We start from the raw sequence: 43,937 nt of genomic DNA, 5'->3' as shown, positions 1-43,937 counted from the left end.
AGGCGAAGAACCTGGTGTGGCTGCGTTCGCCGCTCGACCTGGGGGCCGCTGGCCGTCCGGTCAAGGCCGCCGCCTGCCGCACGCCGACACCAAAGTGATGATTGACGGCTACGTTTCAGCTAACGCTCGACCAACTTTTGCTTCTCAGGGTCATAAACGACGGAAACGATATCGCCAGTCTGAATCATCTGAATCGCTTGATTGATCACCGGAAGCAGCGCGACGAACCACTCATGTGGATTGTAGGTGCGCCCATCGATCCCAACCTGAGACACCTTCAACCGCACGACCACAAATACCTTGTGCAAGAGGTTTTCCAATGCCGAAGAGCGCAAGTTGTAAACACGATAATCAGCCCCAATCTCTACTGGGGCCATAAGCTAGGTCGGTTCTCTCAATGCAATCGCAACCCGCTGTTTCACCGGATCGCTGATCAATAAGGCCTTCGATGACACGAATGTTCCGTACCAACCCCTCGTAGAGGATTCATGGCGACTAAACAGTCAGGATTCACAAAGTCGCATGGATACAGCGCTACGCCTCTATCGCAAGCGAGACGCTACGACCGCTGACAAACGAGCGGCCTGCACAAACCTGGCGTACATTCTTGGGGATAAGAGACAATTGTTGAAGACCCATCTGCTCACTAACGGCGAAGCCGCCCCCTTCCAACGTGCAAGGTCCCATATAAGTTTGATATTCGACACAGCAATGACCCAAACAAGGTGATCATGATGGAGCATTTCGCGATTGGGTTTTGGTGGTATCGCGCCACGGTACAGCTCATCGAACGGCTGCTGGAACGATAAAGCAACACACTACAAGACAAAAGTTCATGAAAATTTGGGTAAAAGTATTGCCATCTCTTGAATTCTTCAGTAATTTCCTCAACAAAACCAGATTGACAAGAGAATTAAGGAAATGAAGTTGAAGAATACATTCCAAAAAGTCTTTCCCGTTCTTGTTGTAGCCGCAACAATATTCGCTACCCCCACCGGAAGTTTTGCTCTGGAGACCACCCCAACAGTATCCGCCGCATCCCCAGCTGATAGCACGCAAGACAAAAACTTAGTTGGCAATCAAGCTTTAGCAATCCCTGCAAGCGAGGTATCAGAGTCAACAGATTTTGATACTGCGATGGCCACACTGTCTCACTACCTCGTATATCGGGCGGACGGACAACGCCATTTCGACACCGAAAAAGCCAAAGAAGAAAATGCGTCGCATTATTTACTCGTCGCAGGAGAAAACCTCAACCGCGTAGCCGACAATAACGAGGTCATGATATACAGCCTTGAAACGCGCGACATGCCTGGGTATGGAAACTGGTGCGGCCCAGGGCACAGTGGTCCGGGTGCCCCAATCAATACTCTCGACTCTCTCTGCCAAAAGCATGATAAATGCTATGGCTCGCGAGGATACTTCGCTTGCTCATGCGACAGGGAGCTGGTTCAAGGAATTCGTAAAAACCGGGGCAAATTCAATGGAGTCGGAGAAAACGCGATGGCCCTTGCTATTGCTACATATTTCAATTCCGCCCTGTGCAATCCATTAGCATAGTGGATCCCCAACGGTCCGGGAAGGAGAAAGAAATGAACAGGCACAAAAGCAACAAGAGCCTAAAGTTAAGTAAACTTCTCTCAGCTTTACTCTCAACAACTGCGATTGCGTTCCCGTATCTTTTTCCTTCCATTTTTCCGGAAGGGACCATGCCGTATTTCATCATTACCGTACCCATAGGTGTAGCAGCTGGAGTCCTTGCATACAAAAGCCAATCGTGGTTGCTGGTTGCATTCTCTATTCTTGCCGGATTATCCCCTCTACTGTTCGCTTGGATAATTTGGGTTGTTATCAAGATCATATATTTTGTCACGGGCGGTCGCTTACCCAGCGCTGAATGGCTCTAAAGAATTCAGAGCCGCAGCACACCCTCGGCAAACAAAATATGCATGAAATTTCCAGATCCCGCGCCCCCTACTGCGGTGCGGGCTTTCCGCAGCTTTAACCGTAAAGGTGTCAAAGTGAACTGCTCCCCATAAACCGGACTGAAAAATCAGAAACCAGATTGTGGGGAGTTTTTCTATGCATCCAGCAGCAAGTTGAGCCAAGCTCAGCGTGAACAAACAGTGGAACTATTTGAGCAGGGCTATGGCGCTAGAGCGGTCTCTAATCCTCTCGTCTCATACGCTTCGCTAGGTCTATCCTCCCCGGACGCGGCTGCCCTACTTTCGCCCTCATCACCAAGCTCTGGCGAACAGCACATGTCATGTCAGCGCACCTAAGTTTTCCAACGATCATTTCACTGATAGTCGACCTGCGTTTTAGTGGAAGACCATGCCGCCGTCGACGATGATGGTCTGGCCGGTGATGTAGTCAGAGTCGGAACCAGCGAGGAAGCCGATGATCTTGGCAACATCCTCAGACTCGGAAAGGCGTCCCAAGGAAGTGTCCTTGGTGAACTGCTCCCAGCCCCACCTCGGCGGGCTTGCCAGCGTTTTCTGCGAGTTCCTCAGCAAGACCCTTCATGAGCGGAGTCTTTACGATACCCGGCGCGTAGGCGTTGACGGTGATGCCGTCGTCCGCAAGGTCACGGGCGGTGACCTGGGTCAGGCCGCGCACGGCGAACTTGGGGGAGCTGTAGAGTGGAATGCCCTTGTTGCCCTTGATGCCGGCCTGGGAGGTGGCGTTGATGATCTTGCCGCCGTGACCGAGCTCCTTGAACTTCTTGGCCGCAGCCTGCGTGCCCCACAGGACACCCTTGTAGTTGACGTTGAAGATCTTGTCGACTTCTTCTTCGGTGATGTCCTCGAGCGGGATCTGCGGAGCGATGCCGGCGTTGTTGACGATGACGTCGAAGCCGCCCGCCTCGGCCAGGACGGCATCTACCCCGCGGTTTAGTCCTCGGCGTCGCCGCCGTCCTCAGCACCGTGTCTGAGGATGGCGTCGCCTCGCGCCTCAAGGTTTTTCTGGGTCTTAGCCTGGGCGCGCGCGGCGACGTCAGAACGCGGCGCTGCCTGGATGTAGTGCTGCGACTCGAGGCCTATCTGCAGCTCCTTCGCCCGCAGAACCTCGGCGTCGAGCTTGAGCCCCAAGATCAGCACGGTATTCATAATCCAGACTGCAACGAACAAAGCCAGCACGGTGCTCAGCGCGCCATAGGCGCTCACGCCTGCAAAATGGCTCAGGTAGAGACCGAAGAGCCACCACACCACGACGTTGACAAGCAGCGTCACCACAGAGCCCAAGGTGATCCAACGGAAGCGCGGTGGGCGCACGTTCGGGGCATAGTGATAGAGAACCGCAATCAGCACCATGACCATCACCACCGTCACCGGAAAGCGCAGCCAGTTCCACACAGGAAGGAAAATGCGCAGCAAGAAATCCACGGCGGATTCCAGATGCAGCGGACGCGAGACGGGTTCAATAAGCCCAGTGATGACGGTATCGCGCAGCAGGTTAGCAAAGACCAAAATCACCGCGCCGACCACCAAGAAGATGGTGAGAACCCACATCATCGCCCAGGTACGCAACAGCCCGCGGCCCTCCACGCGGCCATAGACCATGTTGGCGGTGCGCGAAAAAGCGCGGACGTAACCAGAGGCCGAGAACAAGGAAACCAGCACGGATAAAACCAGCGCTATGGTGCCCTTTGCACTCGAGCCAACGATGGTATTCACGATGTCCGTAGCCTGCGCCGAAACGTCCTGCGGCAGATAATCTTGAATGAGCTGCTCAGTCAGCTGCTCCACCTCTTGCTTCCGATTGGCAAAAAGCAAAGTGGCAATCGAATAAACGGCCAGGACGGTCGGAGCAAAAGCCATAAGCGTGAAATAGGTCATCGCCGCGCCGCGGTCGCCCAGCCCCTCAAGGAAATAGTCCGACCATGTCCGACGCAGCACAAGACCCCAGCTCTCCTTGCGCAGGCGGTTTTTACGCGAGAGCGGGTTTCTCTCCGTTTGGTCGATGTCCAGCACCTCAGTGCTGTGCGGGGGAAGAATCTTGGAAGGCTCCTGCTGGCTCATTTCGCCAGACTAAGCACATTCAGCTAGCTGCCAGAGAAGTGACACCCGTGGCACGCCAAGTAGATACTAGGCTGTTATATATGACTGAACGCAGCAATGTTGAATCCTTCGAGCTGGACCACCGCAACGTCAAGGCCCCTTATGTCCGCGTGGCCGGCCGTACCCCGCTGGGAGGCGGCGCCGAGATCATCAAGTACGACCTGCGCTTCTGCCAGCCCAATGAGGCTCACCTCGAAATGCCCACTGTGCACTCCATCGAGCACATGATGGCCAACTTCATGCGCGATTACACCGATAAACTCATCGGTTTTGCGCCGATGGGCTGCCAGACCGGCTTTTATGCCATCACCAACGGCATGGAGCAAGAGGAGCTGCTCAACGCACTCGAGCACGGCCTCGAGGATATCCTCCACGCCACCGAGGTTCCCGCCGCCAACGAGCGCCAATGCGGCTGGGGCGCCAGCCACTCCCTCGAAGGCGCACAGGCAGCCGCCCGCGAGTTCTTGTCCAAGAAGGACGAGTGGCTCGAGGTTATGGCCTAACCTTTATCCGCGGGCCTTATCTACGAAGCCTTCGTGCAGTTGCGCCAACCGCGCGCCCTGCACGGGCTTTCGGCTTAGTACCTCGTCAACGGCCTCGCACTCCTGCGTGCTCAGCGCAGTGACTGCGAGGTTTTCTTTGATCCGTGCGAGGTTCGTCGAACCGGCAATCGGCACCACGTCCTTGGCCAGCAACCAGCCCAGCGCTATCTCGGAGACGTTGCGGTCAGACACTGCTGCCGCCACTTCCTGCGCCAGCTGCTTGTTGGCCGCGAAGTTCGCAGAGTGCAAACGCGGCGAGGAAGAATCATCATCTGGCTCGCTGCGGCCTGCCAAAAGCCCCTTCGCCAGCGGTGAATAGGCCATAAACTCCGCGCCCAATTCGCGGGCTAGCGGGATGATTTCTTCTTCTACGTCGCGGCTGAAGATGGAGTATTCATACTCCAGATACGTCACCGGGCAGACCTTGTTCGCGCGGCGAATGGTCTCCGGGCTTGCCTCGCACAGCCCGAAAGCGGCCACGTCACCTGCATCGATAAGTTCTTTTACTGTGCCCGCTACTTCCTCAATGGGCACGTCTTGGTCCACGCGATGCTGCATATACACGTCCAAGCGCTCCCGTTTTAGTCGGCGTAACGAACCATGGGCGCTCGCGCGAATAACCTCCGGGCGCGAGTTCAAAGCGCCGGTGGGCTTTCCTTCCTTAATCTCCCATCCGAACTTGGTGAGGACGCGGGCGCGGTTGCCCAGGGCGTCGCCAAGCATTTCTTCGCCCGTGAAGGGCCCCTGGATTTCAGAGGTGTCGAAGAGCTCTACGCCTGCCTCCACCGCGCCACGCAGGACATCGACCATCTCGGCGCGACGCGGGGAATCGGGATAGGAGTGCGGAGTCATTGAGGTACAGCCAAGCGCAATCATGGACACCACCGTAGCTGCTTCCCTCGTGTGCGTGTACCTCCCTGTGTAAATAGCCCCCTCAAACCGGCCCTATTTCCTGCACTAAATACACACAGAAGTACGGTGCCGCGGGCACAGCGCTCACCGCCACACGTTCTCGTAGCGGAAATAGTGATGCCACTTCCACGCTGGCGGCAGCAACTGCCCTCCCCCGCGGGCCACGGCGATGACCTGGTCGATGGCAACCTGCAGATGATGCTCAATCATCCCCGCCGTGAAGTGCAGCGGCTTCCACCCGCGCTGCACCGCGTCGTTGAGCTTCTGGCGGTCCAGCTCGAAACGTTGGATGCGCTCACCTTTGTGGTACTCGTAGCCATCTATCTCGATTGCGACCTTCTCCTTGGCCAGCACGATATCCCAGTAATACGGCCCGATGCGTTGGTTGTTGGCCACTGCGAGGCAGGCATCGGCAAGGGCTTGGGTGAGAAGACGCTCGTATTTGCTATCACTGCCGATGACGCTACGCTGCATAATCCGCCGCGTGCGCGAGGGAAAGCGCTGGAAATCCTCCTTATAAAAGGCCAGCCGTTGGTGGCCATCCTTGCCGTTGCAGAAACGCTCCAAGAACTCGATGGCTTTGTCTTCTTCCACAACCTCCAGCGCTTGCAGCGGATTGCACGCGTTTAGGCCGTTGACCATATATGGGCCCTTGGGCATGGCGCGCCGCGTGGAGAAATACGCGCAGGTGCGAGCGTGACGTGCCGCCATGAGCTGCAGCGGAAACTCCAGCTTGCGCTCTGTATAGACCGCAACGGCCGAGCCTCCATCCAGCACGGTGCCAGGATAACGCTCGTTCAAAATCCCCGCGAGTTCGCGCGGGGTGGGTTGGCGCGGCAACGCCAGGCCCGGCGTGATGCGCACGGCTTTGCCCTTCGCCACGAGACGGTCAATGGTGCGCGAGTGTTTCCCCCGAATTGGTTGCAGCATCCTCTACTTCCCCCAAGTGTGCGTGCTCCCCCAAGCACACGGATACCTCTCAATGTAAATAGGCCCTCCAATTCGCGCAATTGGAAGGCCGTATTTTCACACAGCGGTACGTCCTGGGGCAGGACGCCCTAAATGGACACCCCAATCCAGACCGGCTCCGGCACGAGCTCTACGCCGAAGCGCTTGGCGACGCCCGCGCGAATCTCGCGCGCCAACGCCACGATGTCGGAGGCCGTCGCGGCCCCACGGTTCGTCAGCGCGAGAGTGTGCTTCGTGGACAAGGTAGCCGGACCAACACCTGGATAGCCCTTGGCGAACCCGGCGCGCTCGATGAGCCAGGCGGCCGAGAGCTTTATTTCCTCGCCGTCCGAGCCTGCGAGGACGGCGTGGCGCGGCATGCGGTCTGCGTCCTCGGCACCGCGTTCGGTGCGCACGATTTCCTGGATGTTATCGGCAACCGCAGAGTCCACGATGGGATTGGTAAAGAAGGAGCCGGCGGACCAAGTGTCGTTGTCGGTTGGGTCCAAGACCATGCCCTTGCCGCGGCGCAGCTGCAGCACCTGCGAGCGCACCTCCGCGACGGGACGGCGCTCGCCCGGGGTCTGTGTGAGCTGGCCAAAGCGCAGCGGCTTGGAAAGCCCATCCGTAGAAAGCTGCAGTTCCACCTCGAGCACGACTGCACGGTGGGTGAACTTCAGGTTGGAGTAGCGATAAGCCAGGTCCAGGTCGGAGGCGGGAACCCACTCATCGGCACCGGTCTCGCGGGTATACAGGCGCACGCGGTTAAGCACGTCCGAGATTTCTGCGCCATACGCACCCACGTTTTGTACCGGCACAGCGCCCGCGGTTCCCGGGATTCCGGACAGGCACTCGATACCGCCGAGGCCCGCCTCCACGGAAGCGGCAACCACTTCGTCCCAGTTCGCGCCGGCTTCCGCGCGGACCACGCCAGTCTCCGCGTCCACGCTCACCTCAGCGAAGTCGAGGACGAGTGCTACGACATCGATGCCCTCATCGGCGACCAAGAGGTTAGAGCCGCCGCCCACCACGACGAAAGGAATAGAAGCTTGATCCAGTGCCTTGACAGCGGAAATGGCGGCGTCGGCAAGCGTGGCCCGCAAACACAGCTCAGGTTTGCCGCCTACGCGCAGGGTGGTCAGGTCTGCGAAGGTGGTCTCCGTGTCGAGGACGAGGCCGTCGATCGCGGAGAGCTTCTGGGTCATAAATTCATCAAGCACGTCTACCAAGGTAGTCTGTAAAGCATGTCAACCCGTAGCGAAAACACCGTAACGATCAATCAGCCCATCGAAAAGGTTCACCAGGCGCTGCTCACGCAGGGTTACTGGGAGCACATTGTTGCTAACCTTTCTCCGGATCCGGGCCAGGTTCATGATTTCACCAACAACGTAGCCATCCTCTTCGAGGTGCTGCCAACCACCCTGCTGCCTGAAGCTGTCCGCGCCATGGTTTCTCAGGACCTGAAGGTCAAGCGTGTCGTCACCATTGGTGAGCTCAACGGCAATGCTGCCGATGTTAAATACACCGCAGACGTCAAGGGAACCCCTGTTGACTTCGGCGGCGACATCGCCCTGACCGGCGAGGGTGATACCACCACCCTGTCCTACGTCAACGAGATCTCCGTGAAGATCCCGATGATGGGCGCTGCCATCGAGCCGAAAGTTGCCGATGCCCTAGGTGAGCTCTTCAATAACGAGGGCAAGCTGACCGAGCAGTGGATCGCTGACAACCTCTAAACGCTACTTTTAACAGAAATGGCCGATCACGCACATAACCTGCGCGCAAGCGCGAGTGCGGGTCGGCCTTTCGGCGTTATTACCCGCGGTACCACCAATCAAAACAGGCTTCGTCGCTGCGATAGGTGGGTCGCCGCACACCCCTCCATCACGGCTTTGCTGCGGTCCGTGGAGGAGCCGCTGGCTCTCGACGTCGGCTATGGCGCGTCCCATTTCACCACCGTGGAATGGGCGGGCTGGCTGCGGCGGGTCAATCCCCGTGTGCGGGTGACCGGCCTGGAGATTGCGCCGGAGCGCGTGCTGCCGCCTCGCGACGGCGTGACCTTCGAGCTGGGAGGCTTCGAGCTGGCGGGGTATCGCCCGCAGCTGGTGCGTGCTTTCAATGTGCTGCGCCAATACGATGTCTCCCAGGTTCCCGAGGCATGGGAAGAGGTTACCTCGCGCTTGGCCCCTGGTGGTTTCTTCGTGGAAGGCACCTGCGATGAGCTGGGCAGGCTATCCACCTGGATCCTGCTCAACCGCGAAGGCCCGCAGAGCCTGCATTTGGCATGGGATCCCTTCAACGTGGAGCGTCCCTCTGACTTAGCGGAACGCCTGCCCAAGATACTTATCCACCGCAACATTCCGGGCGAGCCGATTCATGAGCTTTTGCAGGCCGCCGACCGCGCATGGGATCACGCCGCGGGGTGGGCTCCCCACGGGCCTCGTGTGCGCTGGCGAATGGCGCAACAGGCGATGATTGATGCGGGGCTGCCCGTGCATCCGGTGCGCAGGAGAATGCGCGATAGCGTCTTGAGCGTTAACTGGGAAGTCGTTGCGCCAAAGCTGTGAAGCAGGTTGCCCTCATTGGCGCTGTGAGTTCACATAAGTAACACTGGTAGGTATGGCTCAAAAGAAGACGTCTCTGGCTTGGAAAATACTCATCGGAGTGCTCGTGGCATTCCTCGTTCTCATTTTGCTGGCGGAGTTCGGCCTGCGCTGGTTCATGGGCAACCAAATGAAAGACCAGTTCGCCCAGGCCGCCAAGGACCAAGGAATTGAGTCCCAGGAGGATCCGAACATTAGCTTCGGCACCACTCCTATCCTGCTTGGACTATTCGGTGGCAAGCTCAGCGAAATGAACATGGAAACGCCGTCCACGCTGCAGATCGACGGCACCGAGATCAAGGGCCAGCCGGCTACCAACGTCCACATCGAAGACATGACGCTGTCCGATGACCCGGTGGCAGGCTCCCTCCGAGCTTCCACCAAGGTTCCAGATGATTACCTGTTGGCCACCTTCCAGAAGGGCATCGCAGACGAGTCCGGTAGCGAACAGGTCGGCAACTTGGTGGTCACCAACATCACGGCTAACGACGCCGAGAATCTTCTCGACGTCGAGTTCGCCGGCGGCCTCGCCAATCTCGCGTTGGAGCCGAAGGCGCAGGACGGCAACCTGTCGATCACGGCAAAGAACGCCTCCCTGCTGGGCTTCGACTTGCCGAAGGAAGCAACCGACGCCATCTCTACTGCGCTGCAGAAGGGCATGAAGGATCAGTTCATCGGCGAGGGCTTGAGCGTCGACGAAGTGGATGTGGCTGACGGCGAGCTCAACCTCACCATCACTGGCCAGGACGTGCCGATGAGCGAGCTGGGCAGCGCCGCCAATGCGGCGGGCAAAGGCGCGAAGGAAGGCGCCCCAGCACCCGCGCAACAAGGCCGCTAAAAGGCGTTTTCACTTAGGCTAGCTCGCGGGCCAGACCTCGGCAGGCAACAAACCTGCCGGCTGGCCCGCGAGCTTTTCTTGTAATTGCTCGGCTTGGGCAGGCGAGGAATAGATGAGTTTATCGAAGCCCGCCTGCGTCGCAGCTTGCGCCGCGGTGAGAGCATTCTCGCTCGCGGGAAGGATAAGCCCAAGCTGGGCCGGCTGCGGGCAGGCCTCGCGGACGGTGATGAGATCGGTGAGCAGGCTGGTGGCGTCGCCAAGCAGGGCGTCTACCGCGACCCATACCTCCGCGGCGCCAGACTGCACCGCCAGGCGCGCCTCGGAGGCCTTGATGAGGCTATGGTGGCGGCCGGTGGGATAGCCGGCGACGGTGACCACGTGGGCGGCGCCCTGTGCGGCAAGCACGTGCGTGGGCGCGACGAGCACGGCCTCATCCGGCTGCGCGGCGGCGCGGACGTCGTCGAGAGCGGCGTTTAAGAGATTGCGCATCTTAGTAGCTGTAGTCGCCGTTGACGATGGCCTTGAGCTGCGGGCGGACGTCGAACCAATAGACGCCGGTCACGACTGCGCCAATCCACGGCAGGAAAGAAAACGGCAAGTTCAGCGCCAGCGCGGAAGCTGCCAGCATGCCCACCCAGGTCCACTTGCTCTTGCGGTCACCGGCGCGGTAGGCATCCTCGCGAGTGGTGGCGGCGAGGATGGCGCCAACAATGGCGAAGATGCTCAAGAAGGTAAAGAACCACCCAGCTGCGTGGTTGAGAAGGTAAATGATGATGTCCATAGACATCCCAGCCTAGCGGGCCGGGCCAAACGGATTTTCTTCGCCTTCTCCAATGACCTCGCCGTCGATGATGTTGCCGTTTGCCGAGGTGGAGCCGGAGCGCTTTTCCTTCACGCTGGCAATCGCATTCTCGACGCCCGCGCGCCCCTCCTCATAGGCCGCATTAAAGTCCTTGCGGGCGCGGGCAAAAGCCTCGGAGTCACGCACCTCACCGGCGGCGTTGCTGACGCTTTCTCCAAGGCCGCGGGCGGTGCCGGTGACCTTGTCGAGGAAAGAGCCTTCCGGTTTCGGCTGCTGCGCGTGCTCTGCCTTCACGCGGCTCGAAAAATCCTTGGCGGCTTCCAAACTGGAAGCACCCGCGGTCTTCAAAGAATTAACGAAGGAATTAGCCATTATTTTCTCCTTTAAGCACCAAAGACGAGGTGATTTACAGTGTAGATAACCAATCCTGCCAGCGTTCCCACAACCGTGCCATTCAGACGGATAAATTGCAGATCCTTGCCCACCAAAAGCTCGATATTTTCGGCGGCTTCGGTGGCGTCCCAGCGCTTGATGGTCTCCGGGATGATACTGATGATGTCACCGGCGAAATTCTCCGACGCCCAGCGCGCGGCTTTATCCACGATTTCATTCGCCTTGTCACGAAAACGCGGGTCCTGCTGAATGCGCACGCCGAAGTTCTGCGCTTCGGCCGCGATCTTGGTGCGCAGGAAGGATTGCGGTTCGCTCGCCTGCTTGGCGACGCCCGCCCTAAAGGCCTCCCACGCTGCCCCCGGCATGGCTTGTACCTGCTCGGAGTTCATCATCTCCTGCTTGATACCCTCAACGCGGGCGACCATCTCGGGGTCGTCCTGCAGGCGCCGTGCAAACAGCTCCAGGTTGCGACGGATGGACTGCCGCACGGCATGGTTCTTGTCATACTTGACCTCGGAGGCCCACTCCACGATGGAGACGTAAACCTTGTCACCGGCCATGCCGCGGGCGAAGCGGGGAAGCCAAGCCGGCATCTTTTCGTCGACAAGCTCGATGACTTCGTTTTCAAGGGTGAGGACTTTGGCATGCGCCCAGTCAATGAGGTCGTCGACAAGCGGCTCTGCTTTGCCGTCGGCGATGTAGCCTTCCAGCAAACGTCCTACCGGCGGCCCCCACTCGGGCTCCAGCATGCGGTCGAGGATTTGGGTGCGGATGAGATCCTCGGCCTCGGCGGAATCGAAACTATTGACAGCGCGTGCCAGGATATCGGCCGCCTTCTGCGCGGCTAGCTGCGAGTTAGGCTCCTGGGCCAACCAGGCGCCGGCCTTTTCGGGAATGTTGTTTTCCGAAATCTTCGCCGAGAGGGCGTCCGGGGTAAGGAATTGCTCCTCCACGAAGGTGCTCAAGGCCTCGCCGACCTGATCCTTCTTCTTCGGAATGAGCGCCGTGTGCGGAATCGGAATGCCCATGGGATGGCGGAAGATAGCGGTAACGGCGAACCAGTCAGCCAAGCCACCGACCATGCCAGCCTCCGCGCCCGCGCGCACAAACCCCACCCACGCCGGAGCAGTCGCGTCCTGATGCTGCCACCAGGAACATGCGAAGAAGATGACGGCGGCCAAGATCAAAAGGCCGGTGACACCCCACTGGTACTTGCGTAGCGTGCGGCGACGCTCGGCGACGTCGGCTGGGTTAGGGCCTGGTACGGCAATGCTCATGTTGGCGGTGACTCCTTTTGTTGCTCCGTATAACTGTACTAACGGATTTGGTACGTGACCTCTTCCCTGGTGCAGATAGGGAAATGAAAAGCGCCCCTAGCCTCCATCGAGGATGGCTAAGGGCGCTGTGGCAGGAATGCTAAGTTCGCACCAGCTTAGTTGATACGACCGGTCTCAGAACGGTACTGACGGTAGTAACGACGACCGTAATGGATGAGACCAACGCAAGCGACAGCGATGACGACGAGCAGGGCAGCACCGACGATGATGGAAATCTTGGAGCTTTCCTGGCCCACGCCGTACTGGAAGGCACCAGCGCCGAGGCCCCAAATCAGGGTGCCGGCTGCCGGCAGCAGAGAAAGGATCAGGCCCATGCCGACCCAGGTGGAGGTGCGCAGCAAAGAAGAGTGCGGTGCGCCGAAGGATACTGGGTCGTATCCCTCAATGTAGGAGTCCTGGATCTTGCCGGTAAACTCCGGGTAGGTCTCACTTGCGTGATCAGCAACTGCGTGGGTGTTGTCGCTCATGGCTGAAACTTTCTCTCGTTCCTGTTATTCCTGTGAATGACTATATCTTAGTCGTCCTTGCCGCGGAAAGCAGCACGTGCACGTTCGCGGGTAACTGCGGACACAGCGGTCAGCGGAACGCCTGCTGGGCAGACGTCAGCGCATTCGCCGTAAAGGGAGCAGTGACCGAAGTTCTGCTCGAGGTCATCGACCATGTTGCGTGCACGACGGCCACGCTCTTCCTTGCCCAGCGGCATGAGGGAAAGGTGAACCAGCTTCGCGCCGGTGAACAGGTGAGCTGCACCGTTCGGGCAGGATGCCACGCAGGCACCGCAGCCGATGCAGGCCGCGTGGTCGAGGGAGTACTCGGCGGTCTCGTGGTTGAGGTGCAGGGTATCGGCATCCGGAGCGGTGCCGGCGTCCATGGAGACGTAGCCACCCTGCTCCATGACGTGGTCCAGCTTGGAGCGGTCCACGATCATGTCCTTGATAACCGGGTATGCGGCAGAGCGGAATGGCTCCAGCTTGATCTTGTCGCCATCCTTGAACTGGAACAGGCGCTGCTGGCAAGCCGGGGTGTTCTGGCCTGGGCCGTGTGGGCGGCCGTTGACCAGCAAACCACAGGTGCCGCAGATGCCCTCACGGCAGTCAGATGCGAATGCGAAAGGCTCGTTGCCAGCCTCGACCATGCCCTCGTTGACGTGGTCGAGCAGCTCCAGGATGGACATCTGCTCGGCGGCGTCGTCAACCTGCACGGTCTCGAACTTGCCTTCTTGCGTCGGTCCGGCTTGACGCCAGATCTCAAGTGTCAGTTTCATTACTTGTAGTTCCTTGTCATCAGCGGGATCGAATCAAAGTACAGCGGCTCTGCGTGGCGAATGAACTCACCAGCGTTTGCGCCTGGCTCCCAGGCAGAAACGAAGCACCAGTTCTCATCGTCACGCTCAGCCTCGCCATCCTCGGAGAGGTGGTCGTCACGGAAGTGCGCACCACAGGACTCGTCACGGTCCAGGGCGTCAACACACATGAGCTCGCCCAGGTCGATGTAGTCAGCAACGCGCAGACCGTACTCGAGGACCTGGTTCATGTCGTTGGCGTTGCCGGTGATGCGGACGTTAGCCCAGAATTCCTCGCGCAGATCGCGAATCTTCTGGATAGCGACCTTGAGGTCCTCGACGTTACGGGAAACGCCGCAGCCCCAGTAGAGAATCTCACCGAGCAGACGGTGGTAGTGAGCTGGGCCGTGCGGGTCATTGCCACGCACTCCCATCAGACGGTCGATGCGATCTTGTGCGCGCGCAACAGCCTTCTGTGCCTCGGCCGAATCCTCAGCCAGCTTGTCCTCACCGAGGTGCTTAGCCAGGTAGTTAGGAACCGTAAATGGCAGGGTGAACCAGCCGTCGACGGATGCGGACAGCAGGGAGTTAGCGCCCAGGCGGTTCGCACCGTGGTAGGTCCAAGAGCACTCACCGGCGGCGAACAGGCCGTCGATAGCGGTCATCTCGTTGAAGTCGGTCCACAGGCCACCCATGGTGAAGTGGCAGGTCGGTGCGATACGCATCGGGGTCTCGTATGCGGACTCGCCGATTGCCTCTTCGTACATCTCGATGAGGTTGGAGTAACGCTCACGGATCTTGTCCTTACCCAGACGCTGAATTGCATCGCGGAAGTCCAGATAAACGGAGTTGTGCAGTGGTCCGACGCCCAGGCCCTTGTTGATCTGCTGGGAGATCGCACGGGATGCAACGTCACGCGGAACGAGGTTGCCGAAGGCCGGGTAACGGCGCTCCAGGAAGTAGTCGCGCTCCTCCTCCGGAATCTCGTTGGCGGGGCGGTCGTCGCCTTCCTTGATCGGGGACCAAATGCGGCCGTCGTTACGCAGCGACTCGGACATGAGGATGGTCTTGGACTGCCACTCGGAGTTGACCGGAAGACCCGTCGGGTGGAACTGGATGAATGCCGGGGAAGCCAGGTATGCGCCGTGCTCGTAAGCACGCATCATGGCGCCAGCATTGGAGTTCTTAGCCAGGGTGGACATGTGGTAGACGTTGCCGTAGCCGCCGGTACCGAGGATTACTGCGTGGCCGGTGAAGGCCTTCAGCTCGCCGGTAATCAGGTTACGGGTAACGATGCCGCCCGCGCGCTTCACACCATTGTCGTTGTAGGTGATGATGTCCTGCATGTCGTGGTGAGCGAACAGCTCCACGTTGCCCAGGCCAATCTGGCGGTACAGCGCCGAGGTGGTGGACAGCTGCAGCTGCTGGCCTGTTTGACCACGGGTGTAGTAGGTACGGGAAACCTGAACACCACCGAAGGAGCGGGTTGCCAGGGTGCCGCCGTACTCGCGGGCGAAAGGAGCACCAATGGCGTTCATGTGGTCGATAACGCGCACGGACTCATATGCCAGGCGCCAGCAGTCGGACTCGCGGCAGCGGTAGTCGCCGCCCTTCACGGTGTCCTTGGTGTGGCGGTATGCAGAGTCGTTGTCCACCTTCTTGTGGCGGGAGGAGTTGACGCCGCCCTGCGCAGCGATGGAGTGCGCACGACGTGGGGAATCGTGGTAGGTAAAGACCTTCACGTTGTAGCCCAGCTCGCCGAGGGCGGCAGCTGCGGAACCGGCCGCCAGACCGGTACCAACAACAACGATCTCGAACTTGCGGCGGTTAAGCGGGGAGACCAGATCCATATGATCCTTCTGGTAGCTCCACATTTCCTTCATCGGAACGCCGTGCGGCTCGTGGGACTCCAGGATGCGACCTGCGGTGACGCCCGGGACAATCGACGTCGGGTGCGAGAACTTCGGATGCTCGCGCTTGAGTTCAGTGTTAGTCATTTTTTAAAAAGCTCCTTTAGCTGACCCAACCCAGGGCGACGGACAGCGGCATAACGATGTTTGCGATGCAAACTACAGCCGGGATGATGTAGGCCAGAATCACGAAGACCTGACGCCACTTCGCACCGGTGATACCCAGGTCAGAAGCAGCCAGACGGATGCCGTGGGTCAGGTGCAGGAACAGGCAGCACATCGCCAGAACGTAGAAGATGGTGACTGGCCAGCGGCTGAAGGTGGCAATCATGTTTGCCTTGACCTCGCCGTGCACGAATGCCTCAGGCGCAACCGGCTGCACACCCATGGTGAGGTCCAGCAGGTGGAAGACGATGAACAGCAGCAGGACTGCACCGGTGACCAGCATGGTCTTGGTTGCAAAGGAGTCGAGGCCACCCATCAGATTGGTGCGCTTGAATTTGCCGCGGGACTGCTTGGAGCGAGCGGTAAGTGCGAATGCACCGTAAATATGTGCAATAACGCAAGCCAGCAAAACAATGCGGATCATCCACAGCAGGTGGCCGTGCGGGATGAGCGGTGCGCCCAGATCACGCAGGAACTCGCCGTAGATATCGAGTGCTTCGTCGCCGTCGTGCGCCGGCAAGTAAAGCTTCAGGTTGCCGGCCATGTGGCCGACTACGAAAAGCGCAAAGAACAGGCCGGTGATGGCCATCGTAATCTTCAGTGCCCAGGTGGGTACGGAAGGCTTAGTACGAATCGTTTCGTTAGTGATGCGGCCGTGAGCGATTGCCTCACGGTCAGGATTTTTTACAGACATGACACCTCCATAGTCGCTATTACCTTACGCAGCCTTATCCGCTGGCAACTAGTCAAATTCGGGCCAAAGCAGTCTCTTCTTAAGGGCCTAAGCAGTCCGTAGAAATTTCATTAGGTAAGGATCGCCTAAAACGGAGTATTCGAAAAGCCGTTTACCTTGCACGCTGCTTTTTACGCAATACTCACGTTGCGAAATTCCCAGCGTCTATGAGGTTCGTCACAGCTAATTTTCGGAGTGACTAGCTCACCCCTTTATGTGTCAAACTTTCGCAGGAGTCACACCGCCCACACTCCACACATTTTTACCCCTATTCGCAGGGAGGTTAAGAACCTTCACACAGTCTTTGCAAAAATCCTGTTACAGGATGGCAGGGGCCGGTAATCTTTTTCACATGAGTAAGACTTACGTGGGTTCACGCCTGCGCCAATTGCGGCGCGAACGGGATCTAAGCCAAGCCTCTCTAGCCTCTACGCTGGGGCTTTCGGCTAGCTATGTCAATCAGATCGAACACGACGTCCGCCCTTTAACTGTACCGGTACTGCTGCGCATTACTGAGGTATTTGGCGTCGACGCCACCTTCTTCTCCCGCGATGATGACTCCCGCCTACTGGCTGAAATCCAGGATGTCATCCAGGACAAGGAGCTATGCCCCTCCCCCGTTGAACTGCAAGAATTGTCCGAGTTGGTTTATAACCACCCCACCGTGGCCCGCACGCTGGTGGAGATTCACCGCCGCTACGGCAATGTTCGCGACAAACTGTCCCTTGCCACCGATACCCGCCGCTCCGCAGGCACACAGGCGCTTTCCATGCCACACGACGAAGTCCGCGACTTCTTCTATGCGCGCCAAAACTACCTGGATGAACTAGACGTTCACGCTGAGACGCTCGCTTCTGAGCTGGACGTTTCGCAATTCCGCATCCGCGATACCGAGGCCGCCCTTTCAGCGCGGCTGCGCGACAAACACGGCGTCGAGATCGTAACGACACCACAAATGGATGGCACGCTTCACCGTTTCGACCGCGAAAGCGGAACGTTCCGCCTCGCCAGCCGCCTCTCCGAGGGGCAGCGCGCCTTCCGAATGGCTGCTGAGCTGGGATTTCTGGAAGCTGGCGAGCTCATCGACTCCCTTGTCGACGAAGAGCCCTTCACTTCCGACGCCTCGCGCAACCTTGCTAAGCGAGGCATCGCCAGCTACTTTGCGGCAGCCACAATCCTTCCTTACACCACTATTCATTCTGAAGCAGAGCAATCGGGCTATGACCTGGAATACCTATGCCAGGTCTTTGGCGTGGGCTACGAAACGGTGGCTTCGCGCCTTTCTACCCTGCAGCGCACGAACAAGCGTGGCATTCCATTCACGTTCGTCCGCGTGGACCGCGCCGGCAATATGTCCAAACGTCAATCAGCCACCGGCGTCCACTTCTCCAACTCGGGCGGTACCTGCCCGCTGTGGAACATTTATGAGACCTTCTCTAACCCCGGAGTTATCTCCCGCCAGCTCGCGCAGATGCCCGATGGGCGCAACTACCTGTGGATTTCGCGTTCGGTTCAGCACCACCAGGGCCGCTACGGCGATACAAATAAGCTCTTCGCCATTGGCCTGGGTTGCGAGGCTCGTCATGCTGACCGCACGGTATATGCCGAGGGCCTTGATCTGGGCGACCTATCTGCCGCGACCCCGATTGGCAACGGATGCCGCACCTGCCCGCGTGCCAGTTGCGCCCAGCGCGCCTTCCCCGCCATCAACGAAACGCTGACAATCGACGCCCATCGCTCTGCAGTGGCGCCGTACTAAGCACGCGACATCCCGGGCTTGCGGCGTCGCGCTTCGCTGCCGGAACGCAAATACCCAGCCCCGAAAAACCAGACCTCGTGGTCGCACAAGCATCCCGTTTGTTCTCGCGGGATCGCCACCCCCCTGGCTTGAACATATGGCGATGAAAACTAGACTTCAAGTAGTTGAACTTTTGGTATGGAGATGCCTATGCGTAAGACCTTAATCAGCCTCACCGGCCCCGCCTTCGTTGCTGCAGTGGCTTACGTCGACCCCGGCAACGTAGCCGCCAACATCAGCGCCGGCTCCCACTACGGCTACCTCCTGGTGTGGGTACTCGTCGTGGCCAACCTCATGGCCATGTTCATCCAGTACCACTCCGCCAAACTGGGCCTAGTCACCCACCGCTCCCTGCCGGAAATCATGGGCGAGCGTCTCTCCCGCCGCGCGCGCCTAGGCATGTGGGCCCAGGCCGAGCTCATCGCCGCGGCCACCGACCTCGCCGAAGTCATCGGCGGCGCCATTGCCCTGCAACTCCTCTTCAACCTCCCCCTGTTCGCGGGCGCGCTCATCATCGGCGCGGTCTCCATCATTCTCCTCATCTTCCAGAAGAAGAACCAGTGGTTCGAGGGGCTTGTCATCGGCCTGCTCCTGGTCATCTGCATCGGCTTCCTTGCCGGCCTCGCCATCGCCCCGCCCGACCCCGCCGACGTGGCCGGCGGCCTCATCCCCCGCCTAGAGGGCAAGGACAGCATCCTGCTGGCCGCCTCCATGTTGGGCGCCACCGTCATGCCGCACGCCATTTACCTACACTCCTCCCTGACCAAGCAGCGCTACCCCGACCTGGAAATCCCCCACGTGCTGGCCGGCACCCGCGCGGACATCGCCGTGGCGCTGTCCATCGCCGGGCTCGTCAACGTGGGCCTGCTGGTCCTGGCGGGCTCGGCCCTCTACGGCGTGGACGGCACAGAGACCATCTCCGGGGCCCACACGGCGATTGCCAGCCACCTCGGCCCGCTGGCCGGCGTTCTCTTCGCCATCGGCCTGCTGGCCAGCGGCCTCGCCTCGACGTCAGTGGGCGCCTACGCCGGCTCCGAAATCATGGACGGCCTGCTTCACATCAAGGTCCCCCTACTAGTCCGCCGCCTGGTCACGCTCATCCCGGCGCTGGTCATCATCGGCTGCGGGGTCGACCCCACTATGGCACTGGTGGTCAGCCAGGCACTTCTTTCCCTGGGCATCCCCTTCGCCATCATCCCGCTTTTCCGCTATGCCGGCTCCCGGGACGTCATGGGTGAGTTCGCCGCGAAACCCTGGTCTATGGCCGTGGGCTGGACGCTTGCCGCGCTGGTCATCGCACTCAATCTCGCCCTCGTGCTCCTGCCGCTGCTCTAGGCCGCCTACAATCAGCAGCCATGATTGAAGTAGCAGCCGTCGTCATCCGCAACCCACAAGGCCACGTGCTTACCGTGCGCAAGAAGTCCTCCACCAAGTACCAACTGCCCGGCGGCAAGCCCGAGGCGGGCGAGGCGCTTGTCGACGCCGCCCTGCGCGAAGTTGCCGAAGAAGTAGGCCTCACCCTCGACGCCGAGAGCCTCAACAAACTCGGCACCTTCGACGCTCCCGCCGCCAACGAACCGGGCGAGGTCGTCGTCGGCACCATCTTCACCTACACCCGCACCGTCACCGCCGACGAACCCCATGCCGCCGCCGAAATCGGCGACACCGCCTGGGTCAACCCAGCAGCCCCCGACCGCGAGCTTGCACACCTGCTGCGCGACCGCGTCTTCCCCACGCTGGCCTAGCGCCAACTGTCAACACTTCGGCGTCATTGACCTCGAAACCATCAAGAGCTACCCTTTTGAACATGTTCACTGAACACGTTCACTCATCGCGCTCGGCCGCCAAAGCTGGCACCGTCAGCAAGGTCCTAGCCACCGCCTACGAACTCTTCCTCACTCAGGGCTACGCCACCACCAGCATCCGGACTATCGCATCCGAAGCTGGCGTTAGCGTGGGAACCGTCATGGGAGTCGGCGACAAACAAACGCTGCTCATCCGCACCATTGGCCAACACATTTCAGAACTCCACGATGACATCCGGGGACAATCCGATAGCCTTCTCGATGTCCTGAGACCTTTCCTCCAGATGTTTACCGGCCACGAAGAGCTCTCCCGCGCCTTTGGCGCAGCACTCATCCAACAAGGCAATCAAGGCGAAGCGCTCACCGCACTCAAAACGCTCCTGACCGATGAAATCACCCTGCGACTCGGCACCAGGCTCAGCAGCGCCGATGCGGCCGAGTACGCCGACCTGCTGTACAACGTCTACCTCGGCTTACTCATCGGCTGGGCCGCCGGAATCTACGACACCGAGCACCTCACATCCCAAGCCGCCTCATCGATCGAACGCCTCAACACCGCATTCGGAGTAACCCAATGATCCTAGAATCTTCCCCAGCCTGGCCCTCCCTTCTACTAGCAGCCATTCTGCTTGGCGACGCCGCCCTCTCCCTCAAACCAGTCCCCTTCATCGAAGCCTGCCTCAGCGGCGTCAAACTCCCCAAGGACTGGTGGTGGGCGCTCATTGTCATCAAGTGCCTCGCCGCCGTAGGACTCATTGCCGGGCTCTGGTTCCCCGGCGTAGGAATCACAGCCATGATTGGAGTCATCGCCTATTTCTGCGCGGCCGCAGCAGCCCATGTCCGCGCCCACTTCCTCGGTAGCGCATTCTGGATCAACTGCTTAGGCATGCTCGCATTCTCCATCGGAGTACTGATCCTGACGCTCGCACTGAATTAAGACACCAGTCAACCTTTCACGGCTTCCTGAAGGCAGATACATCATTGCACCTCTTGAATGATGACTTGATGCTTTCTACCCTAAAGGTATGCGCACGACGATAAACCTCCCGCCGAAACTCCTTGAAGAAACGAAGGTCCAAGCCAAAGCCAACAATGTCACTTTGAGCTCATACGTCGAAGAGGCGGTCCGCGCTGCCCTCAAGAAGGAAGCCCGCATCAGTACCGAAGACACCCCCGTTAACCTGCCCTCCTTCGATTGCGGCGGACCGGCTCTAGTTGATCTCAGCAACAAAGAAGCTGTGTGGGCGGTACTCGATGATCATTCCTGATGTCAACATTCGCGTTTATGCCTTCCACTCCGCTGCACCGCAACATAAACCCGCTCAACAATGGCTAAGTAGTGCTCTAAATCGGCATGAAACAATTGGACTCCTGGATGTTGTGGCAACGGCAGGTCTGTGTTTCCAGGACTGGGTATTTGCCAGAAGATGCAGAAAAGGCCCCCTCGCGGGGGCCTTAACGCGAAAAGCGCTTAGAGGTTAATCATGTGGCCGCCGATGCCCTCGGCAGCTTCCTTCATTGCCTCAGAAAGCGTTGGGTGGGTGTGGATATTGCGTCCGATTTCCTCAGCGGTGAGGTCGAAGCGCTGTGCCAGCGTCAGTTCCGGCAGAAGCTCGGAGACGTTGGAGCCAACCATGTGTCCACCAATGAGCTCACCGAACTCACCGTCAGCAATGAGCTTGACGAAGCCGGCGGTCTCGTTGAGGCCCGCTGCCTTGCCGTTTGCGGAGAACGGGAAGGTTGCGACCTTGATGTCACGGTCAGCAAACTTCTCGCGTGCCTGCTCCTCGGTGTAGCCGAAGGAAGCAACCTGCGGGTTGCAGAAGGTAGCGCGCGGCATGTTCATGTAGTCACCCAGTAGCTGGGTCTCAGCGCCAGCGATAACCTCAGCAGCAACCACGCCCTGTGCCTCAGCAACGTGTGCAAGCTGAAGCTTTGCCGTGACGTCGCCAATTGCGTAGATGCCCGGAACATTGGTGCGCATGTAATCGTCGATTGCGATAGCGCCGCGCTCGGTGAGCTCAACGCCGGTGTTTTCCAAGCCGAAGCCCTCAACGCGCGGTGCGAAGCCGATGGAGACCATGCAGCGGTCAACGGTCAGGGTGTCGGTCTTGGAGCCGTCCTTGGACTCGACCTCGACGGTGACATCGTTGCCATTGTCCTTGATGGAGGTGGTCTTGAAGCCGGTCAGCAGCTTCACGCCAAGCTTCTTGTACTGCTTAGCAATCTCCTTGGAGACGTCCTTGTCCTCGTTCGGCAGGACGCGGTCCATGAACTCGACGATGGTGACGTCCACGCCGTAGTTAGCCAGAACGTATGCGAACTCCATGCCGATTGCGCCGGCGCCCACGATAACCATGGACTTCGGAGCTTCATCCTTGAGGATCTGCTCCTCGTAAGAAACGATGTTGCCGCCGATTTCAACGCCCGGGAGGGAACGAACGACGGAGCCCGTTGCGATGATGCAGTTTTCGAAGGTGACGGTCTTGCCCTTGTCATCGCCCTCGGTGATTTCGATGGTCTTTGCGTCTTTGAAGGAGCCAAGGCCGTTGATCTCGGTGATCTTGTTCTTCTTCATCAGGTAGTGGACACCCTTGACGATGCCTTCAGAGACCTTGCGGGAGCGCTTGTGAGCAACACCGAAGTCGAAGGAGACATCACCAGAGATGCCGAAAGCCTTAGCCTCATGGTTGAAGGTGTGTGCTACCTCGGCGTTCTTCAGCAACGCCTTGGAAGGAATACAGCCAACGTTGAGGCAGACACCTCCCCAGTACTGCTTCTCAATGACAGCAACCTTCTTGCCAAGCTGGGCTGCGCGGATGGCGGACACGTAGCCGCCTGGGCCCGCGCCGAGTACTACAACGTCATAATGTTCTTGAGTCACGCGTACAAGAATACGGAAGATTATCCGCGCTGTCTCACTCTCCCCCAAGATTGAGTGCCTTTTAACTTCTTAAGGCGAAAACGCAGCCCTCGCAGGAATTAAAAAATCTCCCTTTCCTGCCTTAAAAGCAAGGTAGGAAAGGGAGATTGGTTCAGCCGAAGCAGTGTCTTAGAACAGACCCATGCCCAGCGCAGCCTCGGAGGACATGGAAGAGCCAGCGTGTACCCAAGCGCCGAGGACGTTGTTGATGGCGACAATGAAGGAATCAAAAGCGTTCATGAAGTCTTACTTTCTGTTGTTGCTGCACAAATGCAGGGAGGCGGAAAGAAACCTGCTGGTGGGGATGGTTTCCTGCGAGCAAATTGCACTCTTTATAACGGCATCTTAGGCACATACGTTACGCAGTGCGCTAATTCCAGCCGAAATTATGACACAAAAGCCACATGTTCACCAGCATTCACTTTTGCTACTTGATAGTTTGACTGTAGCCCCCTCGTTGTCTCCCTCTTTCCTGCCTCTTGCCTTTGGCGAGGGCACAAGGGAATATAGTCAACGAAAATGCGCGTACCCTCTCACGCATTACCGACTCCCTCTAAGGAAGCAAACCTAAATGAAGACTCTCCACTCATTGGTCAAAGTCGCCGCCTCTGCAGCGCTGATTTTGGGGTGTACGATCATTCCGGCCACCGCATCTGAAGTGCCTGCTGCCACCGTGGCAGGCGCCGCCACCCCTTCCACCATCACCGAGGATTCCGCCTGGAAAGTCCTTAACGCGGATCCCTCCATTCAGGGCCTTTTGGTCTCCGAAGACGAATACCGAGAAAGCATCGAAACCTACCGTGCAGCCGCAGCGGACGGCACCCTCGATGCCGCGAAGTACAAGGAGCTGAGCTTCGACCTGGATCTGGCGAAGTTGCCAGACGAGTTGAAGTGGTACGGCTACGTTTACAAGTACCCGGACTACCGCGCCAAAATCGTCACCATGCAGGCCTCTTCCCCTGCCATGAATGGCCGCGAAATCCCGCTCGCCGTCATCACCCCTGACGGCAAGTTCGATTCGCAGCGCCCGACGCTATACCTGCTCAACGGCGCAGGCGGCGCTGACCAAGGCATGGATTGGATCGTCAGCACCGCTGGCCGCGACCTAGATCCGGAAAAGCCGGGCACCCAAGACATCGATGACTTCTACGGAGACCGCAATGTCAATGTCGTCATCCCGCAGGCCGGCGCATTCAGCTACTACACCAATTGGCTGGAGGAACCGGACGGCAAGTACGGGCTTAAGGGCCCACAGAAGTGGGAGACCTTCCTAACCAAGGAGCTGCCTGGCCCGCTGGAGGATCACATCAACGGCAACGGGCAGCGCGGCATCGCTGGTATGTCCATGTCCGCCACCTCTTCGCTGCTGCTGGCTGAGCACAACCCACGCTTCTACGACGCAGTCGGTTCCTACGCCGGCTGCGCCGCTACCTCGAGGCCGCTGCCGCACTTCTACCTCCAGCTAACCCTGGGCCGCGGCGGCGCTACCCCAGAACAGATGTGGGGCGAAATGGGTGGCGAGTACAACCGTTATAACGACGGTCTCATCAACGCGACCAATAACAACCTGGGTGACACCGACATCTACGTGTCCGCCGGCTCCGGCCTCGCGGGCGCAACCGATTTGGGCTCGACCAAGTCTTCTTCCACCCTCGTGTTTGAAGGTGGCGCCATCGAAGCCGCAATGAGCGCTTGTACCCATGACTTGCAGGCAAAGCTCAATCACGAAAACGTCCCGGCTACATTCAACTTCCGCAACACCGGCACCCACTCCTGGCCGGGCTGGTTGGAAGACATCAACGCTTCCTGGAAGGTCTTCGGCACGGCATTCAACGCCCCAGAATCGGAGGCTCACGTCGCCGAGGCAAACAATGCTGATGAAGTACTTGCTAACGAAAAGCTTGACGACGCCGATATCCCTAATGTTGAGCAGCCTGCCCCCGCTGACTCCCTGCCGGTAGACCCAGCAGCGCCAGCACAGTAAGCTCTCCTTAAAACTCTCGACACGTTGGGAAAGAAGTTAATGAAGCGTATTAGCTCTATTATCGCCGCAGCCGCAATCGCTGCTGGCGCACTCGTTGTACCATCTGCTGGTGCTGCTACCGTTGCACCAGCAACCATTGCAGGTGACACCGCGCTGTCCACCATCACTGAGATCGACCCGAGCGCCGTTCCTGCCGATGTGGCAGGCACCAAGTGGTACAAGAAGTACAAGGATGACGGCCGCGTCGAGAAGCTGCTGGCCCATTCGCCTTCCATGGATCGCGATATCCCGCTGGCTGTCATCAAGGCTAATGCCGCTAACCGCCCAACCATCTACCTGCTCAACGGCGCTGGATCTGCAGAGCAGGATTCTGACTGGCTGAGCTTGTCCGACGCGGTTGACTTCTACCACGAGAAGAACGTCAATGTCGTCGTTCCGCAGGCTGGTGCTTTCTCCTACTTCACTGACTGGGAGCAGGAGCCAAACGGTAAATACCTGCAGGGCCCGCAGAAGTGGGAGACCTTCCTGACCAAGGAGCTGCCAGGACCAATCGAGCAGCGCCTCAGCGCTTCCGACAAGCGTGCAGTGGCTGGTATGTCGATGTCCGCTACTTCTTCCCTGCTGTTCGCAGAGCACAATCCAGGCTTCTACGACGCAGCCGGCTCCTACGCGGGCTGTGCCGCAACCTCCTCCCAGCTCCCTTATGAGTTCCTGCGCCTGACCGTCAACCGTGGCGGCGGCCAGCCGGAGCAAATGTGGGGCCCAATGGGCAGCGACTACAACCGCCACAATGACGCCCTTCTGAATTCCCACAAGCTGAAGGACACCGCTCTGTACGTCTCGTCTGCCTCCGGCCTGGCTGGCAAGACCGATATGCCTTCTTACTACACCGCACAGGGCATGAACCCGGCCGCCGCATTCGTCGGATCCGCACAGCTCCAGGTCGAGGGCGGCATCATCGAGGCTGCGGTTAACAGCTGCACCCACAACCTGAAGGCCAAGCTGGACCAGCAGAACATCCCGGCTACCTTCAACTTCCGCAATACCGGCACCCACTCTTGGCCGGGCTGGCGCGAGGACATCGAGAAGTCCTGGCCCGTATTTGCATCGGCTCTCGGCGTATAGGCCTATAAGGCCTCAACGCGAATAGGGTTTCATCCTTAAAGGGCGGTAGGATCGCAGCATTATGAAGCTGCTTTCCACCGCCCTTTCGCACGTCGCACCCACCGCCGGTCAACTATCTGAACAGCGCGATAGCTACACAGGTGTCGCGTTCAACTTAGGTTATGAGGTCACCCATTATGACCTGGACCTTACCTACCGCGTTGAGCCCAACCTTTTGCAAGGTGAAGCGGTGCTGCATATCCGGGTGCTAGAGGACGTCGACAAGCTCACGCTCGATCTCGGCGGCGCCATGGTAGCCCGCCGCATCACCGCCAAGGGCGCACCGCGGGTGGCGAAATTCCGCCAGTCCGTGGGCAAGCTGCGCCTGATTTTCGCGGATACCATCGCAGATGGAACCGAGTTTGAGCTACACATCCGCTACGGCGGCTCCCCACGCCCCATCCGCACCCCGTGGGGCGAACTCGGCTGGGAGGAAACCGAATCCGGCGCTCTAGTAGCTAGCCAGCCCAACGGCGCCCCGAGCTGGTTCCCATGCGACGATACCCCGAGCGAGAAGACCACCTTTGACATCAAGATCACCGCAGATAATCCGTTCCGCGTGATTTCGAATGGAAAGCTGGTTTCCCGCAGATCCGCCAGCGGTTCGATGACGCGCTGGCATTACCGCACCGAACACCCCACGGCTACTTACCTGGTTACGGTTCAGATAGGCGAGTTTAGCGAGGTCAGGCTTGGCGACTCGGTGCGCGCCTGGGTTCCGCCGGCGCTCAAAACGCCTGTCCAAGAGGTCTTTGCCCAGCAGCAGGAGATGTTGGACTTCTTCTCTTCCTGCTTCGGCGCCTATCCGTTTGACGAATATCAGGTTGTCATCACCGAGGACGAGCTGGAAATCCCGCTGGAAGCCCAGGGCCTTTCGATTTTCGGCTCCAACCATGTCTCGCCTACCTTCGAGCGTCTCATCGCTCACGAGCTTTCCCACCAGTGGTTTGGCAATGCGGTGGGCCTTAGCGAGTGGAAGGATATTTGGCTCAACGAGGGTTTTGCCTGCTACTGCGAGTGGTTGTGGATGGAGCACGCGCATGGCCGGGCGGTGCATGAATCTGCGCGTTCGCACTACAACGTGCTCGCTCGCAAGGCGCAGGATGTGTTGCTGGCAGATCCGGGCACTCAAGACATGTTCGATGATCGCGTGTACAAACGCGGCGCGCTCACGGTACATGCAGTACGCGTGCTGCTTGGCGACGCCGCCTTTTTCGACGCCGTTCGCTCCTACCTGGCAGAAGGCCGCCACGGCGTGGTTACGCCGGAAGACCTGCTTTCGAAGCTGCGCGAGCGCGCGGAAGATACGGCCGCGCTCGATGACCTGCTGGAGCAGTGGCTGGAACAAGAAAAATTGCCGCACTTCCCGGCTTAAGCACCACCCCCCAAAATTTCGAACTTATTTTCCAATTTACCCTTGACAGGTCGTTGTATGTGGATAAAATAGAACATGTAATCGAAACACCGAGGGGGATGGGGTGCCATGCAAGACAAACACGAAGCGATTATTTCCACAGTCAAGGAAATTGCCACATCGCTAACAGACCTGCGGGAGCTTATGAAAGAACCCGCGGACCTATACTTCGGCCGTCTGCACCCTGCTTTCGAGCACCTCGAGAATGCAATGGGAAAGAAGACCACCATCGATGCCGCCTCTGCCTTCCTTGCTGCCCGAGATGACGCTGGCCGTACAGTCGGCTCCAGCAAGCCGGAAGATTATCTCACCGCACGTTTGGGCCTGACCTATCCGGAGGCACAGGCGCGCATAAAGACCGAGCAATCGCTCTTTGCCCCGCTTTCAGAGGAAGCGGCCGCAGATGCGCCAGCTTCTGCCCATTCAAGCGCGACGGGCAGTGATAGCGAAACGGTAGAACAAAAGCGTGAGGACGCCACCCCGGAACGCGCCCGTCGGGAGCGGGAAGCCGCAGAAAAGCGCCGCCAGCAAATGCTTGAAGAAGAAGCCGCACACGCGCGCACTATCGCACTCATCGAACAGGAACTTGAGCACCTCACGGAGGGCGCGCTCCCTGGCCCACAAGAGCTTAGCCAGCGCGCTTTGGAGAAGTCTCGGGAGATGTCACATACTGCGCTCCGAGCCTGGCTGCGCGAGGCCATTCGTGCAGCAAACAAATCAGTCTCCGATGCAGACGCAGTTATTAAAAAGCGTCGCTTGCGCATCTCCCAGCCAGATGCTGATGGTGGCGTCTTCATCAGTGGATACGTCGATGCCGCCACGGCAGCAATGCTAAAAGCCGCATTTGCCCCAGCTCGCCATCAGGGAGGGCCAAATCTTCCGGCAGAGGAAGATTCCCGCACATACTCCCAAAGAATGGCAGACCAGCTTTCTGCCATCGTCCACAGCTATCTCGAATCACATCAGCACGGCACTGGTGGTGTGGGTTCCTTGCTTATCACCACCACGCTGAACGAGTTGGAAGAGATGGATTCTTCCACCCGGTTCGCCACCAACACTGGCGTGGAGCTCTCCCCGCTGGACCTGCTACGTATTGGAGCGGCATCACACGATTTCATCTGTGTGGTTGATGATAAGAAATTCCCGCTGGAATTGGGCCGCTGCAAGCGCAGCGCAAGCCTTTATCAAAAGATAGCCTTGGCGGCCTCGGAGTTGGTATGCACCCATCCCGGCTGTGACCGCCCTTGGGTCGAATGCGATGTCCACCACCTCCATGCGTGGGCAGCAGGTGGAGCAACGGATCTCAAGAACTTGACGCTCCTCTGCAGAAGACATCATGCGGATAACAATGACCGACGTGACGGTTTCCGCAACATGGGGCATGCAGAGCGAGACCCAATAACTCGAAGAGTTGGTTATCGTCCGGCGGGGTCGGAAAGGATCCATTTCAACGACAGCCCAACTGCACATAAAGCCCCGGCCCACAAACTCAGCGCCTAATCGCAGGATACTTGTGCCCTGCGGGCGGACTGCGCTTGCGTTTTATCGCGAGGTGAAAATAGCGAAGGAAGGTAGCCTAAAATTGTTATCCATGCGCAGAATGCTAGTTACTGGCGGCGCCGGATTCATCGGCGCCAACTTCGTCCGCTTGGTCGCTGCCACGCGCCCAGAAGTCTCCATCACGGTGCTGGACAAACTCACCTACGCGGGTAACCGGGCGAACCTCGAGGGCGTAGAGTGCCGCTTGGTTGTCGGCGATATCGCCGATGCCGCGCTGGTGGATGAGCTGGTGGTGCAAAGCGACATCGTGGTGCACTTCGCAGCAGAGTCCCACAACGATAATTCGCTGCAGGATCCCTCCCCGTTCATCCAGACCAACGTCGTAGGTACTTTCACCTTATTGGAAGCCTGCCGCAAGCACGATGTGCGTTTCCACCACGTCTCTACCGACGAGGTCTTCGGTGACCTCGAAATCGGTGCCGCTACCAAGTTCACCGAAACCACCCCTTATGTGCCTTCCTCGCCGTACTCCGCGTCGAAAGCCAGCTCCGATCACCTGGTCCGCGCCTGGGCGCGCAGCTTTGGGTTGCGGGCAACCATCTCGAATTGCTCCAACAACTACGGCCCTTTCCAGCACGTAGAAAAGTTCATCCCGCGCCAAATCACCAACCTGTTAGACGGCCAGCCGGCCAAGCTATACGGAACGGGTGAGCAGGTCCGTGACTGGATTCACGTCGACGATCACAACAGCGCGGTCCTCGCCATCCTCGATCGCGGCGAAATCGGCGAGACCTACAACATCGGCGCTGACCAGAAAGACATCAACAACAAAGAGGTCATCGAGCTCATCTGCGAGATCATGGGCGCGACCAATGCTGCAGGCGGCGCGCTCTACGAGCACGTAGCTGACCGCCCCGGCCACGATCAGCGCTACGCCATGGACGCTTCCAAGCTGCGCCGCGAGCTGGGCTGGCAGCCGCACTACACTGACTTCCGCGAAGGGCTGGCACAGACCATCCAGTGGTACCGCGACAATGAGAAGTGGTGGCGCCCGGATAAAGGCGACGTCGAGAAGCATTACGCCCAACACGGCCACTAAACCGGCAGCGCAACCCCATTAAACGAAACCTAGACAGGAAGAAACGAGCACACGTGCAGGTAACCAAGACGGCCATCGAGGGCCTACTGTTCATCGAGCTTGACGTCCACGGAGACAATCGCGGCTGGTTCAAGGAGAACTGGCAGCGCGCAAAGATGGTTGAGGCCGGGCTGCCCGATTTCCAGCCGGTGCAAAACAACGTCTCTTTCAACGCCGCGGCGGGCGTGACCCGCGGTCTGCATGCCGAGCCCTGGGACAAACTGGTAAGCGTGGCCCACGGCAAGGTCTTCGGTGCGTGGTGCGATCTGCGCGAAGGCTCCGAAACCTACGGTGAGCTGGTCACCCATGAAGTAAGCCCCGATACCGCCGTCTTCGTCCCGTGGGGCGTGGCCAACGGCTTCCAGGCACTTGAGGAAACCGCGTATTCCTACTTGGTCAACGATCATTGGTCACCTGACGCGGAGTACACCTTCGTCAACCTCGACATGGTGGACTGGCCGCTCGATCCCACCGAAATCTCCGACAAAGACCGCGCGCACCCGCAGCTAGCGGACGTCACGCCCATGGCGCCGCGCAAGGTGCTGGTCACCGGCACCAACGGCCAGCTGGGCCGCGCGCTGCGCAAGGTGCTACCGAACGCGGAGTTCTGCACGCGCGAGGAATTCGACATCACCAATCCGCCGCAGCGTCCTTGGCGCCGCTACAGCTCCATCATCAACTGCGCCGCCTACAACGACGTCAACGGCGCAGAAAGCGACCGCGCCCGCGCCTGGGAAGTCAACGCGCTGGCACCTGCCAAGCTGGCGCGCATCGCCGCCGATAACAACTTGACGCTTGTGCACGTCTCCAGCGACTACATCTTCGACGGCGAAACCGAATTACACACCGAGGAAGAAAGCCCTAGCCCGCTGAGCCTGTATGGGGCGTCGAAGGCGGCGGGTGAGGCGTCGGCAAGCGTGGCACCTAAGCACTATGTGGTGCGCACCTCGTGGGTCTTTGGCGAGGGCAACAACTTCATCAAAACCATGGCTCAGCTGGCAAATAAGGGCATCGAGCCGAAGGTCATCAATGACCAGCGCGGCCGGCCTACCTTTGCAGAGGACCTGGCCAAGGGCATCGCGCACCTGCTGGAAACCCAGGCGCCTTATGGCATCTACAACCTCTCCTCCGGGGGCGATACCGTGGGCCGCGATGAACTCGCCATGGCCACGTTCATCGGCATGGGGCACGACCCCGCCGAGGTCCACTCGGTCAGCACCGCGGAGTACGGCGTCGAGCCTGCCCGCCGGCCCAGCGAATCTACGCTGGATCTTTCCAAGATTGAAGCCACCGGCTTTAGCCCGATGAATTGGCGCGCCGCGCTAGCGCTCTACCTTGCGCTTTATCCTTTGGATTAGGCTTTCAAGCATGAAAGGCATCATCCTCGCGGGCGGTTCAGGCTCACGCCTCTACCCCATCACCAAGGGCATCTCGAAGCAGCTCATGCCGATCTATGACAAACCCATGGTCTATTACCCGCTCAGCACCCTGATTCAGGCGGGCATTCGGGAGATCCTCATCATCACTACCCCCGAGGATTCGGCGTCTTTTGAGCGCCTGCTTGGCGACGGCTCCCAACTAGGCCTCATGCTTTCCTACGCGGTGCAGCCACGTCCAGAGGGCCTGGCGCAGGCCTTCCTCATTGCGGAGGATTTCATCGGCGATGACTCCGTAGCCTTGGTGTTGGGCGATAACATCTTCGAAGGCCACGGCTTTGCCACCGCCTTGGGCCAGTGCCGCGACCCAGAAGGCGGAATCATCTTCGCCTACGAGGTCTCCGATCCGCAGCGCTATGGCGTGGTGGAATTCGACGCGGCAGGCAACGCGCTGTCCATCGAAGAAAAACCAGCCCAACCCAAGTCCAATCATGCCGTGGTTGGTTTGTATTTCTACGATAACTCAGTAGTCGACATTGCCAAAGGCATCCGCCCGAGCGCCCGCGGCGAGCTGGAAATCACCGCCGTCAACGAGGAGTACCTGCGCCGCGGCAAGCTGCGGGTGCAGCGGATGCAGCGCGGCGACGTGTGGCTCGATACCGGAACGGTGGACTCGATGAGCGAGGCCTCCGCCTACGTCGAGGTGATGCAAAAGCGCACCAGCACCGTCATCGGCTCGCCGGAGGTGGCGGCCTACCGGGAAGGTTTCATCTCCCGCCCCGCCTTGGCCGCGCTGGCAGAGCCGCTGATGAAGTCCGGCTACGGCTCCTACCTGCTGGCCTCGGCGCGCGAGGATTAATCAGGCGGTTTTAATAGTCAGCCGGGTTTAGTAGCCGCGGGCGACGTATTCGTCGATGCGCGCGGCCTCTGCGCCCACGGTGGTCTCATCGCCGTGGCCCGGCAGCACGCGGGTCTCGGCGGGCAGGTTGAAGACCACATTGCGCAGGGATTCGATGATGACGTCAAAGTCGGAGTACTTGCGGCCGGTGGCACCAGGGCCGCCGTTGAAGAGCGTATCGCCGGAAAGCAGCACGCCCTCGCTCGGCAGGTGAAGCACCACGCAGCCCGGCGAGTGGCCCGGCGTATGAAAGACGGTGATGTCTTCGCCGCTGACCTGGAACTGCTGGTTATCCTCCAGCGGGTGGAACGCGGCGCCGCCGTTGGATTCTTCCCACAGCATCTGGTCATCTGGGTGGAGGTAGACCTCGGCGCCAAAGCGCTCGGCGGCCGCCGGCGCCAAGTCGCAGTGATCGTTGTGCGCGTGGGTGAGCAGGATGCCCTTGACCGGGCGATCGCCCACGAGCTCGGCCACCGCATCCAAGTCGTGGGAAGGGTCCACGACGTACACACCCGAAGCATCGCCTACGACGTAGACGTTATTGTCCACGTCCCACTCTCCGCCGTCTAGGCGGAACTTGCCTTTGGTTACGGCCTTGTCGATCTGCATTAGCTTTAGTTCTCCTAATCTATGCGAATTCAACGACGGAGCGCAGCACCTTGCCGGACTTCATGGTGGCGAAGGAATCTTCGACCTCGTCCAAGGAGATGCGCTCGGATACGAACTTATCCAGCGGGAACTGGCCGTTGCGGTGCAATGCCACATATGCAGGGAAGTCGCGCTCTGGCAAACAGTCGCCGTACCACGCCGGCTTGATGGAACCGCCGCGGCCGTAGAGGTCGATGGCTGGGATATCGACGTGGTCGGTGAGGTTAGGCACGCCCACCATCACCATGCGGCCGGCATGGTCGCGGGAGTAGAAGGCCTGGCGCCAAGTCGGCTGGATGCCCACGGCGTCGATGGAAACGTCGGTGCCGAAGCCGCCGGTTAGCTGGCGTACGGCCTCGATGACCTCATCCTCACTCATGTCCTTGGAGTTGACGACATCGGTGGCGCCGAATTCACGCGCGGTCTCGAGCTTTGCCTCGTCGATGTCGACGGCGATGATCTTGGCCGCGCCCGCCAGCTTCGCGCCGGCGATGGCTGCGGTGCCGACGCCGCCGCAACCAAAGACGGACACGGACTCGCCGAGCTGGATTTCCGCAGTGTTGACGGCCGCACCCAAACCAGCCATGATGCCACAGCCCAAAAGTCCCGCCGCCGCTGGATCCTCCTCCGGATCCACCTTGGTGCACTGACCCTCGTGGACGAGGGTCTTCTCCGCGAAGGAGCCGATGCCCAGGGCCGGGGTCAACTCGGCGCCTGCGTCCTTATCATCTTCGGCCAGGTACATCTTGGTGGAGGCGTTGTGGGTATTAAAGCAGTACTTTGGCTCGCCCTTCTTGCAGGCGCGGCACTCGCCACAGACTGCGCGCCAGTTAAGAATGACGAAGTCGCCCTCGGCAACGTGGGTAACGGCGGAGCCTACGCGCTCGACGACGCCCGCGGCTTCATGGCCAAGCAGAAATGGGAAGGCGTCCTCGATATCGCCGTCGCGATAAGCCAGGTCCGTGTGGCAGACTCCGCAGGCCTGCACCTTGACGATGACGTCGTTTGCACCTGGCTCAGGGATCACGATGTTGACGGTCTCGACCGGTGCTCCCTTGGAGCGGGCAATTACGGCTTTAACAGTGTTGTTGCTCATGCGGCCCCAGCGTACACGGATTTCCAGCAAGGCCGAACTAATGAAAATTCATTTCAGCAGATATGCGAAAGCGTGCGCGGGTCGCCCCAGCGCACGCCGAAAATTAGAAATTAAGAGCCAGCAATAACGTTTGCCGCATGCTCGTGGCCGCGCGCATTTACGTGAAGCGGCAGGTTGCCGTCGCCAGCAGTGAAGTCAACCAGGCCAGCCCACATGCGGCGATCTGCGGTGGCACACATGCCGTTATCGCGGGTGCTCGGCTTCAGGTCGAGGAACTCGGTCCCGGTACGAGCGGCCAAGTCCACCTGCATCCATTGGGAAGCATTTTCCCAAGCCTGCACATTCGGCAAGAAAGTGTGATCGAGCGGTGCCGGACCCACGTGCAGCAGGCAGTAGCTACCAGCAGAGCCGATGGTGGGATACCCGACGATCTGAATGCGTGCATTTGGCGCCGCAGCACGGATGCGGCCGATGAGCGGAGCGTTCGCATCCACGAAGCGGCGGCGCAGCTCGCCCTCGCTCATGCCTGGGTTGTTATACGTGTCATTAAAGCCCGTGGTGTAGAGAACGCGGCGGGTATTTGGGCTCAACGCGCCGGTCTGGATCGCGCGATCAACCTGGGCGAACATCTGCGGGCCGCGCGAGAAGGAAACAGCGCCGGAGCAAGAAAAGTCCGCGACCGGCAGGCCCAGCTTCGCGCCAGTGCGGCGGGCATAGTTATTAGACTGCGGACAATTCACGCCGCCAGCACTCTGGGAGCTCAGGCGCGCGGTGAGATAAGCACCCGCGTCTGGGTCGGCCAACACGGAATCACCAAAAGCCACCAGATTTACATCGGCTGCCACCGCTTGAGGTGCCGTGCCCAGGCCTACCGCGATGCAGGTCGCAGCAAAAGCTGCCATTACCTTCTTTTTCAGGTTCATGGATTTCCTCTCAAATTTTGCTGCCCATCATTTTAGCCCAACCTGGACGGTCCGTTCAGAATCAATATATGTTCTATGACAAAAATATACTATAGTCCACAGGGGCAACTTCTGTAACATTAGTAACAATCTTCCGAGCCGTGCAACAGCCTGTGCAGCCCACACGATTAACAAGCCGGTAGCCTAACTGTCGCGCTAGCTTTCTCTTATTGACGTAGGACTTTTACTCAACATGCCTTTTAATTTCTCTGATTTAACCTTCCACACCGCTGCCCTGAGCCGCTTTATCCCGCAGCTTTTTAAGTCCGGCATCATCACCCACCGTGATGGCATTACCCCGCTACTCAAGGCCGGCCCCATCTTAAGCCGCTACCGCTTTACCACTGCCCGCGAGCTCGAGCAGGGCTATATCACCTGCCCAGAGCGCCTCGCGCTAATCGACGACGACGGCACCCTTACCTACCGCCAACTGCGCGACAACGCACAGACCCTGGCCAAGCACCTACGCAGCCTCGATCTGCCAGAAATCCGCCTCGGCGTGATGGCCCGCAACGGCCGCGGCATCATCACCCCATTAGGTGCCAAGGGATACGCGGGCGCGCATATCTTCCTGCTCAACGTCGGTTCTTCCCCAGAGCAGCTCGCAGGCTGCATCGAGGAAAACAACATCAACGTGCTCGTCATCGACGACGAATTCATCGACCGCCTCGATCCCGCCTATCACGAGAGGATCGCCGTTATTATCGGGCACGACTCGGGCGCGGAACATTTCGGGCTGCCGACGCTAGACGGCATCGTCAAGCACGCCGAAGCAGTGCGCGACATCCGCTTGCCAAAGTATCCGAAGCACGGGCACATCGTGCTGATGTCTTCTGGCACCACCGGCATCCCCAAGGGCATCATGCGCCCGGAGCCGACGCTGCCGGTCGTGCTGGCATCCATCGTGGAAAACATCCCCTGGCGTGCCAACCAGAAGGTGCAGATGACCGCATCCATCTTCCACACGTGGGGCTGGGCCTGCCTCAATATCGCGCTGGGACTGCGCAATACCATCGTGACCCGTCGCGTCTTCGACCCGGCGGCCGCGCTCGATGACATCCAGCGCTACCAGCTCGATGGTCTGCTTTCCTCCCCCGTCTTCTTCCGCCAGATGGTTGAGGTTGACCCGGATTCGGCGTATGACACCTCTTCGCTGAAGTTCATTGCCTCCGCCGGGCATGCGCTGACCCCGGAGATCGTGAAGGAAACCCACGAGCGCTTCGGCCCGATTCTCTGCAACGTCTATGGCTCCACGGAGCTGGCGCTGGCGTCGACGGCCAGCATGGAAGAGGTGGCTAAAGACCCGACCATCGGCGGCAAGATTGCCTCCGGCACTAAGCTGCGCATCCTCGATGAGGAGGGCAATGAGGTTCCGCGCGGCGAGGTCGGCGAGATCTACCTGACCAATTCCACCGCGCTCATTGGTTATACCAATCCGAAGATCCCACTCCACAAGGTCGATGGCCTCATTTCCATCGGGGACTTGGGCTATATCGACCCCGAGGGCTACCTGCATGTGGTGGGCCGCGCCGATGACATGATCATCGTCGGCGGCGAGAACGTGCACCCGCAGTCGGTGACGGAGGTGCTCGAGGCCATGCCGGGCATCGCGGAGGTGCATGCCGGTGGCGTGGAGGATGAAACCACCTTCCAGCGCATCGCCGTGTGGGCGGTGACCACGCGGGACGCCCTAGGCAACGCCGTGACTGCCGACGCCATCCGTGCCTGGGTCCGCGAGAACCTGGCGGACCACTCCGTGCCGCGCGATGTCCACTTCCTGGACAAACTCCCGCGCAATGCCACGGGCAAGGTGGTGCCGCGCCTGCTGCACGGCACCGACTAACCCACGCCTATTCCTCTCAAGACGTAGAACCCTCCGAGCCAAAACTGCCCGAGTTGCCAAAACCTTCGCTCCTAACCGCAGGGAACAACGTTGTTTTTGGCAACTCGGGCAGTTTTTGTGTCTGGGATTTAATCCAGCCGGCTAGCTGCTGCGCTTGACGGTTGCTGCGACTTCGCCTGGCAGGGCATGGCCCTCGCGAGCGATGTCGACTCCGGCGACCTGCTTGGCCGTCGGGCACACCACCGGGGTGATGAGGTTGACGCCGCGCTCGCGCAGCTTGCTTGCCTCCACCGCGATGATCGGCGTGCCGGCAGTGACGGTATCGCCCTTCTTAGCCAGGGCGGTGAAACCTTCGCCCTTGAGCTCCACGGTGTCAATGCCGATGTGAATGAGCAGGTCCAGCCCATCCGCGGTCTTCATGCCGAAGGCGTGGCGCGTCTTAAAGATCATGGTGATGGTGCCGTTTACCGGGGCGCAGACGTCGAAGGCATCGACGGCATCAGGCATCACCGCGAAGCCTTCGCCCACCATGCCCTGCGCAAAGGACGCATCCGGGACCTGGGCGAGCTCGACAACGTCTCCGGCGAACGGGGCGCGCACGTCGACGCCAGCGGCATCACCGCTTCCGCTCTGAGCGGCAGCGGCGCTGGCTCCAGCACCTGCCGCGCTCGCTGCACCAGTCGTGGCCAGGGCCGGGGAGCCGTGGCGCAGCTGGTGGCTGACCTCGTCATACATGAATTGCACGGCCGGGCCCACGATGACCTGGACGCTCTTCTCGGAGGGGTGGATGACGCCGGAGACGGCGGCGCGTTTGATCACGGAGTCGTCGACAAGCGCCTGCTCCTTCACGCCGACGCGCAGGCGCGTGGTGCAGTAATCCAATGAGTCAATGTTGTCCTTGCCGCCGAGCCCCTCGATGATGCGGGCGGCATCACGAGCAGTCTTCTCATCGCCGGTGGCGGAATCCTCCATGGAATCTGCTACCGCATCGTCCTCGCCGCGGCCCGGGGTCTTGAGGTTGAGCCAGCCGATGAGGAAGTAGAAGATGACGAAGTACAGGGCGAAGAAGCCCACACCCATGACCAGCAGCATGTACCACTTATTAGCCAGCGGGTTCTGCGAGGAGAGCAACATGTCCACGAAACCGGCAGAGAAGCCAAAGCCGGCGGTCCAATCCATGGCGGAAGCGATGAAGACGGACAGGCCCATCAGCAGCGCGTGCACCACGTAGAGCAGCGGGGCGACGAACATGAAGGAGAACTCCAGCGGCTCAGTCACGCCGGTGAAGAAGGAGGCCAAAGCACCTGCGGCCATCAGGGAACCGACGACCTTGCGCTTGTTCTTATCCGCGCGCAGGTACATGGCGAGTGCCGCGCCCGGCAAGCCGAACATCATGACTGGGAAGAAGCCCGCCTGATAGCGGCCGACGACGCCCTCGACCGTGCACTGGCCGTTGGCCCAAATGCCCGGGCAATCGGCGGCGGAGGTAGCAGTAGCGGCTGCCTCGATGGTCTTCTGACCGGCCTGGAAGTTGCCGATGTCATTGATACCGATGACATCGAACCAGAAGACGGAGTTCAGCGCGTGGTGCAGGCCGGTCGGGATGAGCAGGCGGTTAGCCACGCCATAAATACCGGCGCCCGCCGCGCCCAATCCTTGGATGGAGGTACCAAAGTTAAAGAGCGCGTTGTAGATGAACGGCCACACGAAGTAGAGGATGCCGGAAATCACTATGGCGATGACGGCGGTAAGAATCGGCACGAGGCGCCGTCCAGAGAAGAAAGCCAAAAAATCCGGCAGCTTGGTGCCGTGGAAGCGGTTATATACCCAGGCCGCCATGACGCCGGCGAGGATGCCGAAGAGGACGTTGCCGCCGCCCACGGCGTTCCAGCCTTCCGCGGCCCATTCCAGGGCCTCATCGCCGGTCAGCGCGGTGGGGTCTTCGATGCCGCGGTAGCCGGCCACGGCCTCTGGGCCCAGCAGCTTCATGAAGGTGGCGAAGGCCAGGAAACCAGAGAGCGCCGCGGCGCCGTTGGAATCCTTGGCCAGGCCGAAAGCAATGGAGATGGCGAAGATCCAGCCCAGGTTGGACAGCACCGCGTCGCCGGAGCTGATCAGCAGCTGGGCGGCGAGGTTATCCGGACCAGCCGCGCTGGAGATCCAGTAGCCAACGCCACTGAGGATCGCCGCGACGGGCAGCACCGCCACAGCGCCCATGAGGGCTTTTCCGAGCCGCTGCAGCGGCCCCATGACATCGATTTTCATGCGAGGAGTCCTTTCACACTAGTAAGGAATTAGATGGAGCTTTTTAGGAAAAGAGTGGGCGGTGCGGACGGTGCTTGTCCGCGAAAACGTAGTACTCGCGGTCCTCCAGCTGGGAGGCGGCGGCTTCATCGAGGATCACCGTGGCGCGCTGGTGCCACTGCAGGATCGACGCGGGGCAGTGCGCGGAGAGCGGGCCTTCCACCATGGCGTGGACCGCGCTGGCCTTGTTGCTGCCAGTGGCCAACAAGAGCAGGTGGCGGGCCTCACTGATGGTGCCCAATCCTTGGGTCAGCACGTGGCGCGGGACCTCGTCTTCGTTGTCAAAGAAGCGGGCATTGTCCTGCACGGTTTGCGGGTGCAGCGTCTTGATGCGGGTGCGTGATTGCAGGGAGCTCGACGGCTCGTTGAAGCCGACGTGCCCGTTGGCCCCGATGCCCAGCAGCTGGATGTCCACGCCGCCGGCATCACGGATGGCCTTGTCATAGGTGGCCGCGGCGGTGGCGGGGTCATCGGAGTCACCAGCGGGGCTTTTTACCAGGTCATCATCGAAATCCACGTGGCTGGTGAATTCGCGGCGGATGGTGGAATAGTAGGACTGCTCGTGGGTACGCTCCAGCCCGATGTATTCATCAAGCAGGAATGCGCGGCTGCGGGCAAAGCTCACCTCGCCGCGCTCATGGCGCGTAATGAGCTCCTTGTACATCGCTACCGGGGTCGATCCTGTGGCCAGGCCCAAGGTGGCGCCGGCGTTGGCGTAGTGCGCGAAGATGTCAGCGGCCTCCACGGCCACTTCGGCCGGCGTGGAGCGGATGAGGATTTCCATGAGATGCCTTCCTGTGTGTTTAAGAGAGTGGGATGTCCGCGCCGTCGACGATGACGCGCACCGGTTGGTAGTGAGAGTTAAGGCCAACCAGGTTGGCGCGCGCGCCAACCGCGATGCGGCCTAGATTCGTCTCCCCCAACACGTCGGCTGCCGTGGTGGAGGTAAAACGCACCGCCTCGCCCAGACCATGGCGCTCGGCGAAGCTGGCGAATTGCTGGGACAATGTAGAGGTGCCGCCCGCGATAGCACCGCTGGGCACGCGCGCGACTCCCCCGCTCACGGTGACAGGCAGCGAACCCAGCTCATAGTCACCGTCGGCCATGCCGGCCGCCGCCATGGCATCAGTGATGGCGAAGGCGCGGTGACTGTGAGCCATGTCCACGGCGCCGTCAACAAGATGCACACCATCTGCGATGAGCTCGACGGACACATCCCCCGCCTTCGCTGCGGTGAGCAAAGCCGCTACCGGGCCCGGCGCTCGGTGGTGAATAGAAGGCATGCCATTAAAGAGGTGCGTTCCAGTCACGGTCAGGCCGAGCTCCTTAGCCTTGGCGATAACGCTCAGCGTGGTGTCATAATCGGCCTCGGTGTGGCCCAGGCTGGCGATGATGCCATGCTCCGCGCAGACGTCGAGCAGCTTGTCGACGTTCTCCGTTTCCGGCGCGAAGGTAATCGAACGCAGGTGGCCGCGGGCCGCGGCGATGACCGCGCGGAAGAAGTCCGGGTCACCGGGCACGATGCGCGATGGGTCCTGTGCGCCGCATTTGGCCGCAGCGATGAAGGGGCCCTCCATGTGGATTCCGGCGATCTCGCCTTCTTCAGCCAGCTGGGCTAAAAGCTCCGCCCGGGCGCAGAGTTCTTCTTGCGTGCCGGAGACCAAGCTGGCCAGCAGTGTCGTTGTGCCGTGCGCGCGGTGGAAGCGGGCGGCGGCTAGGCACTGCTCGTAGTCGCCGTTGGGGAATCCCCCGCCGTTGCCGCCGTGGTTGTGTAGGTCCACGAAGCCGGGCACCCACAGCAACGCATCCGAGTCCCCGGCGCGCCAGGCAGCCTCGGCTTGGGGGACGTCGCCAAGCACTATGCCCTCAATACTCTCCCCGAACGTGACGGCCCCAGCGCGCAGCTCGAAGTTTTCATCAATATAGAGGCCCTCGACGTGGCCTTTCTCCTTTGTCTGCATGGTTCATTCGGTCCCGCTTGTACGGGCTGACGTGGCGCAGCCCGGTTGACAATTCACTTGAAATTTATCAGGGCTACCAATTTTTGTGAACCACACTTCCTCCGAAGGGGGTGTGTGAGCGCAGATGGCTTTTAGCGCGTTAGGTGCACCGCGCGGAATGTCGAAAGGCCCGGCGAGCTACCAGCCGCGGGTGACCACTCGGTCCCAAAGCGCGTTGCTCGCTAGCTCACCGGCGCCCGCTGGTGAGGTGCCAACGAACACATCTCTCGCATCAGGATCATCAGCAAGAATGTAGCGGAACCACGCGGTGGCGTAACTGTCCCCGAACTCTAGAACGTCCTTGTGGTCCGCGCCCAGGCGGCGGGCAATGATTGCCGGACCACCAGCTGATTCAAAGCTCTCCTGCAAGTCTGACCACGGACTAACAAGCCAGCGGTCCGAACGGCCATCGCTCGTCATCAGGAATAGCGGTTCCTCTACGTCAGCCGTGTTGTAGTCCCAGTCATTGGACTGTGCCACTTTGTGGGAGGCCGGGCTCGCCGCATACACAGCTGCTACCTCCGTGTGGGCCGCAGCGTTGATGGCACCCGCACCACCCTGTGAGTGGCCAAAAATGCCGACTCGTGATCGGTCCGCACGAGAATCCAGTTCCGGCAAGCGCTCAATCAAGTGCACGACATTCTCTCCTGTACCTGTGTGGGGAGTCTCATCGCCGACAACCACGAAGCCCCAACTAGCCAGGTGCTCCGCCACGGGCAGGTAGCTGCTCAGCGGCGTGTTCGTGCCATTAGCCATGACCGCCGCCGGAAACGGTCCCGCGCCTGTCGGTGCCGCGATGGTCACGTCGCCATCACGCCGCACGTCGACCTCGTGCGGCCCTCGCCCGCAAACGACGCTTCCAGCGGGCCACCTGTCTCAGCGCTATATCCGGCAGCCACGCCGTCATCACCGGTCACGCTGTCTGCGTCCACCCACTGCATGAATCCCACAAACCCTACAAACGCCACCACAATCACGGCCACCACGGCAATCATGCCAACCACAAGCTTTTTCATGCTCTGTATTGTGTTTCGCACGAGAGCGAAGGTCACTAGCGCTAGCACTACTTTTTCCTGTACACAGTGCAAGAGCTGCCTCCGCTACGCCCTTGAAATGAGAGACTCACATCATTACCTTGTTGTATGTAATCGTCATCACATATGGGAGAAATAATGCTTACCTCCGAAACGCTTTCCGAAGTAGTCACAGTAGGAGGTTCAGGTCCGTTCAGCGGCCAGGGCAACGAAACAGTTGCAGCCTAAATGCATCCCCCTAGAAACAGTGGTGACGAAGGACTTTCATCTATCTACACCTTGACCGCCACATATTTTTTATTGTCAGTGTGCGGGTCAATGACCAGCCTCTCGATTTCACTCCACTTCGCCGAACTCAACAAAGGCGAACTGTTGGTGGCAAGCATCTTCATCTCGGGTACTTGCGCTCAAGTTTTTGCAGTCCCCTTTCTGGCCCCACTCTTCAACAAATTCAACAGCTATCACATTGCGCTTGCTGCACTCTTCTTAGATCTTCTGGGCCTGTTATCAATGGCAGCCTATCCAGAGCCATTGATCCTCATTGTCGGAAATCTCGTCACCGCATGCTTAAGCGGACTGTCAATTCCATCCATTTTCACCATCGCTGACTCTCAGGTCGGCGAAGGACAGCAGGCGAAAGCCTTCTCCCTCTTGGACACAGCCCGACTTGGCAGTGGATTCCTTGGACCACCTCTAGGTGGATTACTACTGGACCAAAGAAACCTGCAGACAGCGCTCTTCGTTGAAGCTTGCGCCGTTGGAGTCTCGCTACTTGCTTTTTATTTCCTTTATAAATCCTCGCCCCCGAAAACACTGCTTCATTCAGAAACCAAAGATTCTTCACCGAGTTTTCTCCAGAAGGTCCTCGAAGCACCTTCCCTTTTGCTGAAGAATAGAAGCGCTCGGTCCGCGTTAACCAGCATTTGGGGAGCAATTATCTGCACCTCGGTTTTCAACGTTTCGCTTGTCTTCTATGCGACACAGACCCTCCACGTCAGCGGTACGTTATATGCCATCATTGCCCAAGCATTTATCGTGGGCCGCATCTTTGGCGCACGGCTTTCAGCTCGCCTTCACTCACAGAACGCTGGGAAAGTCCTGGCCGGGGCAGGATTCGCTATGGGGTGTTTCATAGCTTTACCTGGACTATTTCCCTCATTGTGGCTCTGCATCCCATGTTTCCTCCTGGGCGGAGTCTGCAATGCTGCTCAGGTGGCCGCACTACGCATAATCGTTGTCGGATCCGTACCTGATGAAGTGAAACCCAAAGCCCTTTCTACGATGGGTTCAATTAACAGCTCCGCAATGCTTATTGGATACATCATCGGGGCACCTGTTGTAAGTGCCATCGGCCCAGCTGCGGCCCTTGTCGTATCAGGGTTTGGCACCTCTATCCTCACTCTGGGGCCAATTCTGAAGACCACCATGTACGGTGCCTCCGGTGACCAAGACTACGACAACAAATAGCATTCAATTCTGTAGTAAATCTACTGTCAGATGCGAGTTTTTGGTACCGGTGTTCTG

At 59.6% G+C, this 43,937-nt stretch carries 45 protein-coding genes; 21 read left to right on the top strand and 24 right to left on the bottom strand.

Annotated elements, in window-relative coordinates; genetic code table 11:
- Nucleotides 1-119: 119 nt before the first annotated feature.
- Nucleotides 120-377 carry a hypothetical protein gene (locus tag HMPREF3169_RS11750; protein WP_061920320.1) on the bottom strand — a complete coding sequence of 86 codons (258 nt, stop codon included), beginning with the start codon at nucleotides 375-377 and terminating at the stop codon, nucleotides 120-122.
- Nucleotides 378-921: 544 nt separating this feature from the next.
- Between HMPREF3169_RS11750 and HMPREF3169_RS13280 the strand changes: the two genes are divergently transcribed.
- Both HMPREF3169_RS13280 and HMPREF3169_RS11735 read left to right on the top strand, forming a co-directional pair.
- Complete coding sequence (locus HMPREF3169_RS13280; RefSeq protein ID WP_201040627.1) at nucleotides 922-1,560, top strand: phospholipase A2 family protein; 639 nt, start codon at nucleotides 922-924, stop codon at nucleotides 1,558-1,560.
- Nucleotides 1,561-1,592: 32 nt separating this feature from the next.
- The gene (locus HMPREF3169_RS11735) at nucleotides 1,593-1,907 is read left to right on the top strand and encodes a hypothetical protein (protein WP_070456777.1); all 315 of its coding nucleotides are present in this window, start codon (nucleotides 1,593-1,595) and stop codon (nucleotides 1,905-1,907) included.
- A 414-nt stretch (nucleotides 1,908-2,321) separates the two neighbouring features.
- Here HMPREF3169_RS11735 and HMPREF3169_RS13540 read toward each other — a convergent pair whose 3' ends face one another.
- Genes HMPREF3169_RS13540 through HMPREF3169_RS11725 form a run of 3 tightly spaced genes read right to left on the bottom strand, consistent with a single transcriptional unit; the run spans nucleotide 2,322 to nucleotide 4,022 of the window.
- Entirely contained in the window at nucleotides 2,322-2,441 is a 120-nt protein-coding gene (locus HMPREF3169_RS13540) for an SDR family oxidoreductase (RefSeq protein WP_160330552.1), read from the bottom strand.
- Complete coding sequence (locus tag HMPREF3169_RS12845) at nucleotides 2,419-2,847, bottom strand: SDR family NAD(P)-dependent oxidoreductase (protein ID WP_235591345.1); 429 nt, start codon at nucleotides 2,845-2,847, stop codon at nucleotides 2,419-2,421. The genes HMPREF3169_RS13540 and HMPREF3169_RS12845 overlap by 23 nt, the downstream gene beginning before the upstream one ends.
- Nucleotides 2,848-2,894: 47 nt before the next feature.
- Nucleotides 2,895-4,022: a YihY/virulence factor BrkB family protein gene (locus HMPREF3169_RS11725; RefSeq protein WP_061920296.1), complete on the bottom strand. Its 1,128-nt coding sequence runs from the start codon at nucleotides 4,020-4,022 to the stop codon at nucleotides 2,895-2,897.
- A gap of 80 nt (nucleotides 4,023-4,102) precedes the next feature.
- Between HMPREF3169_RS11725 and HMPREF3169_RS11720 the strand changes: the two genes are divergently transcribed.
- Nucleotides 4,103-4,564, top strand: coding sequence for an S-ribosylhomocysteine lyase (locus tag HMPREF3169_RS11720; protein WP_062036065.1), 462 nt, complete (start codon nucleotides 4,103-4,105; stop codon nucleotides 4,562-4,564).
- A gap of 3 nt (nucleotides 4,565-4,567) precedes the next feature.
- Here the strand turns inward: HMPREF3169_RS11720 and HMPREF3169_RS11715 are convergent, their stop codons facing one another.
- The 3 genes from HMPREF3169_RS11715 to HMPREF3169_RS11705 all read right to left on the bottom strand — a co-directional run bounded on the left by HMPREF3169_RS11715 (nucleotide 4,568) and on the right by HMPREF3169_RS11705 (nucleotide 7,683).
- Complete coding sequence (locus HMPREF3169_RS11715; protein ID WP_070456774.1) at nucleotides 4,568-5,479, bottom strand: aldo/keto reductase; 912 nt, start codon at nucleotides 5,477-5,479, stop codon at nucleotides 4,568-4,570.
- Nucleotides 5,480-5,599: 120 nt separating this feature from the next.
- Entirely contained in the window at nucleotides 5,600-6,445 is an 846-nt protein-coding gene (locus HMPREF3169_RS11710) for a PDDEXK family nuclease (RefSeq protein WP_061920290.1), read from the bottom strand.
- 128 nt (nucleotides 6,446-6,573) lie between these two features.
- Nucleotides 6,574-7,683 carry a UDP-N-acetylmuramate dehydrogenase gene (locus HMPREF3169_RS11705; protein WP_061920289.1) on the bottom strand — a complete coding sequence of 370 codons (1,110 nt, stop codon included), beginning with the start codon at nucleotides 7,681-7,683 and terminating at the stop codon, nucleotides 6,574-6,576.
- 24 nt (nucleotides 7,684-7,707) lie between these two features.
- On the opposite strand from HMPREF3169_RS11705, the gene HMPREF3169_RS11700 reads away from it, so the two are divergent.
- From HMPREF3169_RS11700 to HMPREF3169_RS11690, 3 genes are read left to right on the top strand one after another with little or no spacing between them, the layout of a single operon-like run.
- Nucleotides 7,708-8,199, top strand: coding sequence for a DUF2505 domain-containing protein (locus HMPREF3169_RS11700; protein ID WP_061920287.1), 492 nt, complete (start codon nucleotides 7,708-7,710; stop codon nucleotides 8,197-8,199).
- 18 nt (nucleotides 8,200-8,217) lie between these two features.
- A complete protein-coding gene (locus HMPREF3169_RS11695) occupies nucleotides 8,218-9,030 on the top strand; it encodes a class I SAM-dependent methyltransferase (protein WP_061920285.1) in 813 nt (270 codons plus the stop codon).
- Nucleotides 9,031-9,082: 52 nt separating this feature from the next.
- Nucleotides 9,083-9,904, top strand: coding sequence for an LmeA family phospholipid-binding protein (locus HMPREF3169_RS11690; RefSeq protein WP_061920283.1), 822 nt, complete (start codon nucleotides 9,083-9,085; stop codon nucleotides 9,902-9,904).
- Between the two features lie 18 nt (nucleotides 9,905-9,922).
- Here the strand turns inward: HMPREF3169_RS11690 and HMPREF3169_RS11685 are convergent, their stop codons facing one another.
- From HMPREF3169_RS11685 to HMPREF3169_RS11650, 8 genes are all read right to left on the bottom strand, one after another.
- Complete coding sequence (locus HMPREF3169_RS11685; protein WP_061920281.1) at nucleotides 9,923-10,393, bottom strand: hypothetical protein; 471 nt, start codon at nucleotides 10,391-10,393, stop codon at nucleotides 9,923-9,925.
- Between the two features lies 1 nt (nucleotide 10,394).
- Nucleotides 10,395-10,685, bottom strand: a complete 291-nt coding sequence (locus HMPREF3169_RS11680) for a DUF2516 family protein (protein ID WP_061920279.1) — start codon at nucleotides 10,683-10,685, stop codon at nucleotides 10,395-10,397.
- A gap of 12 nt (nucleotides 10,686-10,697) precedes the next feature.
- The gene (locus tag HMPREF3169_RS11675) at nucleotides 10,698-11,078 is read right to left on the bottom strand and encodes a hypothetical protein (RefSeq protein WP_061920277.1); all 381 of its coding nucleotides are present in this window, start codon (nucleotides 11,076-11,078) and stop codon (nucleotides 10,698-10,700) included.
- A gap of 11 nt (nucleotides 11,079-11,089) precedes the next feature.
- Nucleotides 11,090-12,376 carry a DUF445 domain-containing protein gene (locus HMPREF3169_RS11670; protein WP_061920275.1) on the bottom strand — a complete coding sequence of 429 codons (1,287 nt, stop codon included), beginning with the start codon at nucleotides 12,374-12,376 and terminating at the stop codon, nucleotides 11,090-11,092.
- 155 nt (nucleotides 12,377-12,531) lie between these two features.
- Nucleotides 12,532-12,903: a hypothetical protein gene (locus HMPREF3169_RS11665; RefSeq protein WP_061920272.1), complete on the bottom strand. Its 372-nt coding sequence runs from the start codon at nucleotides 12,901-12,903 to the stop codon at nucleotides 12,532-12,534.
- A gap of 47 nt (nucleotides 12,904-12,950) precedes the next feature.
- The gene (locus tag HMPREF3169_RS11660; protein ID WP_061920270.1) at nucleotides 12,951-13,700 is read right to left on the bottom strand and encodes a succinate dehydrogenase/fumarate reductase iron-sulfur subunit; all 750 of its coding nucleotides are present in this window, start codon (nucleotides 13,698-13,700) and stop codon (nucleotides 12,951-12,953) included.
- Entirely contained in the window at nucleotides 13,700-15,715 is a 2,016-nt protein-coding gene (locus HMPREF3169_RS11655) for a fumarate reductase/succinate dehydrogenase flavoprotein subunit (RefSeq protein WP_062036090.1), read from the bottom strand. Before HMPREF3169_RS11655 ends, HMPREF3169_RS11660 begins: the two co-directional genes overlap by 1 nt.
- A 16-nt stretch (nucleotides 15,716-15,731) precedes the next feature.
- On the bottom strand, nucleotides 15,732-16,487 hold the full coding sequence (locus HMPREF3169_RS11650; protein ID WP_070432506.1) for a succinate dehydrogenase cytochrome b subunit: 756 nt from the start codon (nucleotides 16,485-16,487) through the stop codon (nucleotides 15,732-15,734).
- A gap of 391 nt (nucleotides 16,488-16,878) precedes the next feature.
- Between HMPREF3169_RS11650 and ramB the strand changes: the two genes are divergently transcribed.
- From ramB to HMPREF3169_RS11620, 6 genes are all read left to right on the top strand, one after another.
- Nucleotides 16,879-18,285 carry an acetate metabolism transcriptional regulator RamB gene (gene ramB / locus HMPREF3169_RS11645; protein ID WP_070456770.1) on the top strand — a complete coding sequence of 469 codons (1,407 nt, stop codon included), beginning with the start codon at nucleotides 16,879-16,881 and terminating at the stop codon, nucleotides 18,283-18,285.
- Nucleotides 18,286-18,474: 189 nt separating this feature from the next.
- Nucleotides 18,475-19,659 carry an Nramp family divalent metal transporter gene (locus HMPREF3169_RS11640; protein WP_011272788.1) on the top strand — a complete coding sequence of 395 codons (1,185 nt, stop codon included), beginning with the start codon at nucleotides 18,475-18,477 and terminating at the stop codon, nucleotides 19,657-19,659.
- 20 nt (nucleotides 19,660-19,679) lie between these two features.
- Nucleotides 19,680-20,069, top strand: a complete 390-nt coding sequence (locus HMPREF3169_RS11635; protein WP_005292595.1) for an NUDIX hydrolase — start codon at nucleotides 19,680-19,682, stop codon at nucleotides 20,067-20,069.
- Between the two features lie 62 nt (nucleotides 20,070-20,131).
- A complete protein-coding gene (locus HMPREF3169_RS11630) occupies nucleotides 20,132-20,707 on the top strand; it encodes a TetR/AcrR family transcriptional regulator (protein WP_005292598.1) in 576 nt (191 codons plus the stop codon).
- A complete protein-coding gene (locus tag HMPREF3169_RS11625; protein ID WP_005292602.1) occupies nucleotides 20,704-21,066 on the top strand; it encodes a DoxX family protein in 363 nt (120 codons plus the stop codon). Before HMPREF3169_RS11630 ends, HMPREF3169_RS11625 begins: the two co-directional genes overlap by 4 nt.
- 88 nt (nucleotides 21,067-21,154) lie before the next feature.
- Complete coding sequence (locus HMPREF3169_RS11620; protein WP_005292604.1) at nucleotides 21,155-21,397, top strand: YlcI/YnfO family protein; 243 nt, start codon at nucleotides 21,155-21,157, stop codon at nucleotides 21,395-21,397.
- Between the two features lie 203 nt (nucleotides 21,398-21,600).
- Here HMPREF3169_RS11620 and lpdA read toward each other — a convergent pair whose 3' ends face one another.
- On the bottom strand, nucleotides 21,601-23,013 hold the full coding sequence (gene lpdA / locus HMPREF3169_RS11615) for a dihydrolipoyl dehydrogenase (protein ID WP_061920262.1): 1,413 nt from the start codon (nucleotides 23,011-23,013) through the stop codon (nucleotides 21,601-21,603).
- Nucleotides 23,014-23,623: 610 nt separating this feature from the next.
- On the opposite strand from lpdA, the gene HMPREF3169_RS11610 reads away from it, so the two are divergent.
- From HMPREF3169_RS11610 to rfbA, 7 genes are all read left to right on the top strand, one after another.
- Nucleotides 23,624-25,036 carry an alpha/beta hydrolase gene (locus tag HMPREF3169_RS11610; protein ID WP_070456767.1) on the top strand — a complete coding sequence of 471 codons (1,413 nt, stop codon included), beginning with the start codon at nucleotides 23,624-23,626 and terminating at the stop codon, nucleotides 25,034-25,036.
- 39 nt (nucleotides 25,037-25,075) lie between these two features.
- Nucleotides 25,076-26,161: an alpha/beta hydrolase gene (locus HMPREF3169_RS11605; protein WP_049146103.1), complete on the top strand. Its 1,086-nt coding sequence runs from the start codon at nucleotides 25,076-25,078 to the stop codon at nucleotides 26,159-26,161.
- A 61-nt stretch (nucleotides 26,162-26,222) separates the two neighbouring features.
- Nucleotides 26,223-27,575: a M1 family metallopeptidase gene (locus tag HMPREF3169_RS11600; RefSeq protein ID WP_049146101.1), complete on the top strand. Its 1,353-nt coding sequence runs from the start codon at nucleotides 26,223-26,225 to the stop codon at nucleotides 27,573-27,575.
- A gap of 108 nt (nucleotides 27,576-27,683) precedes the next feature.
- Complete coding sequence (locus tag HMPREF3169_RS11595) at nucleotides 27,684-29,114, top strand: HNH endonuclease signature motif containing protein (protein WP_070456764.1); 1,431 nt, start codon at nucleotides 27,684-27,686, stop codon at nucleotides 29,112-29,114.
- A 100-nt stretch (nucleotides 29,115-29,214) separates the two neighbouring features.
- A complete protein-coding gene (gene rfbB / locus HMPREF3169_RS11590) occupies nucleotides 29,215-30,213 on the top strand; it encodes a dTDP-glucose 4,6-dehydratase (RefSeq protein ID WP_193391045.1) in 999 nt (332 codons plus the stop codon).
- Between the two features lie 53 nt (nucleotides 30,214-30,266).
- Nucleotides 30,267-31,610, top strand: coding sequence for a dTDP-4-dehydrorhamnose reductase (rfbD, locus tag HMPREF3169_RS11585; protein WP_049146098.1), 1,344 nt, complete (start codon nucleotides 30,267-30,269; stop codon nucleotides 31,608-31,610).
- Nucleotides 31,611-31,620: 10 nt separating this feature from the next.
- Nucleotides 31,621-32,487, top strand: a complete 867-nt coding sequence (gene rfbA / locus HMPREF3169_RS11580) for a glucose-1-phosphate thymidylyltransferase RfbA (protein ID WP_070456761.1) — start codon at nucleotides 31,621-31,623, stop codon at nucleotides 32,485-32,487.
- Nucleotides 32,488-32,514: 27 nt separating this feature from the next.
- Here rfbA and HMPREF3169_RS11575 read toward each other — a convergent pair whose 3' ends face one another.
- The 3 genes from HMPREF3169_RS11575 to HMPREF3169_RS11565 form a co-directional block, all read right to left on the bottom strand.
- Complete coding sequence (locus HMPREF3169_RS11575) at nucleotides 32,515-33,135, bottom strand: MBL fold metallo-hydrolase (RefSeq protein ID WP_049146096.1); 621 nt, start codon at nucleotides 33,133-33,135, stop codon at nucleotides 32,515-32,517.
- A 19-nt stretch (nucleotides 33,136-33,154) separates the two neighbouring features.
- The gene (locus HMPREF3169_RS11570) at nucleotides 33,155-34,270 is read right to left on the bottom strand and encodes an S-(hydroxymethyl)mycothiol dehydrogenase (protein WP_061920252.1); all 1,116 of its coding nucleotides are present in this window, start codon (nucleotides 34,268-34,270) and stop codon (nucleotides 33,155-33,157) included.
- Between the two features lie 110 nt (nucleotides 34,271-34,380).
- Nucleotides 34,381-35,193 (bottom strand): GDSL-type esterase/lipase family protein, encoded by an 813-nt coding sequence (locus tag HMPREF3169_RS11565; protein WP_061920250.1) that lies wholly within the window; start codon nucleotides 35,191-35,193, stop codon nucleotides 34,381-34,383.
- A 232-nt stretch (nucleotides 35,194-35,425) separates the two neighbouring features.
- On the opposite strand from HMPREF3169_RS11565, the gene HMPREF3169_RS11560 reads away from it, so the two are divergent.
- Nucleotides 35,426-37,075, top strand: coding sequence for an AMP-binding protein (locus HMPREF3169_RS11560; RefSeq protein WP_049146091.1), 1,650 nt, complete (start codon nucleotides 35,426-35,428; stop codon nucleotides 37,073-37,075).
- 141 nt (nucleotides 37,076-37,216) lie between these two features.
- Here the strand turns inward: HMPREF3169_RS11560 and nagE are convergent, their stop codons facing one another.
- The 5 genes from nagE to HMPREF3169_RS13460 form a co-directional block, all read right to left on the bottom strand.
- On the bottom strand, nucleotides 37,217-39,340 hold the full coding sequence (nagE, locus tag HMPREF3169_RS11555) for an N-acetylglucosamine-specific PTS transporter subunit IIBC (protein ID WP_070456758.1): 2,124 nt from the start codon (nucleotides 39,338-39,340) through the stop codon (nucleotides 37,217-37,219).
- 43 nt (nucleotides 39,341-39,383) lie between these two features.
- The gene (gene nagB / locus HMPREF3169_RS11550; protein WP_046647861.1) at nucleotides 39,384-40,163 is read right to left on the bottom strand and encodes a glucosamine-6-phosphate deaminase; all 780 of its coding nucleotides are present in this window, start codon (nucleotides 40,161-40,163) and stop codon (nucleotides 39,384-39,386) included.
- A gap of 19 nt (nucleotides 40,164-40,182) precedes the next feature.
- Complete coding sequence (locus tag HMPREF3169_RS11545; protein ID WP_049146086.1) at nucleotides 40,183-41,340, bottom strand: N-acetylglucosamine-6-phosphate deacetylase; 1,158 nt, start codon at nucleotides 41,338-41,340, stop codon at nucleotides 40,183-40,185.
- Nucleotides 41,341-41,517: 177 nt separating this feature from the next.
- The gene (locus HMPREF3169_RS11540) at nucleotides 41,518-42,201 is read right to left on the bottom strand and encodes an alpha/beta hydrolase family protein (RefSeq protein WP_246815640.1); all 684 of its coding nucleotides are present in this window, start codon (nucleotides 42,199-42,201) and stop codon (nucleotides 41,518-41,520) included.
- A complete protein-coding gene (locus HMPREF3169_RS13460; RefSeq protein WP_235590986.1) occupies nucleotides 42,180-42,395 on the bottom strand; it encodes a hypothetical protein in 216 nt (71 codons plus the stop codon). Before HMPREF3169_RS13460 ends, HMPREF3169_RS11540 begins: the two co-directional genes overlap by 22 nt.
- Before the next feature lie 246 nt (nucleotides 42,396-42,641).
- Between HMPREF3169_RS13460 and HMPREF3169_RS11535 the strand changes: the two genes are divergently transcribed.
- Nucleotides 42,642-43,880 (top strand): MFS transporter, encoded by a 1,239-nt coding sequence (locus tag HMPREF3169_RS11535; RefSeq protein WP_049146084.1) that lies wholly within the window; start codon nucleotides 42,642-42,644, stop codon nucleotides 43,878-43,880.
- The last annotated feature ends 57 nt before the right edge of the window (nucleotides 43,881-43,937 follow it).

Source organism: Corynebacterium sp. HMSC08C04, from assembly GCF_001807495.1.
In the GTDB taxonomy this organism is placed as follows: domain Bacteria; phylum Actinomycetota; class Actinomycetes; order Mycobacteriales; family Mycobacteriaceae; genus Corynebacterium; species Corynebacterium simulans.
The sequence above is the reverse complement of the archived record's forward strand: the minus strand, read 5'-3'. Positions and strand labels throughout refer to the sequence as shown.

Bases quoted from the DNA above. Each gene is read 5' to 3' on its own strand.
- HMPREF3169_RS11750 (WP_061920320.1), bottom strand. From the start codon at position 377: ATGGCCCCAGTAGAGATTGGGGCTGATTATCGTGTTTACAACTTGCGC.
- HMPREF3169_RS13280 (WP_201040627.1), top strand. From the start codon at position 922: ATGAAGTTGAAGAATACATTCCAAAAAGTCTTTCCCGTTCTTGTTGTA.
- HMPREF3169_RS11735 (WP_070456777.1), top strand. From the start codon at position 1,593: ATGAACAGGCACAAAAGCAACAAGAGCCTAAAGTTAAGTAAACTTCTC.
- HMPREF3169_RS11725 (WP_061920296.1), bottom strand. From the start codon at position 4,022: ATGAGCCAGCAGGAGCCTTCCAAGATTCTTCCCCCGCACAGCACTGAG.
- HMPREF3169_RS11720 (WP_062036065.1), top strand. From the start codon at position 4,103: ATGACTGAACGCAGCAATGTTGAATCCTTCGAGCTGGACCACCGCAAC.
- HMPREF3169_RS11715 (WP_070456774.1), bottom strand. From the start codon at position 5,479: ATGATTGCGCTTGGCTGTACCTCAATGACTCCGCACTCCTATCCCGAT.
- HMPREF3169_RS11710 (WP_061920290.1), bottom strand. From the start codon at position 6,445: ATGCTGCAACCAATTCGGGGGAAACACTCGCGCACCATTGACCGTCTC.
- HMPREF3169_RS11700 (WP_061920287.1), top strand. From the start codon at position 7,708: ATGTCAACCCGTAGCGAAAACACCGTAACGATCAATCAGCCCATCGAA.
- HMPREF3169_RS11695 (WP_061920285.1), top strand. From the start codon at position 8,218: ATGGCCGATCACGCACATAACCTGCGCGCAAGCGCGAGTGCGGGTCGG.
- HMPREF3169_RS11690 (WP_061920283.1), top strand. From the start codon at position 9,083: ATGGCTCAAAAGAAGACGTCTCTGGCTTGGAAAATACTCATCGGAGTG.
- HMPREF3169_RS11685 (WP_061920281.1), bottom strand. From the start codon at position 10,393: ATGCGCAATCTCTTAAACGCCGCTCTCGACGACGTCCGCGCCGCCGCG.
- HMPREF3169_RS11680 (WP_061920279.1), bottom strand. From the start codon at position 10,685: ATGGACATCATCATTTACCTTCTCAACCACGCAGCTGGGTGGTTCTTT.
- HMPREF3169_RS11675 (WP_061920277.1), bottom strand. From the start codon at position 11,078: ATGGCTAATTCCTTCGTTAATTCTTTGAAGACCGCGGGTGCTTCCAGT.
- HMPREF3169_RS11670 (WP_061920275.1), bottom strand. From the start codon at position 12,376: ATGAGCATTGCCGTACCAGGCCCTAACCCAGCCGACGTCGCCGAGCGT.
- HMPREF3169_RS11665 (WP_061920272.1), bottom strand. From the start codon at position 12,903: ATGAGCGACAACACCCACGCAGTTGCTGATCACGCAAGTGAGACCTAC.
- HMPREF3169_RS11660 (WP_061920270.1), bottom strand. From the start codon at position 13,700: ATGAAACTGACACTTGAGATCTGGCGTCAAGCCGGACCGACGCAAGAA.
- HMPREF3169_RS11655 (WP_062036090.1), bottom strand. From the start codon at position 15,715: ATGACTAACACTGAACTCAAGCGCGAGCATCCGAAGTTCTCGCACCCG.
- HMPREF3169_RS11650 (WP_070432506.1), bottom strand. From the start codon at position 16,487: ATGTCTGTAAAAAATCCTGACCGTGAGGCAATCGCTCACGGCCGCATC.
- ramB (WP_070456770.1), top strand. From the start codon at position 16,879: ATGAGTAAGACTTACGTGGGTTCACGCCTGCGCCAATTGCGGCGCGAA.
- HMPREF3169_RS11640 (WP_011272788.1), top strand. From the start codon at position 18,475: ATGCGTAAGACCTTAATCAGCCTCACCGGCCCCGCCTTCGTTGCTGCA.
- HMPREF3169_RS11635 (WP_005292595.1), top strand. From the start codon at position 19,680: ATGATTGAAGTAGCAGCCGTCGTCATCCGCAACCCACAAGGCCACGTG.
- HMPREF3169_RS11630 (WP_005292598.1), top strand. From the start codon at position 20,132: ATGTTCACTGAACACGTTCACTCATCGCGCTCGGCCGCCAAAGCTGGC.
- HMPREF3169_RS11625 (WP_005292602.1), top strand. From the start codon at position 20,704: ATGATCCTAGAATCTTCCCCAGCCTGGCCCTCCCTTCTACTAGCAGCC.
- HMPREF3169_RS11620 (WP_005292604.1), top strand. From the start codon at position 21,155: ATGCGCACGACGATAAACCTCCCGCCGAAACTCCTTGAAGAAACGAAG.
- HMPREF3169_RS11610 (WP_070456767.1), top strand. From the start codon at position 23,624: ATGAAGACTCTCCACTCATTGGTCAAAGTCGCCGCCTCTGCAGCGCTG.
- HMPREF3169_RS11605 (WP_049146103.1), top strand. From the start codon at position 25,076: ATGAAGCGTATTAGCTCTATTATCGCCGCAGCCGCAATCGCTGCTGGC.
- HMPREF3169_RS11600 (WP_049146101.1), top strand. From the start codon at position 26,223: ATGAAGCTGCTTTCCACCGCCCTTTCGCACGTCGCACCCACCGCCGGT.
- HMPREF3169_RS11595 (WP_070456764.1), top strand. From the start codon at position 27,684: ATGCAAGACAAACACGAAGCGATTATTTCCACAGTCAAGGAAATTGCC.
- rfbB (WP_193391045.1), top strand. From the start codon at position 29,215: ATGCTAGTTACTGGCGGCGCCGGATTCATCGGCGCCAACTTCGTCCGC.
- rfbA (WP_070456761.1), top strand. From the start codon at position 31,621: ATGAAAGGCATCATCCTCGCGGGCGGTTCAGGCTCACGCCTCTACCCC.
- HMPREF3169_RS11575 (WP_049146096.1), bottom strand. From the start codon at position 33,135: ATGCAGATCGACAAGGCCGTAACCAAAGGCAAGTTCCGCCTAGACGGC.
- HMPREF3169_RS11570 (WP_061920252.1), bottom strand. From the start codon at position 34,270: ATGAGCAACAACACTGTTAAAGCCGTAATTGCCCGCTCCAAGGGAGCA.
- HMPREF3169_RS11565 (WP_061920250.1), bottom strand. From the start codon at position 35,193: ATGAACCTGAAAAAGAAGGTAATGGCAGCTTTTGCTGCGACCTGCATC.
- HMPREF3169_RS11560 (WP_049146091.1), top strand. From the start codon at position 35,426: ATGCCTTTTAATTTCTCTGATTTAACCTTCCACACCGCTGCCCTGAGC.
- nagE (WP_070456758.1), bottom strand. From the start codon at position 39,340: ATGAAAATCGATGTCATGGGGCCGCTGCAGCGGCTCGGAAAAGCCCTC.
- nagB (WP_046647861.1), bottom strand. From the start codon at position 40,163: ATGGAAATCCTCATCCGCTCCACGCCGGCCGAAGTGGCCGTGGAGGCC.
- HMPREF3169_RS11545 (WP_049146086.1), bottom strand. From the start codon at position 41,340: ATGCAGACAAAGGAGAAAGGCCACGTCGAGGGCCTCTATATTGATGAA.
- HMPREF3169_RS13460 (WP_235590986.1), bottom strand. From the start codon at position 42,395: ATGAAAAAGCTTGTGGTTGGCATGATTGCCGTGGTGGCCGTGATTGTG.
- HMPREF3169_RS11535 (WP_049146084.1), top strand. From the start codon at position 42,642: ATGCATCCCCCTAGAAACAGTGGTGACGAAGGACTTTCATCTATCTAC.